Annotated in this window: 53 protein-coding genes (2 of these 53 running past the window's edge); 24 read left to right on the top strand and 29 right to left on the bottom strand. The window is 70.6% G+C overall.

What is annotated here, in order from left to right:
• From argH to F9C11_RS24695, 10 genes are all read right to left on the bottom strand, one after another.
• A protein-coding gene (argH, locus tag F9C11_RS24740; protein ID WP_409179740.1) for an argininosuccinate lyase crosses the window boundary here: on the bottom strand, positions 1-206 show its beginning. Its footprint begins 1,210 nt before the window's first position; only the first 206 of its 1,416 coding nucleotides appear in the window; its start codon is at positions 204-206; its stop codon lies off the left edge, out of view.
• Between the two features lie 24 nt (positions 207-230).
• Positions 231-1,229, bottom strand: coding sequence for an argininosuccinate synthase domain-containing protein (locus F9C11_RS24735; protein WP_409179739.1), 999 nt, complete (start codon positions 1,227-1,229; stop codon positions 231-233).
• Positions 1,226-1,726: an arginine repressor gene (locus tag F9C11_RS24730; RefSeq protein ID WP_009079593.1), complete on the bottom strand. Its 501-nt coding sequence runs from the start codon at positions 1,724-1,726 to the stop codon at positions 1,226-1,228. The genes F9C11_RS24735 and F9C11_RS24730 overlap by 4 nt, the downstream gene beginning before the upstream one ends.
• Positions 1,723-2,649, bottom strand: a complete 927-nt coding sequence (argF, locus tag F9C11_RS24725) for an ornithine carbamoyltransferase (protein ID WP_409179738.1) — start codon at positions 2,647-2,649, stop codon at positions 1,723-1,725. The genes F9C11_RS24730 and argF overlap by 4 nt, the downstream gene beginning before the upstream one ends.
• Entirely contained in the window at positions 2,649-3,854 is a 1,206-nt protein-coding gene (locus tag F9C11_RS24720; RefSeq protein WP_409179737.1) for an acetylornithine transaminase, read from the bottom strand. Before F9C11_RS24720 ends, argF begins: the two co-directional genes overlap by 1 nt.
• Positions 3,851-4,786, bottom strand: a complete 936-nt coding sequence (argB, locus tag F9C11_RS24715) for an acetylglutamate kinase (RefSeq protein ID WP_409179736.1) — start codon at positions 4,784-4,786, stop codon at positions 3,851-3,853. Before argB ends, F9C11_RS24720 begins: the two co-directional genes overlap by 4 nt.
• The gene (gene argJ / locus F9C11_RS24710) at positions 4,783-5,943 is read right to left on the bottom strand and encodes a bifunctional glutamate N-acetyltransferase/amino-acid acetyltransferase ArgJ (RefSeq protein ID WP_409179735.1); all 1,161 of its coding nucleotides are present in this window, start codon (positions 5,941-5,943) and stop codon (positions 4,783-4,785) included. Before argJ ends, argB begins: the two co-directional genes overlap by 4 nt.
• Positions 5,940-6,968 (bottom strand): N-acetyl-gamma-glutamyl-phosphate reductase, encoded by a 1,029-nt coding sequence (gene argC, locus F9C11_RS24705; RefSeq protein WP_409179734.1) that lies wholly within the window; start codon positions 6,966-6,968, stop codon positions 5,940-5,942. Before argC ends, argJ begins: the two co-directional genes overlap by 4 nt.
• Before the next feature lie 1,111 nt (positions 6,969-8,079).
• Positions 8,080-8,556: a helix-turn-helix domain containing protein gene (locus F9C11_RS24700; protein WP_409179733.1), complete on the bottom strand. Its 477-nt coding sequence runs from the start codon at positions 8,554-8,556 to the stop codon at positions 8,080-8,082.
• A gap of 194 nt (positions 8,557-8,750) precedes the next feature.
• Entirely contained in the window at positions 8,751-10,352 is a 1,602-nt protein-coding gene (locus F9C11_RS24695) for an alpha/beta hydrolase (protein ID WP_409179732.1), read from the bottom strand.
• A gap of 130 nt (positions 10,353-10,482) precedes the next feature.
• Here F9C11_RS24695 and F9C11_RS24690 point away from each other — a divergent pair, with 130 nt between their 5' ends.
• The gene (locus F9C11_RS24690; protein WP_409179731.1) at positions 10,483-11,172 is read left to right on the top strand and encodes a DNA alkylation repair protein; all 690 of its coding nucleotides are present in this window, start codon (positions 10,483-10,485) and stop codon (positions 11,170-11,172) included.
• A gap of 243 nt (positions 11,173-11,415) precedes the next feature.
• Here F9C11_RS24690 and pheT read toward each other — a convergent pair whose 3' ends face one another.
• The 7 genes from pheT to infC form a co-directional block, all read right to left on the bottom strand.
• Positions 11,416-13,986: a phenylalanine--tRNA ligase subunit beta gene (gene pheT / locus F9C11_RS24685; protein WP_409179730.1), complete on the bottom strand. Its 2,571-nt coding sequence runs from the start codon at positions 13,984-13,986 to the stop codon at positions 11,416-11,418.
• Positions 13,986-15,041: a phenylalanine--tRNA ligase subunit alpha gene (pheS, locus tag F9C11_RS24680; RefSeq protein ID WP_409179729.1), complete on the bottom strand. Its 1,056-nt coding sequence runs from the start codon at positions 15,039-15,041 to the stop codon at positions 13,986-13,988. The genes pheT and pheS overlap by 1 nt, the downstream gene beginning before the upstream one ends.
• Before the next feature lie 1,152 nt (positions 15,042-16,193).
• Positions 16,194-16,319, bottom strand: coding sequence for a hypothetical protein (locus tag F9C11_RS24675; protein ID WP_409179728.1), 126 nt, complete (start codon positions 16,317-16,319; stop codon positions 16,194-16,196).
• A gap of 33 nt (positions 16,320-16,352) precedes the next feature.
• Positions 16,353-17,141 carry a TrmH family RNA methyltransferase gene (locus tag F9C11_RS24670; RefSeq protein WP_409186970.1) on the bottom strand — a complete coding sequence of 263 codons (789 nt, stop codon included), beginning with the start codon at positions 17,139-17,141 and terminating at the stop codon, positions 16,353-16,355.
• An 8-nt stretch (positions 17,142-17,149) separates the two neighbouring features.
• Positions 17,150-17,527, bottom strand: coding sequence for a 50S ribosomal protein L20 (rplT, locus tag F9C11_RS24665; RefSeq protein WP_009079612.1), 378 nt, complete (start codon positions 17,525-17,527; stop codon positions 17,150-17,152).
• 64 nt (positions 17,528-17,591) lie between these two features.
• Entirely contained in the window at positions 17,592-17,786 is a 195-nt protein-coding gene (gene rpmI, locus F9C11_RS24660; RefSeq protein WP_009079615.1) for a 50S ribosomal protein L35, read from the bottom strand.
• Positions 17,787-17,866: 80 nt separating this feature from the next.
• Positions 17,867-18,472, bottom strand: coding sequence for a translation initiation factor IF-3 (infC, locus tag F9C11_RS24655; protein WP_101439378.1), 606 nt, complete (start codon positions 18,470-18,472; stop codon positions 17,867-17,869).
• 231 nt (positions 18,473-18,703) lie between these two features.
• Between infC and F9C11_RS24650 the strand changes: the two genes are divergently transcribed.
• The 3 genes from F9C11_RS24650 to F9C11_RS24640 all read left to right on the top strand — a co-directional run bounded on the left by F9C11_RS24650 (position 18,704) and on the right by F9C11_RS24640 (position 20,994).
• Complete coding sequence (locus F9C11_RS24650; RefSeq protein WP_037370356.1) at positions 18,704-19,063, top strand: DUF1844 domain-containing protein; 360 nt, start codon at positions 18,704-18,706, stop codon at positions 19,061-19,063.
• Between the two features lie 288 nt (positions 19,064-19,351).
• The gene (locus F9C11_RS24645; protein ID WP_409179727.1) at positions 19,352-19,999 is read left to right on the top strand and encodes a GntR family transcriptional regulator; all 648 of its coding nucleotides are present in this window, start codon (positions 19,352-19,354) and stop codon (positions 19,997-19,999) included.
• A complete protein-coding gene (locus tag F9C11_RS24640) occupies positions 19,996-20,994 on the top strand; it encodes a 1-aminocyclopropane-1-carboxylate deaminase (protein WP_409179726.1) in 999 nt (332 codons plus the stop codon). The genes F9C11_RS24645 and F9C11_RS24640 overlap by 4 nt, the downstream gene beginning before the upstream one ends.
• A gap of 51 nt (positions 20,995-21,045) precedes the next feature.
• On the opposite strand, the gene F9C11_RS24635 is transcribed toward F9C11_RS24640, so the two are convergent.
• Genes F9C11_RS24635 through F9C11_RS24625 form a run of 3 tightly spaced genes read right to left on the bottom strand, consistent with a single transcriptional unit; the run spans position 21,046 to position 23,125 of the window.
• A complete protein-coding gene (locus F9C11_RS24635) occupies positions 21,046-21,429 on the bottom strand; it encodes a RidA family protein (protein WP_409186969.1) in 384 nt (127 codons plus the stop codon).
• A complete protein-coding gene (locus tag F9C11_RS24630) occupies positions 21,429-22,187 on the bottom strand; it encodes an IclR family transcriptional regulator (RefSeq protein ID WP_409179725.1) in 759 nt (252 codons plus the stop codon). The genes F9C11_RS24635 and F9C11_RS24630 overlap by 1 nt, the downstream gene beginning before the upstream one ends.
• Positions 22,184-23,125, bottom strand: a complete 942-nt coding sequence (locus F9C11_RS24625) for a sugar kinase (RefSeq protein ID WP_409186968.1) — start codon at positions 23,123-23,125, stop codon at positions 22,184-22,186. The genes F9C11_RS24630 and F9C11_RS24625 overlap by 4 nt, the downstream gene beginning before the upstream one ends.
• A 162-nt stretch (positions 23,126-23,287) precedes the next feature.
• Between F9C11_RS24625 and F9C11_RS24620 the strand changes: the two genes are divergently transcribed.
• From F9C11_RS24620 to F9C11_RS24585, 8 genes are all read left to right on the top strand, one after another.
• Positions 23,288-24,586 carry an amino acid deaminase gene (locus F9C11_RS24620; protein ID WP_409179724.1) on the top strand — a complete coding sequence of 433 codons (1,299 nt, stop codon included), beginning with the start codon at positions 23,288-23,290 and terminating at the stop codon, positions 24,584-24,586.
• Entirely contained in the window at positions 24,586-26,181 is a 1,596-nt protein-coding gene (locus F9C11_RS24615; RefSeq protein WP_409179723.1) for an N-acyl-D-amino-acid deacylase family protein, read from the top strand. The genes F9C11_RS24620 and F9C11_RS24615 overlap by 1 nt, the downstream gene beginning before the upstream one ends.
• The gene (locus F9C11_RS24610) at positions 26,178-27,569 is read left to right on the top strand and encodes a GntP family permease (RefSeq protein WP_409179722.1); all 1,392 of its coding nucleotides are present in this window, start codon (positions 26,178-26,180) and stop codon (positions 27,567-27,569) included. Before F9C11_RS24615 ends, F9C11_RS24610 begins: the two co-directional genes overlap by 4 nt.
• A 31-nt stretch (positions 27,570-27,600) precedes the next feature.
• The gene (locus F9C11_RS24605; RefSeq protein WP_409179721.1) at positions 27,601-28,734 is read left to right on the top strand and encodes a lactonase family protein; all 1,134 of its coding nucleotides are present in this window, start codon (positions 27,601-27,603) and stop codon (positions 28,732-28,734) included.
• 75 nt (positions 28,735-28,809) lie between these two features.
• Positions 28,810-30,093, top strand: a complete 1,284-nt coding sequence (locus F9C11_RS24600; protein WP_409179720.1) for an extracellular solute-binding protein — start codon at positions 28,810-28,812, stop codon at positions 30,091-30,093.
• Positions 30,094-30,096: 3 nt separating this feature from the next.
• A complete protein-coding gene (locus tag F9C11_RS24595; protein ID WP_409179719.1) occupies positions 30,097-31,017 on the top strand; it encodes a carbohydrate ABC transporter permease in 921 nt (306 codons plus the stop codon).
• A complete protein-coding gene (locus F9C11_RS24590; RefSeq protein ID WP_409179718.1) occupies positions 31,008-31,862 on the top strand; it encodes a carbohydrate ABC transporter permease in 855 nt (284 codons plus the stop codon). The genes F9C11_RS24595 and F9C11_RS24590 overlap by 10 nt, the downstream gene beginning before the upstream one ends.
• Positions 31,863-31,864: 2 nt before the next feature.
• Entirely contained in the window at positions 31,865-33,253 is a 1,389-nt protein-coding gene (locus tag F9C11_RS24585; protein ID WP_409179717.1) for a beta-N-acetylhexosaminidase, read from the top strand.
• Positions 33,254-33,321: 68 nt separating this feature from the next.
• Here F9C11_RS24585 and F9C11_RS24580 read toward each other — a convergent pair whose 3' ends face one another.
• From F9C11_RS24580 to F9C11_RS24570, 3 genes are all read right to left on the bottom strand, one after another.
• On the bottom strand, positions 33,322-34,089 hold the full coding sequence (locus F9C11_RS24580; protein WP_409179716.1) for an SDR family oxidoreductase: 768 nt from the start codon (positions 34,087-34,089) through the stop codon (positions 33,322-33,324).
• 94 nt (positions 34,090-34,183) lie between these two features.
• A complete protein-coding gene (locus F9C11_RS24575) occupies positions 34,184-34,852 on the bottom strand; it encodes a response regulator (RefSeq protein ID WP_409179715.1) in 669 nt (222 codons plus the stop codon).
• Positions 34,849-36,453 carry an ATP-binding protein gene (locus tag F9C11_RS24570; protein WP_409179714.1) on the bottom strand — a complete coding sequence of 535 codons (1,605 nt, stop codon included), beginning with the start codon at positions 36,451-36,453 and terminating at the stop codon, positions 34,849-34,851. The genes F9C11_RS24575 and F9C11_RS24570 overlap by 4 nt, the downstream gene beginning before the upstream one ends.
• Before the next feature lie 165 nt (positions 36,454-36,618).
• Here F9C11_RS24570 and F9C11_RS24565 point away from each other — a divergent pair, with 165 nt between their 5' ends.
• The gene (locus F9C11_RS24565) at positions 36,619-37,962 is read left to right on the top strand and encodes a cation:dicarboxylate symporter family transporter (RefSeq protein ID WP_409179713.1); all 1,344 of its coding nucleotides are present in this window, start codon (positions 36,619-36,621) and stop codon (positions 37,960-37,962) included.
• A 100-nt stretch (positions 37,963-38,062) separates the two neighbouring features.
• On the opposite strand, the gene F9C11_RS24560 is transcribed toward F9C11_RS24565, so the two are convergent.
• Entirely contained in the window at positions 38,063-38,464 is a 402-nt protein-coding gene (locus tag F9C11_RS24560) for a winged helix-turn-helix transcriptional regulator (protein ID WP_409179712.1), read from the bottom strand.
• 116 nt (positions 38,465-38,580) lie between these two features.
• Between F9C11_RS24560 and F9C11_RS24555 the strand changes: the two genes are divergently transcribed.
• Positions 38,581-40,020, top strand: coding sequence for a DHA2 family efflux MFS transporter permease subunit (locus F9C11_RS24555; protein ID WP_409179711.1), 1,440 nt, complete (start codon positions 38,581-38,583; stop codon positions 40,018-40,020).
• 63 nt (positions 40,021-40,083) lie between these two features.
• Here the strand turns inward: F9C11_RS24555 and F9C11_RS24550 are convergent, their stop codons facing one another.
• The gene (locus F9C11_RS24550; RefSeq protein WP_409179710.1) at positions 40,084-40,557 is read right to left on the bottom strand and encodes an SRPBCC family protein; all 474 of its coding nucleotides are present in this window, start codon (positions 40,555-40,557) and stop codon (positions 40,084-40,086) included.
• Positions 40,558-40,671: 114 nt separating this feature from the next.
• On the opposite strand from F9C11_RS24550, the gene F9C11_RS24545 reads away from it, so the two are divergent.
• Positions 40,672-41,292 carry a fibronectin type III domain-containing protein gene (locus tag F9C11_RS24545; RefSeq protein ID WP_409179709.1) on the top strand — a complete coding sequence of 207 codons (621 nt, stop codon included), beginning with the start codon at positions 40,672-40,674 and terminating at the stop codon, positions 41,290-41,292.
• 72 nt (positions 41,293-41,364) lie between these two features.
• Here F9C11_RS24545 and uvrA read toward each other — a convergent pair whose 3' ends face one another.
• Positions 41,365-44,226 (bottom strand): excinuclease ABC subunit UvrA, encoded by a 2,862-nt coding sequence (gene uvrA, locus F9C11_RS24540; RefSeq protein ID WP_409179708.1) that lies wholly within the window; start codon positions 44,224-44,226, stop codon positions 41,365-41,367.
• 340 nt (positions 44,227-44,566) lie between these two features.
• On the opposite strand from uvrA, the gene F9C11_RS24535 reads away from it, so the two are divergent.
• On the top strand, positions 44,567-45,256 hold the full coding sequence (locus tag F9C11_RS24535) for an RNase H family protein (protein WP_409179707.1): 690 nt from the start codon (positions 44,567-44,569) through the stop codon (positions 45,254-45,256).
• A 560-nt stretch (positions 45,257-45,816) separates the two neighbouring features.
• Here F9C11_RS24535 and F9C11_RS24530 read toward each other — a convergent pair.
• Entirely contained in the window at positions 45,817-46,647 is an 831-nt protein-coding gene (locus F9C11_RS24530) for a YwqG family protein (protein WP_409179706.1), read from the bottom strand.
• 78 nt (positions 46,648-46,725) lie between these two features.
• Between F9C11_RS24530 and F9C11_RS24525 the strand changes: the two genes are divergently transcribed.
• Both F9C11_RS24525 and F9C11_RS24520 read left to right on the top strand, forming a co-directional pair.
• Positions 46,726-47,403: an MBL fold metallo-hydrolase gene (locus tag F9C11_RS24525; RefSeq protein WP_409179705.1), complete on the top strand. Its 678-nt coding sequence runs from the start codon at positions 46,726-46,728 to the stop codon at positions 47,401-47,403.
• Between the two features lie 499 nt (positions 47,404-47,902).
• Positions 47,903-48,457 carry a hypothetical protein gene (locus F9C11_RS24520; RefSeq protein ID WP_409179704.1) on the top strand — a complete coding sequence of 185 codons (555 nt, stop codon included), beginning with the start codon at positions 47,903-47,905 and terminating at the stop codon, positions 48,455-48,457.
• A gap of 270 nt (positions 48,458-48,727) precedes the next feature.
• Here F9C11_RS24520 and F9C11_RS24515 read toward each other — a convergent pair whose 3' ends face one another.
• Positions 48,728-49,513: a DUF1684 domain-containing protein gene (locus tag F9C11_RS24515; protein WP_409179703.1), complete on the bottom strand. Its 786-nt coding sequence runs from the start codon at positions 49,511-49,513 to the stop codon at positions 48,728-48,730.
• 92 nt (positions 49,514-49,605) lie between these two features.
• Here F9C11_RS24515 and rnhA point away from each other — a divergent pair, with 92 nt between their 5' ends.
• From rnhA to F9C11_RS24495, 4 genes are all read left to right on the top strand, one after another.
• Complete coding sequence (gene rnhA, locus F9C11_RS24510; protein ID WP_409179702.1) at positions 49,606-50,085, top strand: ribonuclease HI; 480 nt, start codon at positions 49,606-49,608, stop codon at positions 50,083-50,085.
• A 119-nt stretch (positions 50,086-50,204) separates the two neighbouring features.
• Positions 50,205-50,555: a DUF1801 domain-containing protein gene (locus F9C11_RS24505; RefSeq protein WP_409179701.1), complete on the top strand. Its 351-nt coding sequence runs from the start codon at positions 50,205-50,207 to the stop codon at positions 50,553-50,555.
• Positions 50,552-50,929, top strand: a complete 378-nt coding sequence (locus tag F9C11_RS24500) for a YchJ family protein (protein ID WP_409179700.1) — start codon at positions 50,552-50,554, stop codon at positions 50,927-50,929. The genes F9C11_RS24505 and F9C11_RS24500 overlap by 4 nt, the downstream gene beginning before the upstream one ends.
• Positions 50,930-51,086: 157 nt before the next feature.
• Positions 51,087-53,726 carry a glycosyl hydrolase 2 galactose-binding domain-containing protein gene (locus F9C11_RS24495; RefSeq protein WP_409186967.1) on the top strand — a complete coding sequence of 880 codons (2,640 nt, stop codon included), beginning with the start codon at positions 51,087-51,089 and terminating at the stop codon, positions 53,724-53,726.
• Between the two features lie 42 nt (positions 53,727-53,768).
• Here the strand turns inward: F9C11_RS24495 and F9C11_RS24490 are convergent, their stop codons facing one another.
• Positions 53,769-55,181, bottom strand: coding sequence for a carboxylesterase/lipase family protein (locus F9C11_RS24490; protein ID WP_409179699.1), 1,413 nt, complete (start codon positions 55,179-55,181; stop codon positions 53,769-53,771).
• A 59-nt stretch (positions 55,182-55,240) separates the two neighbouring features.
• Between F9C11_RS24490 and F9C11_RS24485 the strand changes: the two genes are divergently transcribed.
• Positions 55,241-57,118 carry a Na+/H+ antiporter gene (locus F9C11_RS24485; RefSeq protein WP_409179698.1) on the top strand — a complete coding sequence of 626 codons (1,878 nt, stop codon included), beginning with the start codon at positions 55,241-55,243 and terminating at the stop codon, positions 57,116-57,118.
• Positions 57,119-57,140: 22 nt separating this feature from the next.
• Positions 57,141-57,156, top strand: the start of a protein-coding gene (locus tag F9C11_RS24480; RefSeq protein ID WP_409179697.1) for a histidine phosphatase family protein. The gene runs 671 nt beyond the window's last position; 16 of the gene's 687 nt are visible here — the first part of the coding sequence; the start codon lies at positions 57,141-57,143; its stop codon lies off the right edge, out of view.

Genomic DNA, 57,156 nt, shown 5'->3' with positions numbered 1-57,156 from the left:
AGCGCGTCGAGCATCCCGGCCAGTTCCGCTTCGGTGAGCAGGCCCGCCTTGTTCAGCACGCGGGCGTGCGCGCGCGATCCGGCGATGTCGTAGGGCGCCAGGCGCCAGTCGAAGTGGGTCGAGGCGCTCAGCGCCGCCATCGCCTCGGCCGGCCCGCTGGCGAACCGGCCGCCCCACAGCTGCACCGGCTGGTCTTTCCCGCTCACGTTCTGCCTCTCTCGTCCGGCGTCTCAGGACGCCTGGGTGCTCGGATGCTGGGTGCTCCCCAGCGGAGTCTGCCCGGTCGCCGGGCGGTACCGCCGTCCGACCGGGCGAAGCCGCCTCCCGGGGAGGCCGGCGACGGCCGCGCTGCCCGCGTGCAGCACCAGCCGCACCTCGCCGGACACGCGCTCCTGCGCCCGCCGGACGAACGCGTCCAGCGGCTCGCGCAGCGGCGAGAACCACAATCCGTCGTGGACCAGCTCGGCCCACCGGCGGTCGACGCCGTGTTTGAACCTCGCCAGATCGCGGTCGAGGGTGACCGATTCCAGTTCCTGGTGCGCGGTGACCAGCACCGCCGCGCCCGGTGCGTCGTAGCCGCCCGCCAGCTCGAACCGGCCGATGCCGTGCACTCCGGCCCGATGGCCGAGCCGCTGCACCGCCTCGGCCACGCTGACCGTCTCGCCGTCCACGGCGACCGGCACGCCCTGTTCGAAGGTGACGACGACCTCGTCCGGCATGCCGAGGTTCGCCACGGCGTCCTCGGTGCAGCGGTAGCCCTCGTTCGCGGCCCGCCCCCACAAAGTCCGGCTCGTCGACAGCTCCTGCCCGCCGGGGGCGCCGAGTTCGACGATCTCCAGGTCCGGCGCGAGGGCCGCGATCATGCTGGACAGCACGCCCCCGCCGCCGTGCGCGACGGCCGACGCGTTGCGGTCCTTCGCGGTCGCGACCAGCTGGCTCGCCAGCAACGGCCGGGCCAGCGCGTCGACCAGCGGGTGCCGGTCGAGGAGCAGCGCATTCGCTTGCAGGGCAAGCAAACAGTAGCCGTTGACGAATTCCTCGCGGACGTCCGCGACCACGATCTCGGCCGCGCCGTCCGCCGCCGCCTGCCGCCGCAGCGCGCACAAATCGACGTCGCCCGCACCGAAGTCCGCCGCCAACGCGACCACTTCACGTTGTCCGGCAAGGAGATTCAGCGCGGCTGAGGAGCCGTGCCCGCCCGGATAGGCGAGCACGACCCGCCGGGTCACGGCTCGTCCCCTTCCGCCGAACCTTGCGCGAGCGCGGTGAACCGCTCGGCGAGGTCGCGTCCGGTCAACGGTTCGCGCGCGATGACCGCGACCGTGTCGTCGCCCGCGATGGACCCGACGACCTCTTCCAGCGCGGCCCGGTCGATCGCGCTCGCGAGGAACTGCGCGGCGCCCGGCGGCGTGCGCAGCACGGTGAGGTTGCCCGACGAATCCGCCGACACCAGCAGTTCGGCAAGCAACCGGGACAACCGCGAAGTGCCGCCCTGCACGCCGCGGACCGGGCTGCCGTCCTCGGGGATGACGTAGACCGGCGCGCCCGAGTCGGCTCCGCGCAGCTTGACCGCGCCGAGTTCGTCGAGGTCGCGCGAGAGCGTCGCCTGCGTGACCTCGATCCCCTCGGCGGCCAGCAGCCGCGCCAGCTCCGTCTGGCTGCGGATGGCCATCGTGGACACCAGTTCGGTGATCCGCGCCTGGCGCCCGACCCGGCTGCTGGTCATCGGCCGTTCTGCCCGAACAGCCAGACCAGCAGGGCCTTCTGCGCGTGCAGCCGGTTCTCCGCTTCGTCCCAGACCGCGCTGGCCGGGCCGTCGAGCACCTCGTCGGTGATCTCCCAGCCGCGGTGCGCGGGCAGGCAGTGCAGCACGATCGCCTCGTCGGCGGCGCGCTTCAGCAGCTCGGCGTTGATCTGCAGGGCGCGGAACGGGCCGACCCGGTCGAGGCCGTCGTTCTCCTGGCCCATCGACGTCCAGGTGTCGGTGACCAGCACGTCCGACCCCTCGACGGCTTCGTGCGCGTCGGTGTAGACCGTCGCGCTGCCGCCGGTCTCCTCGCCGCGCTTCTTGGCGTCGAGCATCACCTGCTGGTCGGGCTGGAAGCCTTCCGGCGACACGACGCGCACGTTCATCCCGGCGGTGGTGCCGCCGAGCAGCAGCGAATGCGCCATGTTGTTGGCGCCGTCGCCGAGGTAGGTCAGCGTGAGCCCGGCGAGCTTGCCCTTGCGCTCGCGGATGGTCATCAGGTCGGTGAGCACCTGGCACGGGTGGAACTCGTCGGTGAGCGCGTTGACGATCGGGATCGACGCGACCGACGCCATCGAGTCGATGCGCTTCTGCGCGAACGTGCGCCACACGACGGCGTCGACGTAACGGGACAGCACGCGCGAGGTGTCCTCGATGGTCTCCTCGCGGCCGAGCTGCATCGAGCGGCCGTCGACGATCACCGGATGCCCGCCGAGCTGGCTGATGCCGACCTCGAACGAGAACCGGGTCCGGGTGGAGTTCTTCTCGAAGATCGCGGCCACCGTGCGCCCGGCCAGCGCCTTGGTGCCGAGCGGATCGGCTTTCAGCTGGTCGGCCAGGTCGAGCAGGGCGGCCTGCTCGGCGGGGGTGACGTCGTCGTCGCGGAGGAAGTGGCGGGGCATCAGTCGGATTCCTTCGTGGTGGTGGAGTCGAGCGCGCCCGGGAGGGCGGAGAGGAAGCCGCGCGCCTGCTGCTCGTCGAGCACGAGCGGCGGGGCGAGCCGGACGGTGTCCGGGGCGACCGGGTTGACGAGGTAGCCCGCGTCCTGCGCGGCCTTCGCGACGGCCGCGGAGACCGGTTCCCGCAGGCCGATGCCGAGCAGCAGCCCCGCGCCGCGGACGCCGGAGACGAGCGGGTGGCCGAGCGCCTCGACGCCGGCCGCGATGTCCTTGCCGAGCGCCGAAACGTGGTCGAGCAGGTCGTCCCGGACGATCGTGCGCAGCACGGCCAGCCCGGCCGCGCAGCACACCGGGTTGCCGCCGAAGGTGGTGCCGTGCTGGCCCGGCTTCAGCAGATCGCCCGCCGCGCCGACGCCGATCACCGCGCCGAGCGGAAGCCCGCCGCCGAGGCCCTTCGCGAGCGTGATCACGTCCGGCACGATCCCGGCCTGCTGGAAGCCGAACCAGGTGCCGAGCCTGCCGATCCCGGTCTGCACCTCGTCGAGCACGAGCAGCGCGCCGGCGGCCTTGGTGATCTCGCGCGCGGCCTGCAGATAGCCGTCCGGAGCCGGAATCACGCCCGCTTCGCCGAGCACCGGCTCCAAGAAGACCGCCGCGGTTTCGCCGTCCACGGCCGCCCGCAACGCTTCCACGTCGCCGTACGGAACGTGCGTGACGCCCGGGACCAGCGGCTCGAACGCCTCGCGCTTCGACGGCTGCCCGGTGAGCGACAGCGCGCCCATGGTGCGCCCGTGGAACGCGCCCTCGGCCGCGACGATTTTGCTGCGTCCGGTGAGCCGGGTGATCTTCAGCGCGGCCTCGTTGGCCTCCGCGCCGGAGTTCACGAACAGGACTTTGCCCTGCCCGGTCAGGCCCGCGACGTCGAGAAGGGTTTCGGCGAGTTCGACCGCAACCGGGTTCACGTACAGGTTCGACGTGTGCCCCAGCTTCGAGATCTGCTCGGTGACCGCGCGCACCACCTCGGGATGCGCGTGGCCGAGCGCGTTCACCGCGATGCCGCCGACCAGGTCGACGTACTCGGCGCCGTCCGCGTCCCACACCCGCGCGCCTTCGCCGCGCACGAGAGTCAGGCCGGGAGTGCCGTAGTTGTCCATGACGGCCGACTGCCAGTGCTGCTGACCGTCCGCATTGGACTTGAGGGTAGTCACGGGTGCTCCGTTCCGGAGGGCGCTGCCTCGGGCAGCACCATGGTCCCGATGCCGCGCGAGGTGAAGACCTCGAGCAGCACCGAATGGGCGAGCCTGCCGTCGATGACGTGGGCGCCGCGCACGCCGCCGCGCACCGCGCGCACGCACGCCTCCATCTTCGGGATCATGCCGCTGGCGAGGCCGGGCAGCATGCGTTCGAGACGGTCGACGGGGATCCGGTCGATCAGCGACGACCGGTCCGGCCAGTTGGCGTAAAGACCTTCGACATCGGTGAGCACCACGAGCTTTTCCGCGCCGAGCGCCGCGGCGAGCGCGCCCGCGGCGGTGTCGGCGTTGACGTTGTGCACCACGCCGTCGACGTCGGGGGCCACCGTGGACACGACGGGGATGCGGCCGGCGTTCACGATGTCGAGCACCGCGTCCGGGTTCACCTCGGCGACCTCGCCCACGAGGCCGATGTCCACCTGCTCACCGTCCACAGTGGCCTGTTTGCGCTCGGCGGTGAACAGCCGCGCGTCCTCGCCGGAGATGCCGACCGCGTACGGCCCGTGCGCGTTGATCAGGCCGACCAGCTCGCGGCTGACCTGCCCGACCAGCACCATCCGCACGATGTCCATGGTCTCCGGCGTGGTGACGCGCAGGCCGCCCTTGAACTCCCCCGGCACGCCGAGCCGCGAGAGCATCGCGCTGATCTGCGGTCCGCCGCCGTGCACGACCACCGGGTGCAGCCCGGCCAGCCGCAGGAACACCATGTCCTCGGCGAACGCGGCCTTCAGCTGCTCGTCGATCATCGCGTTGCCGCCGTACTTGACCACGACGGTCGCGCCGTGGAACCGCTGCAGCCACGGCAGCGCTTCGATCAGCACCCCGGCCTTCTCGGCCGCGCTGGCGAGACGTTCGTCCGCGGAGACAAGCCTTCCGGTATCCGTCATGACGAGTACGCGCTGTTCTCTTCGACGTACGCGTGCGACAGGTCCGTGGTGTAGATCGTGGCCTCGCCGGAACCGACCCCGAGATCCACGACGACCTCGATGGCCCGCCCGGACAGGTCGGCCGCCGACCGGTCCTCGGCCGTCGTGCCGCCCGCGAACAAGGTGACGCCGTTGATGGCGATCGACACCGTTTCCGGGTCGATGTGCGCCGGTGCGCGGCCGAGTGCCATCGCGATCCGGCCCCAGTTCGGGTCGGACCCGAACAGCGCGGTCTTGACCAGGTTGTCCTCGGCGATCGTCCGGGCCACCACGATCGCGTCGGCCTCGGACGCGGCGCCCTTCACCGTGACGTCGACATCCTTGGTGGCGCCTTCGGAATCGGCCCGCAGCTGCAGCACCAGGTCGTGGCTGACCTTGGTGAGCAGCTCGGTCAGCTCGGCTTCGGTCGGCTCCACCCCGCTCGCGCCCGAGGCGAGCACGAGCACCGTGTCGTTCGTCGAGGTCCCGCCGTCCACGTCGAGCCGATCGAACGTGACGTGCGTGGCGGCGCGCAGCGCACGGTCGAGAGTTTCCTTGTCCGCCACGGCATCCGTGGTCAGCACGGACAGCATCGTCGCCAGGTTCGGCGCGAGCATCCCCGCTCCCTTGGCGAATCCGCCGACGCTCCAGCCGGATTCGTGCTGGGCGAACGCCTGCTTCGGCTTGGTGTCGGTGGTCATGACGCCGGTGGCCGCGTTGAGCGCCGCTTCCGGGCTGGAGTCCAGCGCCTTGACCGCACTGTCCACACCGGACAGAACGGCGGCCATCGGCAGCCGCTCGCCGATCAGCCCGGTGGAGCAGACCGCGACCTCGATCGCCCCGGTGCCCAGTACTTCGGCGACCTTCTCCGCCGTGGCGTGGGTGTCCTGGAACCCGCCCGGCCCGGTCGCCGCGTTCGCTCCGCCGGAGTTGAGCACGACGGCCTTCAGCTTCTGCTGCTTCAGCACTTCCTGCGACCACAGCACGGGCGCGGCCTTGATCACGTTCCGGGTGAACACGCCGGCCGCGACGTCGAGCGGGCCGTCGTTGACGACCAGCGTGAGGTCGAGCGCGCCGGAGGCTTTGATCCCGGCGGCTACGCCCGCGGCGCGGAAACCCTTCGGTCCGGTGACGGTCACGGTGCCACTCCCACGGTGGAAAGTCCGGTGGCCTCGGGGAAACCGAGCGCCAGGTTCATCGATTGGACGGCACCGCCCGCGGTGCCCTTGGTGAGGTTGTCGATCGACGTGACGACGACGAGCCGCCCCGCGCCGGCGTCGATCCCGAGCTGGAGCTGGACGTTGTTCGAACCGACCGTCGCGGCGGTGGTCGGCCAGGTCCCTTCGGGCAGGACCTGGACGAACGGTTCGGCGCCGTAAGCCTTCTCGTACACCGCGCGCACGGCGGCCTCGTCGACGTCGCCGACGACTTGGGCGCTAGCGGTGGTGAGAATGCCGCGCGGCATCGGCGCGAGCACCGGCGTGAACGACACGGTCACCGGTTTGCCCGCCGCAGCGGAGAGGTTCTGCACGAACTCCGGCGTGTGCCGATGCGCCCCAGCGACGCCGTACGCGCTCGCGTTGCCCATGACCTCGGACCCGAGCAGATTCGGCCGGAGGCCCTTGCCCGCACCCGACGTCCCCGTCACCGACACCACGGTGACCGCGGGCTCGATCAGCCCGGCTGCCAACGCCGGCGCCAACGCCAGCGACCCGCCAGTCGGGAAGCAGCCGGGAACCGCGATCCTCTTGGTCCCCACGAGCTTCTCGCGCGCCCCGGGCAGTTCGGGCATCCCGTAGGGCCACTGGCCCGCGTGCTCGCCGGAGTACCACCGTCGCCAGTCCGCCGCGTCGGCGAGCCGGTGGTCGGCCCCGAGGTCGACCACGAGCACGTCCGGCCCGAGCTGAGCCGCGATCTCGGCCGAGTGGCCGTGCGGCAGAGCCAGGAACACGACGTCATGGCCCGCGAGCGTCTCCGCGTTCGTCTCGAGCAGCACGCGCCCGGCAAGCGGAACGAGGTGCGGCTGGTGCGTGCCCAGCGTCGTCCCCGCGCTGCTCGCCGCCGTGAGAGCGCCGATCTCGACCTCGGGATGGGTCAGGAGCAGGCGCAGCAGTTCGCCGCCCGCGTACCCGCTGGCCCCGGCTACCGCGATCTTCACCGTCATACGAATGATTATGCACGAGCGTGCAAGCTCAAACAAAGAGGGTTTGCTCACCCTGGCCGTCCCCTCCCCAGGACTTCCGTGGATTCTCTCCGTATTTCTCCGTATTCAGGCGGTTTTCCGTCGCCTTGGCAGGCCGAAGCCCGTCTCGGCAAGCCGAACCAGCCGGTGCCGCGGTGCAGCCAGCGGTGGCGGCGTGTCCGCTCGCCGCCGTCGGCACCGCATCCGGCCGCCGATGCCTACCGCCCCGGGCTCCGACCCTGTCCGCGCACCGACGACGTCCCTCATGCCGTGTCGTTGCGCCGCGCAGACTCTTCCGCCACCCGTCCAGGCGGCACGGGCCCGTCGGGCGCATGACATGTTCGGCCGCGGCCCCTCAGCCGCGCTCGCCGTGCAGCTGTAGAGGTCCTCCGGACCGCAACCGCACTGACCCGACCGCACGGGCCCGCTCGGCCACCCGAGCCATCCCGGCCGCCGAGGCACGCATCGCCCAATCGCTCCAGCCGCTCACCCAACCTCTCCAGTCACCAGACACTCAGCCACACGTCACTGGGCCCGAATCCGCCCAGCCACAGACCCCGGCCGCCCAGACCACCTAGCCGCGACCGCCCAGGCCGCCTCATCGCACACGCCGCCTAGCCACACAGCCACCGCCGCCCAAACCGCTCGGACGCACCAGCCACCACCCCGGCCGCACCAGCCGTCACGCTCCGGGCCACCCGGCCGCACCAGCCGCCACGCTCATAGCCGCCCAGCCGCACCAGCACCACACTCCGGCCGCCCAGCACCAGCCCCACACTCCGAGCCGCCCGGACGCACCAGCCGTCACTCTCCGGCCGCCCAGCCGCACAAGCACCACCACCCGGGCCACCCAGCTACACAAAGCCACCGCCACCCCGGCCACCGCCACCCCGGCCACCGCCACCCCGGCCACAGCCGCCCAGGCCAGCTGGCCATCCGAGCGCCCAGCGTCCCGAACCATCAGGCAACACAGCTCGTTCACCGCCCGAACCGGCCTCCGCCACCCCGTCCGGCCAGCGCATGAACCGCCGCTGCAGCGCACAGGCAACGCCACGCCGGGCCCGCCGCGGCACGCGAACCCGGCGGGCACTCCTCAGTCCGCCCCCTCCTCCGCTTCGCGCAGACTCGGCGGCGTCGGCAGATGATTTCCCGGATGCTCCGGATCGCAGCCGACCCGGGGCAGACGCGCCCGGATCCCTCCGGGAGTCCGCTTGAAATGCCGCGCCAGCTCGGCCACCGAATCCCCGGCGAGCCAGCGGGCCTCCAGCTCCGCGTCCATCTCGTCGGTCCACGGCCGCCCCTGCTGCGCCGGGCGTCCGCGCGATCTTCGCCGCGAACCGCCGCCCGCGAAGGTGCGCAGGCTCGTGTCGAGCAGCTCCGCGACGGTCGCCACGGACGTCACGTCGAGTTCGAGTCTGCCCTCGACGACGGGTTCGCCGTCCGGCCGTTCGCCGCCGACCGTGACCGTGACCCGCTCCGGCTCGCCGTCCTCGCTGCGCGTGATGACAGCGACCTGGTACTGGACATCTCCTGACCGGACCTCGGTCCGGTGCTCCTGAATGATCGTCATGGCCGCGAAGGTATCCGCGACCCCCGACAATTTTCGATCACTTAACGCGATCGGGTGACTGCGGTCCGAAATTGTCAGACCCTCGCCGTAGCGTCCCCGGCGACCCGAAAAACAACCGAGGGGGATCGGTGGACCAGCGGAAAAGAACAGTGCCCCGGCCTGGCGGACCAGACCGGGGCACCGGGAACGACAGGTCAGAAACGCAGCAGCCCGGCGAGCAGGCTTTGCTTCGCCTCCGCCGCGGCCTTCGCCTGGGCATCGGCCTTCTGCTGCGCGCTAGACGCGACCGGAGACGGAACCGGCTGCGGCACCGCGGCGCACTGGACGTCGGAACGGTCGGCTCGCACCCGCTTCGGCAAGGCGCCGGTGGCGAGGTAGTCGGCGACCCGGTCGTCCACGCACGAAACCCCGGACAGCGAGCCGGCGTGCGTCGTCCCGCCGGGCGCGCTGATCAGGCTCGAGCGCGGGTAGCGCTTGCGCACTTCGAGGCTGCCCGAGTACGGCGTGGCCGCGTCGAGTTCCTCGCTGATCAGCAGCGCGCCGCTCGCCTTCGAGCCGTCGATCTCCACCGGTTTGCCCGGCTTCGCGGGCCAGTTCAGGCAGGTCGCGTTGTACCAGGTGTTGCTCCAGGTTTCGAAAGGCGCGCGAAGGTGGGTGACCCACGCGTCGCGGCGCCAGCGCTCCCAGTCCCGGGGCCACTGCGCATCGGTGCACTGCACCGCGCTGTAAACCGCGTAGCCGTTGTCGTCGCCGGGCGCGTTCGACTTGTCGTACAACGCTTTCAGCGCCTGCCAGTCGCCGCGGTGCACCCAGCCGTCGAAGGCCTTGGCCATATCCTCCCAGCCGAACACGTAGTAGCCGGCCTGCAGGAAGATGTCGGTCCACTCGTCGCCGCCGACCACGCCGCCCGCCGGGGCGCGGTCGAGCTTCCGCTGCTGCGCGTACCAGAGCTGCTCGACCGCCGGGCCGGTCTTGCCGAGGTGGTAGACGCTGTCGTACTTCGCGAGCCAGTCGAAGTAGATCTTGATGTTGCGGTCGAAGGCGACGTCCTGGTCCAGGTTGGCGTCGTACCAGACCTTGCGCGGGTCGACGTTCCCGTCGAGCACCATCCGGCGCATCCGGTCCGGGTACAGCGTGCTGTACACCTGCCCGAGGTAAGTGCCGTAGGAGAAGCCGTAGTAGTTTATCTGCTGCTGCCCCAGCGCCTTGCGGAGGCTTTCCATGTCCTGCGCGACGTCAGTGGTCTTGATGTGGTCGAGCAGCGGGCCGTTCTTCGCGCAGGCCTCGGCGTAGTCCTCCGTGCGGGTCCGCCAGGCGCTCTCCAGCTGCGGCGTCTTCGGCACGTAAGCCGGGCGGACGGGCGCGAAGTAGTTACCGTCGCAGGTGAGAGCCGGTTTGCTGGAGCCGACTCCGCGGGGGTCGAAGCCGATCCAGTCGTAGCTGTCGCCGGCGTGCTTGGGCACGTTCCGGCCCAGCACGGAAAGCCCGAGCCCCGAGCCTCCCGGCCCGCCCGGGTTCACCAGCAGCACGCCCTGGAACTCCGCGGTTTTGTGCTTCACCCGGGAGACGGCGATCTGCACCGTCTCGCCCGACGGCCGCGCGTAGTCCATCGGGACCACCAGGAAGCCGCATTCGGCTCCCGCCTTGACGAGGCCCGGCGAGGAACACGGTCCCCACTTGATCGGCGGCGGCGCGTAGCCCGGCCCTTCGGGCTGCACCGCGGTGGCGGCGGGTGCGACAGCCAGCGTTCCGGCCGCGAGAGCGGCGGCGGCCAGCGCGGTGACGATTTTCCTCACAGTGGTCCTTTGCGTCCGACGGCAACCCGGGCTCGTCGAAGCTACCGGCTGCGCGGCAGAATCTCGTTTCCCGACACGAGCCGCGCTGTCCCCCGATCGTCGGGATCCGAGACGACGGAGGTGGTCCTCAGTGGACGCGGGCGAAGCGTTGCGCACGGCGGTGCGAACCGGGCTGGCGGAACTGGCCGACCCGGTCAAAGCAGCGGAAATGCAGGCATACATGAAGTCCGCGATGCCGTTTCGCGGCGTGCCGAAACCGCCGCGCGCCAAACTCATGAAGACGGTTCTGGCCGAGCAAGTTCTGCCCGATCGAGTGACATACGCGGAAACCGTGCTCGCGTTGTGGCGGGAAGCGGAGTACCGCGAGGAGCGGTACGCGGCAATAGATCTGTCCGGGCATCGCGCCTATCGGCGGTGGCAGGACCCGGAACTGCTGGAGATGTACGACGAGCTGATCGTCACCGGGGCGTGGTGGGACTACGTCGACGTGGTCGCGATCCGCCGCGTCGGGCCGATCCTGCGCGAGCACCGGGCGGCGGTCACGCCGGTTCTGCGCCGCTGGATGACCGACGCTGACCGCTGGCGCCGGCGGACGGCGGTGATCTGCCAGGTCAGCGCGAAGGGCGACGTGGACCAGCAACTGCTCGCCGACGCGATCGAGGCGAACATGGAGGATCGGGATTTCTTTCTGCGCAAGGGAATCGGCTGGGCGTTGCGGGATCACGCGCGCGCCGAGCCGGAGTGGGTACGCGCGTTTGTCAAAGCGCACCCGGGATTGTCCGCACTGTCCACACGGGAGGCGATGAAGCACCTCAGCTGAAGCGAAAGCCCGGTTCGTCGCGACGCACCTGCAGCCGTTGTGCGACACCATCCACCCGCATTCGCCACTCCTGCGCGACGCACGCGATCGAGCGCGAGGAGCCGCTGCGGCAGGTACAGCACGAACTCGGACACTGCGCGCTGCCTAGTGCCAGACATCGAAAGGAGGGTGCCATGACACCAGCGCTCCCCCGCCCCGGCTGACCGGCCGGTGGCCGGAGCGCGGGACGGGGACAGCGCCGGATCAGGCGCGGAGCGTCGCTCCGAAGCGCTCGCTGGCAGCAGCGACCGCAGCGTCGCGGGCCTTGGTGGCCTCGTCGACGGTGAGGGTGCGGTCCGCGGCGCGGAAGCGGAGCTTGTACGCCAGGGAACGCTTGCCTTCGCCGAGCTGCTCGCCGGTGTAGACGTCGAAGAGAGTGATCTCCTCGAGCAGCTCGCCGGCTCCCTCGCGGAGCACGTCGGCGAGGTCGGCGGACGGGACGTCCGTGCCGGCGACCAGCGCGACGTCCAGCAGCACCGGCGGGTAGGCCGAGATGCTGGGCGCCGGACGGGAGTCGGGCAGCGGGATCGCGTCCAGGTCGAGTTCCATGGCGACCGTGCGCGGCGGCAGGCCGAGGGCCTCGACGACCTTCGGGTGCAGCTCGCCCGCGTGGCCGACCGGCCAGTCGCCCACGCGCAGCTGGGCGCAGCGGCCCGGGTGCCACGGCAGCAGGTCGGCGGCCTGCACCGTCAGCTGCACGCCGGAGGCCTCGGCCACCAGGCGCGCGGCCTGCACGGCGTCGGCCCAGCCGGCCTGGCCGCCCTTGCCCCACCAGCCGGCGCGCGGGCGCTGGCCGCTGAGGACGACGGCGACGTGCACCGGCTGTGCGGGCACGGCGGCCTCCAGCACGGCGAGGTCCTCGTCGCTCGGGCGGTGCTCGACGCCGAGGTCCGGGACCTCGAGCTGGTTCGGCTTCGGCAGCACGACCTGGCCGACGTGGAAGAGCGACACGTCCTTCAGGCCGCGGGAAACGTTGCGCTGCAACGTCTCCAGCAGGCCCGGCAGGAGGGTCGTCGCCATCCGGTCGCGGTCGGCTTCGAGCGGGTTGCGCACGCGCACGGTGGTGCGGCGGATGTCGTCCTCGGGCAGGCCGAAGGCGTCCCACACCGCGTCGCCGATGAACGGGAACGGGCGCACCTCGACGTAGCCCGCTTCGGCGAGCGCGCCGGACACCGCGCGGCGGCGGCGCTGCGCGTCGGTGAGGCCGCGGCCCGCGGGCGCGGCGGGCAAGACCGACGGGATGCTGTCGTAGCCCTCGAGCCGCAGGACCTCCTCGACGAGGTCGGCGGGCTGCACGAGGTCGCCGCGCCAGCTCGGCGGGGTCGCGGTGACGAGACCGACGCCCTGGTCGCTCGTGCTGAGCTGGACCTTGCAGCCGATCTGGCCGAGCCGCCGCACCGTGACGCCGCGTTCGTAGCGCACGCCGGCGACCTGGTCGGGCAGGTTGATCGGCATGGTCACCGGGGCGTGCGGGGCGACGCCGCCGACGTCGGTGCGGCCCGGGCGGATCGCGCCGTCGCCGTACTGGCGCAGCAGCCGCGCGGCGAGTTCCACTGCGGCCGCGCACAGCGCCGGGTCGGTGTAGCGCTCGAAGCGCTTCGCCGCCTCGGAGAACAGCTTGTGCCGGCGCGCGGTGCGGCTGATCGACGCCGGGTTCCAGTGCGCCGCCTCGAGAAGCACGTCCGTGCTCTCCGGCGTGATCTCCGTGCTGGCCCCGCCCATCGTGCCGGCCAGGGAGATGACGCCGCTGTCGTCGGCGATCACGATGTCGTCCGCGTCGAGGGTGCGCTCCACGTCGTCGAGCGTGGTGAGCTTCTCCCCCGCCTTCGCGCGGCGGACCACCAGGTCGCCCTGGATGGAGCCGGTGTCGAACGCGTGCAGCGGGTGGCCCAGCTCGAGCATCACGTAGTTGGTGACGTCGACCGCGAGCGAGATGGAACGGATGCCGGCCAGCATCAGCCTGCGGCGGATCCGCCACGGCGTCGGCGCGGTCGCGTCCAGACCGGTGACTCGGCGGAGCACGAACCGCGGGCAGCCTTCGGGGTCCTCGACCCGGACCGGCCACGCCTCGCCCTCGGCCTCCGGGAAGTTGTCGAGCATCGCCGGGTCGCCGAACGGCACGTCGAGCGCGTTCGACAGTTCGCGCGCCAGGCCACGGATCGACAGCGCGTAGCCGCGGTCCGGGGTCGGCGTGACCTCGATGACGGTGTCGTCGAGGCCGAGCAGGTCCTTCGCGTCGTCGCCCGGGCTCGCCGTGCCCGGCGGGAGCACGAGGATGCCGCTGTGGTCGTCGCCGAGACCGAGTTCGGCCGCCGAGCAGATCATGCCGTCGCTGATCTTGCCGTACGTCTTGCGCGCGGAGATCTCGAAGCCGCCCGGCAGGACCACGCCCGGAAGCGCGACCACGACGAGGTCGCCCTCGGCGAAGTTGCTCGCGCCGCAGATGATGCCGCGGGTCTTGATGCCGTGCGGGCCCTCGTTCTCGAGCGGGCCGTCGTCCTCGTCGTCGTCCTCTTCGGACAGTTCCGCTTCGTCGGGCTCCGGGTCGGGTTCCTCGCCGACCTCGACGCGGCAGAACCGCACCGGCTTCTTGAAGCCGGTCAGCTCCTCGATCTCCGCGACGCGGCCGACCACGAGCGGGCCGGTCACCGGGCCGAGCTCGCTCAGCTCGTCGACCTCGATCCCGATCCGCACGAAGGCGTCGGCCAGGTCCTGCGGCGTGACGTCGGCATCCACTTCGAGATGCTCGGTCAGCCAGCTCACCGGGACTCGCACTACGCCTCCGTTCCGAAGGGAAGGGTGAACCGGACGTCGCCTTCGACCATGTCGCGCATGTCCGGGATGCCGTTGCGGAACTGCAGGGTCCGCTCGATGCCCATGCCGAACGCGAAGCCGGAGTAGACCTCCGGGTCGACGCCGCACGCGCGCAGCACGTTCGGGTTGACCATGCCGCAGCCGCCCCATTCGACCCAGCCGGGGCCGCCCTTCTTCTCCTCGAACCAGACGTCGACCTCCGCCGACGGTTCGGTGAACGGGAAGAAGTGCGGGCGCAGCCGCGTCTTGGAGCTCTCGCCGAACATCGCGCGGGCGAACGCGTCGAGCGTGCCCTTGAGGTGCGCCATGGTGAGGCCCTTGTCGACGGCGAGGCCCTCGACCTGGGTGAACACCGGCGTGTGCGTGGAGTCGAGCTCGTCGGTGCGGTAGGTGCGGCCCGGGCACACGACGTACACCGGCAGCTCGCGGTGCAGCAGGCTGCGGGCCTGCACCGGCGAGGTGTGCGTGCGCAGCACGAGGCCGGAGCCTTCCTCGCCGACGTAGAACGTGTCCTGCAGCTGGCGCGCCGGGTGGTCCTTGCCGAAGTTGAGCGCGTCGAAGTTGAACCACTCCGCCTCGAGCTCGGGGCCTTCGGCGACCTCGTAGCCCATGGCGACGAAGACGTCGGCGATGCGCTCGGACAGCGTGCTGATCGGGTGCCGGGCGCCGCGCGGGACCTGGTCCCACGGCAGCGTGACGTCGACGGCCTCCTCGCGGAGCACGCGCTCGTCGCGCTCGGCCTGCAGCGCCGCGCGGCGCGCGTCGAACGCGGACTGGACCGCTTGGCGGGCCTCGTTGACGCGCTTGCCCGCGTCGGCCTTCTCCTGCTTCGGCAGCGCGGCGATCTCCCGGCGCGCGAGCAGCACCGGCGACTGGTCCCCGAGATGGGCCGGTTTGACGGCGGCGAGCGCGTCCAGGTCGGCCGCGCCGGCGAAGGCGTCCTCGGCCGCCTTGATCGCCGCGCGCAGGGTCTCCGGTGCGAGCACGTCGACCGGCTGTTCTGTGGCTCCGGACATGACTCCTCGGCGTCCGCTGGGACTGGTGTTGTCGGCGGCACGCGGGCATGCCGCCGCACGTGCACATCGGGCAGCTCAGTCTAGGGGATCGGGCTCCGGGCCCGGCCGCTCACCCTCCGCTTCCGGAGCGCCCGCGCCGGATCCGCCCCGTGATCACGACCGACCGTCGCCGAGGACCCGAACGGAGGTCAGCGAATCAGGTGAGGACCACCCCTCGACCGGCTTGCCGCGGACCCTCGCCGGGGCGCCCTCCGGAGGGCCTCGGCTGGGGCGTCGGCGGCTGATCGCGGAGCGGCAGCGGGCTCGGGGCGCGGGACCGGCGGCCGGGCAGCTCGGCGAGGATCGAGCCGACGACCCGGGCGGCTGGTGCGGCGGCCCGCACTTGACCGAGCCATAGCCGACCCCAGCAGGGATCGAGCCGACAACTCGGACGGCTGGTGCGGCGGCTCACACTTGGCCGAGCCATAGCCGACCCCAGCAGGGATCGAGCCGACGACCCGGGCGGCTGGTGCGGCGGCCCGCACTTGACCGAGCCATAGCCGACCCCAGCAGGGATCGAGCCGACAACTCGGACGGCTGGTGCGGCGGCCCGCACTTGACCGAGCCATAGCCGACCCCAGCAGGGATCGAGCCGACAACTCGGACGGCTGGTGCGGCGACTCACACTTGGCCGAGCGATAGCCGACCCCCAAGCGCGGAAGTCGCTGGCGTTAGCTGCCACTTAGCCACGCGACAGCCTTCCGCACCACGGAAGTCAGCAGCCTCGCAACTCACGCATCATCGGACGCAACGGCCGTCGGGGCCGGAGGCGGAAGGCAGTTGTCGCCTCAGGGAAAGATCGTCTTCCGTAGTCGTGTCGACCTCGATCGCTGGCAACCCGAGCCGCTCGGTTCCGCTCGGAGGAGGGGCGCGAACATTCGGTCCGCTAAGCCAGGTTGCGGGCAGCCGCGCCGGGTCGCTCGTTCGCCGCACGAAGCTCTCCCCCGGTGCACTCCTGCCTTCGCTCGCCGCGTGGCGGAATTTCGGCGTCGGCAGGAGCCAGGCGGCCTGGTCCACGCCATTCAGCAGCGGCCTGACCAGGTGCGGCAGCAGGCGGAAACCATCGGCGACGCACGGTTTCGCGGGCAGAGCAAGGAGATTGTCGACGATCAGCTAGCAGGCCTCGCCGCGGAACCAGGGGAACGTTTCCGGCATGACGGCCGGGGATCGGCGGGCCCAGCGTTCGTCCATGTCCATCGCCAGGAAGGCGTGCGGAGCCGGGGAAGGGCGTGTGTGCATGGCGTCGTCGGTGGTGGGCGGCCAGGCACCGGGTCAGCGGTGTGCGGCCATCGCCGCGGTGTACACGCAGACTGCGGCGGCCGTGGCCAGGTTGAGGCTTTCCGCCTTGCCGTACAACGGGATCCGGACTGCTTCGTCCACTGCGGACAGTACGTCCTCGGGCAGGCCGTGCGCCTCGTTGCCGAAGATCCATGCCACTGGGTCTCCGAAGCGGACAGTCTCGAGCGAGGTCGAGGCGTAGCCGTGGGCGGCCAGGGTCCGCAGGCCGGCCGCGCGCAGGGCGGTCAGGACCGACGGGATGTCCCGGGCGCGGGCCAGCGGGACGTGGAACGTCGAACCCGCGGCGGCGCGGACGCTTTTGCCGTTGTGCGGGTCTACGGTGTCGCCGGCCAGGATCACCGCGTCGGCGCCGGCGGCGTCGGCTACCCGGATCACGGTGCCCGCGTTGCCGGGTTCGGCGACGTCCACCAGGACTGCCACCAGGCGAGCCGAGGCCAGAACCGTCTCCAGTGGACGGTCGACCAGCGAGCAGACCGCGATGATTCCTTGCGGCGTCACGGTTTCCGACAGGCTCGCGGCCGCGCGTTCGGTGATCGGCGACACGCGCGGGGCGGCTTCCACCAATGCCGGGTGCGCGGCCGCGGCGCGTTCGGTCACGAAGAGTTCGTGGACCGTGCCATGGGACAGAGCCGAGGTGACCGCGTTGACTCCTTCGGCCAGGAAGCGGCCGGTTTTCTCTCGTTCCGCGCGCCGGGTCAGCTTGCGCGCGGCAACGACCCGGGGGGTCCGTTCGGTGAACGGATCCGCCCCGGGCCGGACAATGCCGCCGGTCAGGCCGACTTCGCTTCGCCGGTCGTGACGTTCGCCTTGGCGAGCTCGGCGAGCGCGGTGAAGGCGGCGGCGTCGTTGACCGCGAGGTCCGCGAGGATCTTGCGGTCCACCTCGACACCGGCGGCCTTCAGGCCCTGGATGAACCGGTTGTAGGTGACGCCGTTGGCGCGAGCGGCCGCGTTGATGCGGGTGATCCACAGCTGGCGGAAGTCACCCTTGCGCGCGCGGCGGTCGCGGTAGGCGTAGTTGAGCGAGTGGAGCGTCTGCTCCTTGGCCTTGCGGTACAGCCGCGAACGCTGGCCGCGGTAACCGCTGGCCAGTTCGAGAGTCGCGCGACGCTTCTTCTGGGCGTTGACCGCCCGCTTGACGCGTGCCACTGGTCCATCCTGTCGAATTCGGGGGGTGCGGGGACCCCGGGGTGGTCGGGAAAGGGTGCGGGCCTCAGCGGCCGAGCAGGCGCTTCACTCGGCTGACGTCGTTCTGGGCGACCTCGGTGGTGCCCTCGAGACGACGGGTGAGGCGGTTGGACTTCTTCTCCATCAGGTGGCGGCGGCCGGCCTTCTGGCGGCGCAGCTTGCCCGAACCGGTGATGCGGACCCGCTTCGACGTGCCCTTGTGCGTCTTCATCTTCGGCATGGTTGTTCGTCCTCTTCCGTGCGGCGGCACACCGGAGAACCCGGTGTGCCGCTGACTGTGCTGGTCGGCGCCGGGGCGCGCTACGCCTCGGGAGCCGGTTCGGCCTTGACGGCCTTCGGCTTCACGTTCTTGTGCGGGGCCAGCACCATGATCATGTTGCGTCCGTCCTGCTTCGGCGACGATTCCACGAAGCCGAGCTCGGTGACGTCGTCGGCGAGCTTCTGCAGGAGCCGGAAACCGAGCTCCGGCCGGGACTGCTCGCGGCCGCGGAACATGATCGTGACCTTGACCTTGTTGCCCGCCGCCAGGAACCGCGACACGTGACCCTTCTTGGTCTCGTAGTCGTGCTGGTCGATCTTCGGACGCAGCTTCTGTTCCTTGATGACGGTGAGCTGCTGGTTGCGGCGGGACTCGCGGGCCTTCTGGGCGCTCTCGTACTTGAACTTGCCGAAGTCCATGAGCTTGGCCACGGGCGGGCGGGCCTGCGGGGCCACCTCGACGAGGTCGAGATCCGCCTCCTGCGCAAGCCGCAGCGCATCCTCGATCCGGACGATGCCGACCTGCTCGCCGTTGGGACCGACGAGCCGGACTTCCGGCACCCGGATGCGTTCGTTGATGCGTGTCTCGGAGCTGATGGGGCCTCCTTGGTCCGAGTGATGTTTTCTCGTTCGACCTGGTGCCCACACGATTCAGGCCCCGCCGCCGGCTGCTGCCGGTGCACGGGGCCCGCTCTGTCTCCGATCGCGTCCGGCGCGAGGGCCGAACGCTTCGCCTCCGCGATACGCTGCCTGAACGGCACCGCACCACTTCGGCGAGACCGGACCCGGACACCTGAGTCGGTGACACGGGTGGGAGCGGGGCTCCACTTGCCGCCCCCGATCGCTCGGGAGCTGGTCGCACGTGGAAGGGTACCAGACGTGTCTGAACAACCTTCGCCACCGCCCCCGTATTCCCCCGACGACCGCGGGCTCGAGGAGATCCCGAGCGTCGAGGTGATCAGCCGCGCCGCGGTGATGCTGCTGTCCGCGGGAGCCGAACGGCTCGGCCTCGCCGACGCCGACCCGGAGAACTCGCCGCACCGCGACCTCGACGAGGCCCGCCGCCTCATCACCGCGCTCGCCGGGCTCGTGACCGCCTCCGCGGAGTACCTCGGCCTGCACGCCGGCCCGCTCCGCGACGGACTGCAGTCGCTGCAGAAGGCGTTCCGCGAGGCGTCCGTCGTGCCGGACCCGCCGGGCCAGGGGCCGGGCGAGAAGTACACCGGGCCGGTGTACTGAACCGGAACCCGCCGGAGAACTCCGAAGACCCGCCTCGCGGCAGCGCCGGGCGGGTCTTCGCCGTTTCCGGAGTGCGGACGCCATGAGGACCGGCCTCGGCTCGGGCTTGCTCTCTCGCGAAGGTCCGCGAGGGCTGCCTTGAGGGAATCAGCGCCTGATCGCGAGGGGAACCAAAGGCAGCCGCGCGCACCGGCTGCCGGGAAAACCGCGCAAAGAGCACAGCCGACGGAGCGGATCCGCAGTTCCGACCATTGCCTTCAGCCGGAGCCGACATCTAACATGTTAGATGTGAGTGCACTCCCCAAGGTTTCCCGGCCGCTGCTGCGCGACGAGGCGTACGAGCGCATCCGGCACGCCATCATCGACGGCAGCCTCCCGCCGGGCACTCCCCTGCGCGACGCCGACCTCGCCGAGCAGCTCGGGCTGTCCCGCGCCCCGGTCCGGCAGGCGCTGCTGCGGCTGGCCGAGGACCGGCTGGTCGTGTCGAAGCCGCAGAGCTACACGCGGGTCGCCGAGTTCGACGCCGGCGACGTGCGCGACGCGGTCCGGCTCGTCCGGGCGCTGCACGAGCTGGCCGTGCGCGAAGCACTCCCCCGGCTCGGCAAGCCGCAGCTCGCGGAAATGCGGGAAGCCAACGACCGGTTTCGCGCGGCCGTCGCCGCGGGGGACGTCGGCAAGGCGATCGAAGCGGACGACGAACTGCACGACATCCCGGTGCGCGCGTGCGGCAACCGGGCGGTCGCGGCGACGCTCGACCGGTACACGCCGTTGCTGCGCCGTCTCGAATACGCGCGGTTCAGCTCGCTGCCCGCGCATCGCTCGGTCACCCGGCACGAAGAGCTCATCGCCGCGCTCGAAGCGGGCGACGAAGCGACCGCCGCGCAGCTCACCTCGAAGATCTGGACCGACCTCGAAGCCCTCCTGGAGGACGCGTGAGCCTGGCTGATTTCCCCCGTTGCCCGTTGCTCGTCGGGCCTTCGCCGGTGCACCGGCTGGACCGGCTGACCGGACACCTCGGCGGCGCGCCCGTCTGGGCCAAGCGCGAGGACCTCAACTCCGGCCTCGCCTACGGCGGCAACAAGACGCGCAAGCTGGAGTACCTCGTCGCCGACGCGCTCGCCAAGGGCGCGGACACGCTCGTCTCGATCGGCGGGGTGCAGTCGAACCACACCCGCCAGGTCGCGGCCGCGGCGGCGCGGGCCGGGATGAAGGCCGTGCTGGTGCAGGAAAGCTGGGTCGACTGGAACGATCCGCTGCACGACAAGGTCGGCAACATCCAGCTGTCGCGGATCCTCGGCGCGGACGTCCGGCTCGTCGACGCCGGGTTCGGCATCGGCTTCAAGGAGAGCTGGGAGCGGGCGCTGGCGGAGGTCGAGGAGAACGGCGGCACGCCGTACGCGATCCCGGCCGGGGCGTCGGACCACCGGCTCGGCGGGCTCGGGTTCGCGAACTGGGTGCTGGAGCTGGAAGAGCAGGAACGCGAACTCGGCGTTTTCTTCGACACCGTCGTGGTGTGCTCGGTCACCGGCAGCACGCAGGCGGGGATGCTCGCCGGAGCGGCCGTGAGCGGGAAGCGGCGGCGGATCCTGGGGATCGACGCGTCGGCGAAACCGGAGGAAACGCGCGAGCAGATCGGGCGGATCGCGAAGAGCACGGCGGAGCTGATCGGGGCCGGGCCGGTCGAAGAACCAGAACTCGACGAGCGTTACCACGCGGGCGTCTACGGGATTCCGGACGAGCAGACGCTCGACGCGATCCGGACCGCCGCGCGGCTCGAAGGCATGATCACCGACCCGGTGTACGAGGGGAAGTCGATGGCCGGGCTGATCGATCTCGTGCGCACCGGCGAGATCGCGAAGGATTCGAACGTGCTGTACGCGCATCTTGGCGGGCAGCCTGCGATCAACGCGTACACGAGCGTGCTCGGCTGAAGCTCTCGTGAGTGGCGATCACGGTTCTAACCGTGATCGCCACTCACGACGTCAGTCCAGCACGGCGAGCACGTCGATCTCCACCAGGAGACCGGCGGGCAGCCCGACGTACACCGTCGTACGGGCCGCGTACGGGGCTTCGCCGATCAGCTCGTTGTAGACCTCGTTGAACGCGGCGAAGTGGCTGGTGTCGGTGAGGTACACGCGCACCATCACCGCGTCCGCGAAGCTCGAGCCCGCTTCTTCGAGCAGTGCGGTCAGGTTCTTGAACACCTGCCGGGTCTGGCTCGCGATGTCGTCGCCGACGATCTCGCCGGTGGCCGGGTCGAACGCGACCGAGCCGGCGATCTGCAGGATGTTCCCCTTGCGGACGGCCTGCGAGAAGTTCGCCGGCGGCTTCGGCGCGTTCTCGCTGGTGATCGCCGTCTTGCCCATCATTGCCCCTTTCCGTTCCCCGTCCATCCACTGTGGACGGAAGCTTCCTCGGCGGCGGCCAGCAGCTCGGGCACGAGCGCCAGCAGCCCCTCGTAGTCCAGCAGCACCTTCGGCACCGACATCGACGCCGCGGCGAGCACTTCGCCGCCCGCGCCGCGCACCGGCGCGGAAATGCAGTGGATGAAGTCCTCGTGCTCGGCATTGTCCACCGCGTACCCGCGCTCAGCGACCTGGTCCAGTTCGGCCAGGTACGCCTCGGGCGTGGTGATCGTGTTGGCGGTGAGCACGACGTAGTCGATCTTGCGGGCGATCTCCTCGCGTTTCGCCCGCGGCATCGCCGCGACGAGCACCTTGCCGACCGCGGTGCAGTGCAGCGGCGCGCGTTTGCCGACCCGCGAATACATCCGGACCGCGTGGTGCCCCTCGAACTTGTCGATGTACACCACCTCACCGTCCTCATAGGACGCCAGGTGCACGGTGTGCCCGGTGCGCAGGTTCAGCGCGGCGAGCGCTTCGTGCGCGCTGCGCCGGACGTCGCGGTCTTCCAGCGCCTGGTTGGCGAGGTCGAAAAGCGCGCTGCCGAGCCGGTAGTGCCGGGGTCCTTCGCGCCGCACGAAATGGTGTGCTTCGAGAGTGCGCAGCAGCCGGAGCACGGTCGTTTTGTGCACGCCGATCTCTTCGGCCAGCTCGTCGAGCGTCTTGCCGCCGCGGGCGAGGCCGCCTAGCAGCGTCAGCGCGCGGTCGAGACTTTGGCTCACGTGGCCACCACTCCCTCCCCGGTGAGCCGGACGGAACCCCAGCTGTCGGCGTCCGCCTGGACCAGTTTCGCCACGACGGCCTCGGCCAGCGGCACGCCGACGTCGTCTTGTGTCAGCAGTGTCGCGGCAGCTTGCAGGTGGCCGCGCCGGAGCCTCGTCAGCGGGTCGGCTCCGCGCAGGGTCGCGGCCAGGAAGCCGGCCGCGAAGGCATCCCCGGCGCCGACCGGCTCCACGACCTCGACCCGCAGCGCGGGCGAGAACAGCGGTTCGGCCGAGCCCTCGACGAGCGTCGCGCCGCGTTCCCCGTGCTTGACCACCAGCGTGCGCGGACCGGGCAGCAGAGCGCGCAGCTCCGCCGGATCGCCGGTGCCCCACACGCGTTCCGCCTCGTCGTCGCCGGTCAGCACCAGATCGGCTTTCCCGGCGAGTTCGGCGAGCACGGACTGGTCGCGTCCGGTCCACAGCGCGGGGCGGTGGTTGACGTCGAACGACACGAGCAGGTCGCCGCGCGGCCGGTCGAGCAATGCGCGGACGAGCGCGAGGCAGCTGTCCGAAAGCGCGGGCGTGATCCCGGAAAGGTGCAGCACGCGAACGCCGGTGAAGTCCACTGTGGACACCAGTTCCGGACCCATGCCGGACGCCGCGGAACCCGTGCGGTAGTAGCGGACCGGACTGCCGCCCGCGCCGCTTTCCTTCACGTACAGCCCGGTCGGGCGGGTCGGATCGACCACGACGCCGCGGACGTCCACGCCCGCCGCCGCGATCTCGCGGACGAGCGCGCGGCCGAACGGGTCGTCGCCGACCGCGCTGACCCAAGCGCTGCGCACGCCGAGGGCGGGCAGATGGCACGCGACGTTCGACTCCGCGCCGCCGACGGTGCGCAGCCAGGTGCGCACCTCGTCCGGCGGGCCGGGTTCGGCGGGCACGAACAACGCCATCGACTCGCCGATGCAGAGCACTTCGGGCGGTACTCCGGGCGACGCTGTCGGACTGCTGGTCACTGACGTTCCTTCCCCGTTGACCTGTGGCCACCCGGATGCTACACCTAGGCAACGCATTTTGCGCAACGTCCGTTGCAATATACGCAACCGAGGTCCCCGATGAACAGCAACGCCGCTCTCACCGCCGCCGTCCGAGCCGGGCGCGGCGAACGGATCGACTGGCGCTTCCGCGCCCTCCCCCCGGCCCTGGCCGGGCTCACGCTCGACGAAGCCGCGGCCCGCCGCGCGAAGCTCTTCGACGACGGCTTCTTCGGTCCGTTCGTGGTCATCGACGCGGCCGCGCTGGAGCACAACCTCGCCACCATGGCCCGCTGGTGCGCCGGACGCGGGATCGCGCTCGCGCCGCACGGCAAGACGACGATGGCTCCGGAGCTGTTCGCCCGGCAGCTGGAGCACGGCTCGTGGGGCATCACCGCGGCGAACGCCGGGCACGTGCGGATCTACCGCGCGTTCGGCGTGTCGCGGATCCTGCTGGCGAACCAGCTCGTGGACCCGTCCGCGCTGCGCTGGCTCGCCGGCGAGCTGGCGGCGGACCCGGGCTTCGAGTTCGTCTGCTGGGTCGACTCGGTGCGCAGCGTCGAGCTGATGACCGAAGCGCTCGCCGGTGCCGAGCGGCCCGTCGACGTGCTGGTGGAACTTGGCGGTGAAGGCGGCCGCACCGGTGTGCGCGACGCAGCGACCGCGCTCGCTGTTGCCGAGGCCGCGGCGAAGAGCCCGGTGTTGCGCCTGCGCGGCACCGGCGGCTACGAGGGCGCGCTTTCACACCACACCGACGAAGCGGCGCTGGCGAAGATCAGTTCCTATGTGGACACTCTGCGCGCCGCGGTGATCACCTTCGCGGAGAAGGGTTTGCTCGCCGACGGCCCGGTGTACGTCACCGCGGGCGGCAGCGCGTACTTCGACCGCGTCGTGGACGAGCTGACCAAGCCGTGGCCGGACGGTCTCGAAGTGGTCCCGATCCTGCGCAGCGGCGCATACCTCACGCACGACGACGGCTTCTACCGCGAGATCTCGCCGCTCGGCGAACACCCGCGCATCGCTGGTGTGGACAGCTTCCGGCCAGCGCTGCACGCGTGGGCGCAGGTCACGTCGAAGCCGACGCCGGAGCTGGCGCTGCTCACCGCGGGCAAGCGCGACCTGCCGTACGACGAAGGCATGCCGGAGCCGCAACTGCTGCGCAAGGACGGCGTGATCACCGAACTGACCGGGCACCGCGTGCCGAAGCTCAACGACCAGCACGCGTTCCTGGAACTGCCTGAAGGGTCGCCGGTCGAGGTCGGCGACTGGGTGCGGCTCGGGTTGTCGCATCCCTGCACGACGTTCGACAAGTGGTCGCTGCTGCCCGTGGTCGATACCGACGGCGAAACAGTGGTCGATTTCGTGCGGACGTGGTTCTGATGGACCTCGTGATCCGCGGCGCCCGAGTCGCCGACGGAACCGGGGCCCCGCTGGAGATCCGCGACGTCGGGATCAGCGGCGACCGCATCGCCGACGTCGCCGCGCCGGGAGAGCTGACCGCGCCGCGCGTGCTCGACGCGACCGGGCTGGTCCTCTCCCCCGGATTCATCGACATGCATTCGCATTCCGACCTGCAGCTGCTCGCCAACCCGGACCATCTGGCGAAAATCAGCCAGGGCGTGACCACCGAGGTGCTGGGCCAGGACGGGCTGTCCTACGCGCCGGTCGACGACGACGTGCTCGCGAGCCTGCGCCAGCAGCTGGCCGGATGGAACGACGACCCGGCCGGCTTCGACTGGAACTGGCGCTCCGTCGGCGAGTACCTCGACCGGCTCGACCAGGGCATCGCGACGAACGCCGCGTACCTCGTCCCGCAAGGCACGGTGCGGATGCTGGTGGTGGGCTGGGAAGACCGGCCCGCCACCGCCACCGAGCTGGCCCGGATGCAGGACCTGATCGCGACCGGGCTGGAGGAAGGCGCGTTCGGCCTGTCCTCGGGACTGACTTACACGCCCGGGATGTACGCGACCACCGAGGAACTGGTCGAGCTGTGCCGCGTCGTCGGCGAGCGCGGCGGCTACTACAGCCCCCACCACCGCAGCTACGGCGCGGGCGCGCTGGAGGCGTTCGCGGAGATGGTCGACGTCTCGCGCCGCTCCGGCTGTCCGCTGCACCTCGCGCACGCGACGATGAACTTCTCCGTCAACAAAGGCAAAGCGCCGGATTTGCTGCGGCTGCTGGACAACGCACTCGACGACGGCTGCGACATCACCCTCGACACCTACCCGTACCTGCCCGGCGCGACCTACCTGTCCGCGCTGCTGCCCAGCTGGTCCACCGAAGGCGGTTTGGAACCAACCCTCGCTCGACTGTCCGATCCAGACACTCGCGAACGGATCCGGGCGGAGATCGAAGAGTCCGGTTCGGACGGTGCGCACGGCGTGCCGATCGACTGGGACGCCATCGAAATCAACGGGGTGCGCCGCGAGGAAAACGCCGATCTGGTGGGACACAGCGTCCTCGCGTCCGCACGCAAGATCGGGAAAGCTCCGGCAGAGCTGTATTTCGACACGCTGATCGACGAAAAGCTCGGCACCTCCTGCCTCATGCACGTGGGGCACGAGGAGAACGTGCAGGCCATCATGCGGCACCGCACGCACACCGGCGGCTCGGACGGCCTGCTGGTCGGCGCGCGGCCGCATCCCCGGGCGTGGGGCACTTTCCCGCGGTACCTCGCCCGCTACGTCCGCGAGCTGGGCGTTCTCGAACTGGCCGACTGCGTCGCGCACCTCACCGGGCGCGCGGCACGGCGGCTGGGACTGTCCGACCGGGGCCTCGTCCGTCCCGGTTGCGCGGCCGACCTGGTGCTCTTCGATCCGGAAACGGTCGCCGACACCGCGACGTTCGACAATCCGCGGCAGCCCGCCGCGGGTCTCCCCTACGTCTTCGTCAACGGCGTCGCAGCCCTCGAAGACGGGTCCCCCACCGGCGCGCTCGCCGGGCATTCCCTTCGCCATCCCCGGAGTCGACGATGATTCACTGGCTGCAGACCAGCACGGCCGGTCTGCTCACCCTGGCCGCGGTGTCCATCGCGGTGCTGCTTTTCCTCATCATCAAGGTGAAGGTCGAACCGTTCATCGCCTTGATCGTGGTGGGGCTGCTCACCGCGCTGGCCGCGGGCGTGCCGGTCGGCACGCTCGTCGGCACCGCGCAGAAAACTTCGGATTCGCTGCTGGAGAAGGGTTTCGGCAGCATTCTCGGGCATATCGCGGCGATCATCGGGCTGGGCACGCTGCTCGGTTCGATCCTGGAGAAATCCGGCGGCGCGCGGGTGCTCACCTCGGCGCTGCTGCGGACGTTCGGCGAGAAACGCGCCCCGCTCGCGATGGGGCTTTCCGGGCTGATCTTCGGCATTCCGGTGTTCTTCGACATCGGCATTTTCGTGCTCGCGCCGCTGGTTTACGCCGCGGCGAAACAGGGCGGCCGGTCGATCGTGCTGTACGCGATGCCGTTGCTGGCCGGGCTTTCCATCACGCACGCCTTCATCCCGCCGCACCCGGGGCCGGTCGCCGCGGCCGGGCTGCTGCACGTCGACCTCGGCTGGCTGATCCTGATGGGCGCGGTGTGCGGGATCCCGGCCTGGTTCATCGGCGGCATCCTGTACTCGACGTGGATCGGCAAGCGGGTGAACGTGCCGCTGGCCGAGGACTTCGCGCAGCTCGCCGGGGAAGAAGGCGAACAGGAGGGCCCCGCGCCGTCGCTCAAGCTGGTCAGCGGGATCATCGCGGTGCCGCTGGTGCTGATCCTGGTCGGCACGTTCGGCAGCATCCTGCTGCCCAAGGGTTCCACCGGCGCCGGCGTCGCGGCGTTCCTCGGCACGCCCGCCATCGCGCTGACCATCGCGACGCTGCTCGCGTCGTGGCTGCTCGGCCGCCGCCGCGGGATGAGCGGCGCGGATCTCGCGCAGCTGTCGGCCAGCGCGCTGCGCCCGGTCGCGATGATTCTTCTCGTGGTCGGCGCGGGTTCGTTCTTCGGCGCGGTGCTGTCGGCCACCGGGATCGGCAAGGCGGTGGCCGGTTCCCTCGGCGACGCCGGGCTCCCCGTGCTCTTGGCGGCGTACATCATCAGTTGCGGCATGCGCATCGCCCAGGGTTCCGCGACGGTCGCGATCGTGACCACCAGCGGCATCGTCGCGCCGACGGTCATGGAACTGCATTATTCCCAGGCGCAATTGGCGCTGCTGGTGGTCGCGATCTCGGCCGGGTCGATCATCGCCTCGCACGTGAACGACGGCGGATTCTGGATCGTGTCCCGGTATTTCGGCCTCACCGTGACCCAGACGCTGAAAACCTGGACCGCTTTGGAAACAGTCCTTTCCCTGAGCGGTTTCGGTGTGGCAGCATTGGCGATGGCATTGGTCTGAACCACATCGGCACATGTTCCGGGGGTATTCGATGACCGAGATTTCCCGTCGCACGTTCGTCGGAGCGGTCGGCGCGGCCGGGGCCGCCGCCGTGGTGGGCGCCCAGCTCGCCGCGGCAGCGCCCCGCCCTCGCGCGGCCACGACGGTGTACGTCGGCAGCTACACCACCAGTTCGCCGGCGGGCCACGGACTGGACGTCACCGAACGAGCGGCGGGCAGCCCCGCGCTCAAGCCGGTGCGCACCGTCGGAAAGCTGACCGACGTCTCCTGGTTCGACCGGACTCGCGACGGCCGGATCCTGTACGTCACCAACGAGAACGAGGGCGCGGAGACCGGCACGGTGTCCGCGCTGGACATCTCCGACCCGGCCCGGCCGAAGCTGCTCGGTTCGGTGTCCTCGAAGGGCGGTTCGCCCACGCACCTTTCGGTGCACCCGAGCCAGAAGTACGTGCTGGCCGCCAACTACGACTCCGGCAGCGTCGTGGTGCTGCCGATCAAGTCCGGCGGCAAGCTCGGCGCGGCCACCGACCTGCAGCAGCACCAGGGCAAAGAGCCGCACGCGCACCAGGTGGTGACCGATCCGTCCGGCAAGTGGGTGCTGGCGGTCGACCTCGGCACCGACTCGGTGTACGTCTACTCGTTCGACACCGGCAAGGGAAAGCTGAAGCTGCACAAGCAGATCACCCTCCCGGCCGGGGCCGGCCCGCGGCATCTCGCGTTCCACCCGAACGGCAAATTCGCCTACGTCGCCCAGGAACTGCGGCCGGAGGTCACGGTCGCCAGCTGGGACGCCGCCACCGGCACGTTCAAGCCGATCGCCGTGGTGCCCGCGGTTCCGCCGGGCAGCACCGGCGAGCTGTTCCCCGGCGAGATCACCGTGTCGCGCGACGGGAAGTTCGTCTACGCCACCGTGCGCGGCCCCAACACCATCGCCGCCTTCACCGTCGCCGACGGCGGAGCCAAGCTCGCCCTGGTCTCCTCGGCGCCGTCGGGCGGCAACTGGCCGCGGCATCTCGCGCTGGACCCGGACGAGAAGTGGTTCTACGTGTCCAACCAGCGCTCCGGCACCGTCGCCTGGCTGCCGCGCGACCCGGCGACCGGCCTTCCCGGAAAGTCCGCGGGCTCGCTCGCGGTCCCGAACGTCAACTCCGTCTTCTTCGTCTGAGAAAAACCGGGGCTGGCACGCCGCACAGCCCCGTCTTTTCCGGTCTCCGACCGGTCCCCGCGACAGGAGTCACCGATGAAGCTGCGTTCTGTCCTGCCCGCTGTCGCCGCGCTGGCGTTGCTCGCCGCGTGCGCGCCCACCCAATCCGGCCCCGCCGCCTCCGGCGGCAACCAGACCGACGGCACGCTCCGGGTCTGGCTGTTCGACGAAGCCAACCGCGCGCCGAAGGAAGCCGCGGTCAAGGAAGCGATCGCCGAGTTCGAGGCCAGCCACGCCGGCGTCAAGGTCGACGTGCAGTGGGTCCCGGTCGAAGGCCGCGCGGACAAGTTCTCCGGCGCGTTCAACGACCCGTCCAACGCCCCCGACGTCGCCGAGTTCGGCAACACCGACGTCGCCAGCTACGCGCAGACCGGCGCGTTGTCCGACCTCACCAAGGACATCTCGAACTGGTCGGACGGCAAAGACCTGCTTCCTTCCGTTGTGGACACCGCCAAGGCGAACGGCAAGATCTACGGCATTCCCTGGTACACCGGCATCCGCGCGTTGTACTACCGCACCGACGTCTTCGCCGAACTCGGCCTCAAGCCGCCCGCGACGCTGGCCGAGCTGACCGAGGACGCGCGCAAGATCCGCGAGAAGAAGCCGGATCTGTACGGCATCGCCACCGGCGGCAAGTACACCTACGCGATGCTTCCGTTCCTCTGGGCCAACGGCGGCGAGCTGGCCAAACAGGACAATGGCAAGTGGACGTCCACTCTGGACTCGCCGCAGGCCAAGGCCGGGGTCACCGCGTACGCGAACCTGATCAAGGACGACATCTGCCCGCCCGCCGCCTGCGCCAATCTCACCGGCACGCAGAGCGTCACCGCGTTCGCCGGCGGCAAGGCGGGCATGGTGATCGGCGGCGACTTCAACCGCAAGGCCGTCGAAAAGGGCGCGGTCAAGGGCAAGTACGCGATCATGCCGCTGCCCGGCGCCACTCCGGGCTCGATCGCGCCCGCGTTCGCCGGCGGCAACCTGCTCGGCGTGTTCGGCGCGAGCCAGCGCCACGGCCTCGCGGTGCAGTTCGCCGAACTGCTGGCCGGCATCAAGTACCAGGAGAAGATGTACGCGGCGATGGGCAACCTGCCCACCCTCGCGTCGGTGCAGAAGAAGCTCGCAGCCAGCGATCCGACGCTGAAGGCCTTCGTGGACACGCTCGGCGCGGGCACGAAGTTCGTGCCGAGCACCCCGGCGTGGTCCAAGATCGACAGCCAGAACGTGCTCCCCACTGCCGTGCAGCAGATCGCGACCGGCGGCAAGGACGCGAACGCCGCGCTGGCCGACGCGGCCGCGGCGATGAACAAGAACTTCGGCTGACCCGTGGCCGCAGTTCGATCCGCGACCGCCCGCCGCGACGGCCGCGCCGCTCTGAGATATCTGCTGCCCGCCGGGATCCTGCTCGGCGCGCTGCTGGTGTACCCGATCTACCAGCTGGTCGTGATCTCGCTCTACGACTACGGCCAGCCGCAGGCGGCGGGCGCGGCCCCGCTGGTGTTCCTCGGGCTCGACAACTACGCGAACCTGCTCGCCGACGTCCAGTTCTGGACGGTGCTCGGCAAGACGGTCGGGTTCGCCGCCGCCTGCGTGGTCGGCAGCCTGGTCGTCGGCACGGCGCTGGCCGTGCTGGCGAGCCGGGTCCGCGCGTTCCCGCGCACGCTGCTGTTCCTGGCGGCGCTCGGCGCGTGGGCGACCCCGGCGATCGCCGGCTCGTATGTCTGGCTGTTCCTCTTCGACACCGATTTCGGCCTGGTCAACGAGGTGCTCGCGGGCATCGGGTTCACCGGGATGGAGCACCATTCCTGGACGTTCGGCACTTTCGGCACGTTCGGGCTGGTCGCCGCCGAGGTGATCTGGTGCTCGTTCCCGTTCGTGATGGTGACCATGTACGCCGGGATCAGCGGGGTGCCGAAGGAGACGCTGGAGGCCGCCGCGCTCGACGGCGCGTCGGTCTGGCGCACCTCGTGGTCGGTGGTCCTGCCCGCGGTGCGGCCGCTGCTGACCATCGCGACCGTGCAGTCGATCATCTGGGACTTCAAGGTGTTCACCCAGATCTACGTGATGACCAACGGCGGCGGCATCGCCGGGCGGAACCTGATCCTCAACGTCTACGCCTACCAGCAGGCGTTCGCCGGGCAGGAGTACGGGCTCGGCTCGGCGATCGGGGTCGTGATGACCTTGCTGCTGCTGTCGATCACCGGGCTGTACGTCCGGTCCCAGCGCCGGAGTGCCGCATGGCTGTGAAAGTCCGCCGCCCCGCGCGGCTCGTCGCCGAGATCGCGACCGTGGTGATCGCCGGGATCGTCGCGTTCCCGCTGTACTGGATGGTGCTCTCGGCGTTCAAACCGGCCGGGGAAATCCAGTCGGCGCATCCGAAACCGTGGACGTTCGCGCCTTCGCTGGACAGTTTCCAGCGGGTGCTCACGGTGTCCGGATTCGGCCGGTACTTCCTCAACAGCCTCGTCGTGGCTGTGGTCGTGGTGCTGCTGTCGCTGGTGTTTTCGTTCCTTTCCGCGGTGGCGCTCACCCGCTTCCGGTTCCGCGGCCGCGGCGTGCTGCTGGTGATGCTGCTGGTGGCGCAGATGGTGCCGGTGGAAGCGCTGACCATCCCGCTGTTCTTCCTGATGCGCTCGGTCGGCGGCACGGTGCCGGCGTTCGGGCTCAACGAACTGGGCTCGCTCGTGCTGGTGCACCTGGCGTTCAGCCTGCCGTTCGCGATCTGGATGCTGCGCGGGTTCGTCGCCGCGGTGCCCGCCGAACTGGAGGAAGCGGCCACTTTGGACGGTGCGTCGCGGATGCGGTTCACCTGGCAGATCCTCTTCCCGCTCGTCGCGCCCGGGCTCGTGGCGGTGAGCGTACTCGCGTTCATCCACGCGTGGAACGATTTCCTGTTCGCCAAGACGTTCATCATCTCCAAGACCGAAAACCAGACTCTGCCGCAGGCGATCCTGGTGTTCTTCAAGCCGGAGGACACCGACTGGGGCGCCGTGATGGCCTCGTCCACCCTGATGACGATTCCGGTGCTGGTGTTTTTCGTGCTGGTGCAACGGAGACTCGTCGGCGGGACGGCCGGAGCCGTGAAGGGATGACCATGTCCGGTTTCGAGACTCTCCTCCCCCGCCCGGTGTCCGCGGAAGCGGCGCCCGGCGCCTGTCCGTGGCCCGCTCCGGTGGAGGTCCGCACCGCCGCGGAGCTTCCCGCCGAGGGCTACCGGCTCACTATCGCGCCCGACGGCGTCACGCTCGAAGCAGCCGACTCCGCGGGCGAGTTCTACGGCCGCCAGACCCTGCGCCAGCTGGCCGGCCCGGACGCGTTCCGGGCCGCCTCGATCCACAATGGACCGGTCGAGCTGCCGTGCGGGACGGTCACCGATCACCCGCGGTTCGCCTGGCGCGGCTGCCTTTACGACGTGGCCCGGCATTTCCGGACGAAAGCCGAGGTGCTGCGGTTCGTCGATCTGCTGGCCGCGCACAAGCTCAACGTGCTGAACCTGCACCTCACCGACGACCAGGGCTGGCGGATCGAAACGCCGGAGTTCCCCCGGCTGACGTCCGTGGGCGGCTGGCGGAAATCGTCGATGGTCGGCAGGCACGACGGGCCGGAACGCGACGGCCGCCCGCACGGCGGTTACTACACAGTGGACGATCTGCGCGAGATCGTCGCGTACGCCGCGACCCGGTCGGTCACCGTAGTGCCCGAAGTGGACATTCCCGGCCACGCCCGGGCCGCCATCACGGCATACCCGGAACTCGGCCCGGCCAGCGAAACCCCTTGGGAAGTCTGGACTTCCTGGGGCATCAGCACTTCGCTGCTGGACCCGTCGGAGTCCACTCTGGACTTCTTCCGGGCCGTCTTCGACCACGTGCTGGACATCTTCCCCTCGCCGGTGATCGCGCTCGGCGGCGACGAGGTGCCCGGCGCCACCGAGGCGCACCACCGGTTCGTCCGGGCGATCGCCGACCACCTCGTCGCGCGCGGCCGTACGCCGATGGGCTGGGACGAGGTCCTCGACGGCGGCGACCTGCCGGCCATGGTGATCGGCGTGTGGCAGGACCGCGAACGCGCCGCGCTGGCGCTGAAGGGCGGGCACGAAGTCGTGCTCTGCCCCGAGGACGGCGTGTACCTCGACCACCGGCAGAGCGACCACCCGGACGAACCGATCCCGGTCGGATACCTGCAGGACCTCGAACACTTCTACGGTTTCGAACCCGAGTCCGGGCCGCGCGTGCGCGGAATCCAGGCGCAACTGTGGTCCGAGCACCTGGACACCGTGCGGCGCACGGATTACGCGGCGTTCCCGCGGCTGTCGGCGTTCGCCGAGGTCGCGTGGAGCAGCGGACCGCGCGACTACGCGGAATTCCTGCCCCGGCTGCGCGACCACCACCTGCCGCGGCTGGACGCGCTCGGCGTCGAGTACCGGCCGCTGGAGGGTCCGCGGCCGTGGCAGACCCGGCCGGACGCGCCGGGCCGCCCTCGCTGATCCCCGCGGTTTTCGTCTCCGCGAAGCGGCTCGGCTTCGGTGCGCCCGAAGCCGAGCTGTATAGGTCGTTATACGCCAGCCGGGCCGAGGAAGGTCCCGCCGGTGGCGTCGACGACCTGCCCGGTGACCCACCGCGAGTCCGCCGAAGCGAGAAACGCGACCACGTCGGCGATGTCGGCCGTTTCCGCGACCCGTCCGAGCGCCGATGCGCCCGCCATCCCCGCGCGCATCCGCTCGTCAGCGAACATGTGCGCGGTCCGGTCGGTCGGCGTCGGGCCGGGGGCGACGCCGTTCACCGTGATCCCCCGCTGCCCGAGTTCCTGCGCCAGGCTGCGGGTGAACACGTCGAGCGCGCCCTTCGTCATGCTGTAGGCGAGCTCGAACGGCAACGCGATGCGCGTGTCCGCGGACGAGATGTTGACGATCCGGCCGCCGTCCCGCAGCACCGGCAGCAGGCGCTGCACCAAGAAAAACGGTGCCCGCACGTTCACCGCGAACACCCGGTCGAACTCCTCGGCCGTGGTCGCGGCGATCGAACCGGCGCCGGTCGCCGCGTTGTTGACCAGGATGTCCAGCGCGACCTCGCCGGCGCGGGCGCGCAACTCCGCCGACAGACGATCGACCAGCGTCTCCGCGTCCCCGTCGACCCCCAGTGTCGCCTGCACCGCGAACGCGCGCCCGCCTTCGGACTCAATAGCCGCGACGGTGTCCTTGGCCGCGGTCTCGTCGCTGCCGTAGTGCACAGCGACCAGCGCGCCGTCGTGCGCCAGCCGCTTCGCGATGGCCCGGCCGATGCCCTTGCCGCCGCCGGTGACCAGTGCGATCTTCTGCGTCATTTCTTGCTCCCCTTGAGTGTGAACTGCGATGTCCACACCTTCGGGGAGCGCGCTTACCGTCCGCGCACGAAGCGCTGACGGGTCCGGTCAGCGCTCAGCCAGGCTTCAGCCGGTACCAGACCTCCGGCCGCCCGACCTGCCCGTATCGCGGTTCGCGCTGGGCCAATCCGTTGTCCGCCAAGTACTCCAGATACCGCCGCGCGGTGACCCGGGACGCCCCGATCGCACTGGCCGCGCCCCCGGCGGACAGGCCTTCGCCGGCCCCGGCGAGGGCGTCGGTGATCGCGTCCAACGTCTCCGCGCTCATGCCCTTCGGCAGCGGCGCGGCCTCGGTGGTGCGCAGCGCGCCGAGCGCACGGTCGATCTCCGCCTGCCCGCTGACCTCGCCGGACGCCTCGCGGAACGACGCGTAACGCTCCAGCTTGTCCCGCAGCGACGCGAACGTGAACGGCTTCAGCAGGTACTGCACCACCCCGGCCGAGACCGCCGCCTTGACCAGGGCGAGGTCGCGCGCGGACGTCACCGCGATGACGTCGATCGGCAGCCCGGCCGCGCGCAGCGAACGGCAGACGGCGAGACCGTGCGTGTCCGGCAGGTAGAAGTCCAGCAGGACCAGGTCGACGGGTTCGCGCTCGCAGAACCGCAGCGCCTCGCCGCCGGAATGCACCACCCCGGCGACCGCGAAACCGGGCAGCCGCTCGACGTACAGCCGGTGCGCCTCGGCCGCCACCGGCTCGTCTTCCACCACCAGAACCCGGATCACGCCGGCTCCTCCTGCCTCGGCAGCCGCACGGTGAACACCGCGCCGCCGTCGCGTCCGACGTCGATGGCGCCGCCGTACCGCCGGACCGCCTGCGCGACCAGCGCCAGCCCGAGACCGTGCTCGTCCCCGGCCTTCGTCGACCAGCCCCGGCGGAACATCTCCCCCGCCGCCTCCTCCGGCACGCCCGGGCCGTTGTCCGCGACGCGCAGCAGCAGACCGTCCTCTCCGGACCGCGCGGTGACCACCACCGACGGCCGCGCGACGGATTCCCGCACCACCGCGTCGATTCCGTTGTCGATGAGGTTGCCGAGGATCGTCACCAGGTCCCGTCCGGCGACGCCGGGGCCGAGGTCGTCGATCATCGTGTCCGGCGTGATGGTGAGCTCCACGCCGCGTTCGCTCGCCTCCGCGGCCTTGCCGAGCAGCAACGCGGCCAGCACCGGTTCGGCGACCGCGCTCATCACGCGGTCGGTGAGTTCCTGTGCCAGCGCGAGTTCGGCGGTCGCGAACTCCACGGCGTCCTCGGGACGGCCGAGTTCCACCAGCGACACGACGGTGTGCAGCCGGTTCGCGGCCTCGTGGGCCTGCGAACGCAGTGCTTCGGCGAGGCTGCGCGCGGTGGTCAGCTCGCCGGTGAGCGTCTGAAGTTCGGTGTGGTCGCGCAGAATCACGACGGTCCCCTGCGCGCGTCCGCCGGAACTGACGAGCGTCGTGCTCACGACCAGCACCCGCGAATCCGTCAGGTGCAGTTCCTCGGTGCGGTTTTCCGGCGCGGTGAACGCCGCCGCCAGCTCGGGCGGCAGCCCCAGCTCGGCGAGCGGCCGCCCGACCGGGTCGCCGCTGAGCCCGAGCAACGTGCGGGCGCCGTCGTTGCACAGCCCGACCCGGCCGTCGCGGTCGACCAGCAGCACGCCTTCGCGGACCGAATGCAGCACCGCTTCGTGGTACTCGAAGAGGTTGCTCAGCTCAGCGGGAGCGACGCCGCGCGTCTGCCGTTTCAGCCGCGCGCTCACCAGCCAGCCCCCGCAGGCGCCCACGAGCAGTACTGCCGCCGCGACGCCGAGCAGCGGCCAGACGCGCTCCCGCAGCTCGGCCGAGATCGCCGCGATCGTGATGCCCACCGCGACGAGCGCGACCACCCGATGCCGCGAGTCGAACACCGGCACCACCACGCGCACCGACGGGCCGAGCGAACCGGTGTAGGTCTCCGACACCACGCCGCCCTGCTGCGCCGCTTCGATGTGCCCGAGGAACGGCTGGCCGATCAACGCCGGATTCGGGTGGGTGTAACGAATTCCTCGCGGCGACATGATCGTCACGAAGTCCACGCGCGTGTCCGCGAGCACCCGCTGCGCGTACGGCTGCAGCGTCGCGGCCGGGTCGGGCCCGGCCGCCGCGCGCGCGACGTCCGGCGCGTCGGCGACCGAACGGGCCACCGCGAGCGTCTGCTCCCCGGCCCGGTCGGTCGTCGTGCGCCGGGCGTCGAGATAGGCGATAGTGATCCCGCCGGAGACGAGCACGAGCAGGACCGCCAGCTGCAGCGCCAGCAGCTGACGGGCCAGGCTCCAGCGGCTCGTCCGGATCCGGGGGGTCGGGGGCACCCGCTCATACCAGCACACGCCCTCCTCCGGCGGCACTCCGGCGCCGCGGCCGGAAAGTCCACACCGGACTCCTCCCGCCGCGAACTCAATGAACACAACGGTGACGCCAGTCATATCCGCCCCGCATAGTGACCCGCGTTCCACCCCACCGAGCTGGAGGCAACGGTGCCGACACCGACCCCCGAGGCGGCCGCGCCCAAGCGCGACCGCACGCGTTACCTGTACCTGGCCGTGATCGCCGCCGTCGTGCTGGGCGTCGCGGTCGGCCTGCTCTGGCCGTCCGTCGGCAAGAGCCTCGCCCCGCTGGGCACCGGCTTCGTCAACCTGATCAAGATGATGATCTCGCCGATCATCTTCTGCACCATCGTGCTGGGCATCGGCTCGGTCGCGAAGGCGGCGAAGGTCGGCAAGGTCGGCGTCACCGCGCTGGTCTACTTCATCGTGATGTCGACGTTCGCGCTCGCGATCGGGCTCGTCGTCGGCAACCTGCTGCACCCGGGCAGCGGCCTGCACCTCAACCCGGCCGACGTGTCGAAGGTGCACCAGCAGGCCAAGGGCGAGGGCGGCGTCGACTTCCTGCTCGGCATCATCCCGAAGACGTTCGTGTCCGCGTTCACCGAGGGCCAGGTGCTGCAGACGCTGCTGGTGGCGCTGCTGGCCGGGTTCGCGCTGCAGAAGCTCGGCAAGCGCGGCGAGCCGATCCTGCGCGGCATCGAGCACATCCAGCGGCTGGTGTTCCGCATCCTGTCGATGATCATGTGGGCCGCCCCGGTGGGCGCGTTCGGCGCGATCGCCGCGGTGGTCGGCGCGACCGGCTGGGGCGCGCTGCGCAGCCTGCTGGTGATCATGCTCGGCTTCTACCTGACGTGCCTGGTGTTCGTGTTCGGCGTGCTCGGCGCGGTGCTGTGGCTCGGCGCGCGGGTCAACATCTTCAGCCTGCTGCGGTATCTCGGCCGCGAATTCCTGCTGATCCTCTCGACGTCCTCTTCGGAATCCGCGCTGCCGCGGCTGATCGCGAAGATGGAGCACCTCGGCGTCAGCAAGCCGGTCGTCGGCATCACGGTGCCCACCGGGTACTCGTTCAACCTCGACGGCACCGCGATCTACCTGACGATGGCGACGCTGTTCATCGCCACCGCGCAGGACCAGCCGCTCGCGCTCGGCGAGCAGATCACGTTGCTGCTGTTCATGATCATCGCGTCGAAGGGCGCGGCGGGCGTGAGCGGCGCCGGCATCGCGACGCTGGCCAGCGGCCTGCAGTCGCACCGGCCGGAACTCGTCGACGGCGTCGGCTTCATCCTCGGCATCGACCGGTTCATGTCCGAGGCCCGCGCGCTGACGAACTTCGCCGGCAACGCGGTCGCGACCGTCCTCATCGGATCGTGGATGAAGGAGTTCGACCGCGACCGCTCGCGGCAGGTGTTCGCCGGCCAGGCGCCGTTCGACGAAGCGACCCTGCTCGACGACAAACCGGCCGAACCCGCTCAGCCGGCCCCGGCGAGCGCCTGAAACGCGGTCCGGGCCCGGGTCCCTTCCCCTCGGGCGCGGACTGTTCCGGCGCCGCGGCCGTGCGCGTCCCCCGTGCGCACGGCCGCGGCGCCTTTCCAGTTCAGCAAGCGGTGCGGCCGTCGTAGCTCTGCCGCGAAACCGCGATCGCCTCGCGGTGCCGCTCCGCCCAGTCCACCAGCCCGGACAGCGAGTCGTACAGCTCGCGCGCCATTTCGGTGGCCTCGTACTCGACCCGCGGCGGCACAGTCGGGTAGACCGTGCGCGTGAGCAGGCCGTCGCGCTCCAGGTTCCGCAGGGTGAGCGTGAGCATGCGGCGGCTGATCCCCTGCACCGAGCGTTCGAGTTCGGTGAACCGCACCGGACCGCGCGTCGCCTCCAGCAGGATGCCGATCACCCACTTCCCGCTGATCCGGTTCACGACCTCCATCACCGTGCACACCGCGAATTTCGCCGGGTCGAAGTCCGTGGCCTCGCCGGTCACAGCGATGTTCCCCTGGGACATGAAAGTGCCTCCTTCCGCGCCGGTCCATGGTCACACATGATGGGCGCTGTAACAAGAGATGCCCTGGCTACGACCAGCGGAAACTCTCCCCAGTGCCGGTTATGGAGGACTTTGTCATGCCCGAAACCGCTCGGCATCGCGGCGCGGCGCTCGCCGTGCTGTCCGCCGCCTCGCTGATGGTGGTGCTGGACAGCTCGATCGTCGCGGTCGCCCTGCCGGTGATCCAGACCGACCTCGGGTTCAGCGCGCCCGGGCTGGCCTGGGTCGTCAACGCCTACCTCGTCGCGTTCGGCGGCCTGCTCCTGCTGTCCGGCCGCCTCGGCGACCTGGTCGGCCGGCGGCGGGTGTTCCTCGCCGGCCTCGTCGTCTTCACCGCGGCTTCGCTGGCCGCCGGGCTTTCGCCGAACGCCACCGCGCTGGTGGTCGCGCGGTTCGTCCAAGGCGTCGGCGGGGCCCTGGCGTCCGCGGTCGTGCTGGGCATGATCGTGACGCTCTATCCCGAGCCGCGCGCCCGCGTCCGCGCGATCGGCGTGTACAGCTTCACCCAGGCCGCGGGCGCTTCGATCGGCATGGTCGCGGGCGGCGCGCTCACCCAGGGCCTCGACTGGCACTGGACCTTCTACATCAACCTGCCGATCGGCGTCGCCGCGCTCGTCCTGACCCCGCTGGTGGTCGCGTCCGACCGCGGGCTCGGCCTGCGCACCGGCATCGACGTCCTGGGCGCGCTGCTGGTCACCGCCGGGGTGATGCTGCTGGTGCTGGGCATCGTGCAAGCCGGCGATGCCGGGTGGACCTTCCTCACCATCGCGACTCTGGTCGCCGCGGTCGGCCTGCTCGTGCTGTTCCTGCTGCGCCAGGCCCGGACGCGAACCCCGTTGCTGCCGCTGCGGTTGCTCCGGGTGCGCGCGATCAGCGGCGCCAACCTGACCATGGTCGTGATGGTCGCCGGGTTCCTGGGCTTCCAGTTCGTCACCGCGCTGTACCTGCAGCAGGTCCTCGGGTTCGACGCGCTCACCACCGGTTTCGCCTTCGTCCCGACGCCGGTCATGATCGCCGCGTTCTCGCTCGGCCTGGCCGACTGGCTGAACACCCGCTTCTCCCCGCGCGCGGTGCTGGTCGCCGGTCTGCTGACGGCGTCGGTCGCTTTCCTGTACCTGACCCAGGTCCAGACCTCGGGCGGCTACGCCCTGCACGTGCTGCCGTCGCTGATCCTGATGGGCGCCGGGGCCGGGACGGCCATCCCGGCGCTGATGGGCTTGGCGATGTCCGCCGCGACCCCCTCCGACTCCGGCGTCACGTCCGGCTTGATCACCACGACCCAGCAGGTCGGCGGCGCGCTCGGAACCGCCGTGCTGGCCACCGCCGCGGCGACCCGGACTGCCGAACTGCTGGGCGGAGGCGCTTCGGAAAAGGAGGCGCTGGCGTCGGGATTCCGGGTAGCTTACGGCTTCAGCGCCGGGCTGACCGCGCTCGCCGCGATCCTCGCCGCGGTGCTCCTGGGCCGCCGAGCCGCCGCTGCTCCGGCCGGCGCCGCCGCCGAACCGGTCGCATCCTGACCTGGTGCGTCGTGAGCGGCGATGCCGGTGAGAAGCGGCATCGCCGCTCACGAGTCCTCGGCGCTAAGCCGCTCGCCCGGTCGCCGCGAGGTAGCCGGTCAGCCCGTGGTGGCCCCGCCGCATCATCCACGCGTGATTGGCGCGGAAGAACGGCCGGGCCACCACGTCCAGCCTGCGCAGCAACGGTTTCCGCACCTGGACGTGCTGCGTGATCTCCAGCCGGGAGCCCCCGTCCTCGGCGTGGATCGCCCCGGCGAGCGTCCCGTCCAGATCGCCGCTCAGCCGGACCCGCACCCGCAGTCCCGCCGCGTCCTGCTGCTCCCGGTGCATCGCGACGACGATCCGGTACGGCAGCCGGGACCGGCAGACGATCCGGGCGGTGTCGTCGTCGACCTGGTGCACCGACTGGACGTCCGGCCACCACCGCGTATACGACTCCAGGTCGACGATCGCGTCGAACACCCGTCCCGGCACCGTCGGCAGCCACCAGTCGCTGCGGAACGAATACTCGGCTTCCCTCTTCTTCTCGAGGACCACTGCCGCCCCTCTCTCCCGATCAGCGGAACGCGCGCTTGTCGATCTTGACCGCCGTTTCCTAGGCTGGCCGCTCCTGGGGTACGCCGCCGCCTGAACTCCTCGAGGAGGCCTGCCGTGCCGATCATCGCCCGCACCGCCGTAGCCGCGCTGGCGGCCGCGACGCTCGTCGGCTGCGGGTCGTCCCCGCCCGCGCCCGCCTTCACCGCGACTCTCACCTCGCCCACGAACGTCGTCCTGCACTGGCCGCCGGATCCGGCCGCGGCGGGCTACCTCCTCGAATACGCGAACGCCGCCGACGGCCCGTGGACCGCGCTGCAGTACCTCCCGCCCGGCCAGACTTCTTACACCCACCCGAACCTGATCCCGGAAACGCCGTTCTACTACCGGATCCGGTCTTTCGCAGGCCCAGTGTCGGCGACCGTCACGCCGGGCACTGCTTCTCCGCCCGGCACCGCTGCCCCGCCGTCCGCCCCGGCCGATCTCACCGCGACGGCCGCTCCGGACCAGAGCCTGCACTTCGCCTGGACCGACCGTTCCGCCGACGAAGCCGGTTTCCTGCTGGAGATCCGCCGCCCGGGCGCCCCGGAGTTCGCCCCGGTCGAGGTGACCGATCCCAACGCGACGCAGTGTGCGCTGTCGCTTCTGCCCGGCGAACAAGGCTCGGCTTTCCGGGTCCGCGCCCTGTCCTACGGTCCGCTCTCCCCGGTCGTCGAACGCACCACCGGAAAGGACTGACCCTCCCGCCGCACAGCGAAAAGCCGCCCGGCACAGGGACGGACGGCTCTTCACGGCTCGGCTTCGAGCGGGTCAGGCGGGGTTCAGCACCTGCGCGAGGAACTCGCCGGTGTAGCTGCCCTCCGTGGCCGCCACCTGTTCCGGGGTGCCCTCGGCGATCACCATTCCGCCGCCGGAGCCGCCTTCCGGGCCCATGTCGATGATCCAGTCGGAGGTCTTGATCACGTCGAGGTTGTGCTCGATCACGATCACCGTGTTGCCCTTGTCCACCAGGCCGTTGATCACGCCGATCAGCTTGCTGATGTCCTCGAAGTGCAGGCCGGTGGTCGGCTCGTCGAGGATGTAGACGGTCTTGCCGGTGGAGCGCTTCTGCAGTTCGCTCGCCAGCTTGACGCGCTGCGCCTCGCCGCCGGACAGGGTCGGCGCGGGCTGGCCCAGCCGGACGTAGCCGAGGCCGACGTCGACGAGGGTCTGCAGGTGCCGGTGGATCGCCTTGATCGGCTCGAAGAACTCGGCCGCCTCCTCGATCGGCATGTCCAGCACGTCCGACACCGTCTTGCCCTTGTAGTGCACCTCGAGCGTTTCCCGGTTGTACCGGGCGCCCTTGCACACCTCGCACGGGACGTAGACGTCCGGCAGGAAGTTCATCTCGATCTTGATCGTGCCGTCGCCCGCGCACGCCTCGCAGCGGCCGCCCTTGACGTTGAACGAGAAGCGGCCCTGCTGGTAGCCGCGGACCTTCGCCTCGGTGGTGGCCGCGAACAGCTTGCGCACGTGGTCCCACACGCCGGTGTAGGTGGCCGGGTTGGACCGCGGCGTGCGGCCGATCGGCGACTGGTCGACGCGCACCAGCTTGTCGACGTTGCCGAGGCCGTTGACCCGGGTGTGCCTGCCCGGGACCTGGCGCGCGCCGTTGAGCTTGTTCGCCAGCACCTGCGCGAGGATGTCGTTGACCAGCGTCGACTTGCCGGACCCGGACACGCCGGTGATCGACACGAGGCAGCCGAGCGGGAACGACACGTCGATGCCGCGCAGGTTGTGCTCGCGCGCGCCCACCACGGTGAGCTGCCGCTTCTTGTCGACCGGCCGCCGGATCGCCGGCACCTCGATCCGCCGCCGCCCGGACAGGTACGCGCCGGTGATCGAGTCCTTGTTCTTCAGGATCTTCTTGTACGGGCCGCTGTGCACGATGTGCCCGCCGTGCTCGCCCGCGCCCGGGCCGATGTCGACCACCCAGTCGCTGGCCCGGATGGTGTCCTCGTCGTGCTCGACCACGATCAGCGTGTTGCCGAGGTTGCGCAGCCGGGTGAGCGTCTCGATCAGCCGGTGGTTGTCGCGCTGGTGCAGGCCGATCGACGGCTCGTCCAGCACGTACAGCACGCCCACGAGACCGGAGCCGATCTGCGTCGCCAGCCGGATGCGCTGCGCCTCGCCGCCGGACAGGGTGCCGGACGCGCGGTCGAGCGACAGGTAGTTGAGGCCGACGTCGAGCAGGAAGCGCAGCCGCGCCTGGATTTCCTTCAGCACCGCGCCGGCGATCATCGCCTCGCGCGGGCCGAGGACCAGCTCGTCGAGGAACTCCGAGGCCTCCGCGATGGACAGCGCGCAGACCTCGGCGATCGACCGGTCGCCCTGCGTCGCGTGCTCCAGGGTGACCGCGAGGATCTCCGGCTTGAGCCGCGTGCCCTGGCAGGCCGGGCACGGCACCTCGCGCATGTAGCCCTCGTACCGCTCGCGCATGTACTCCGAGTCGGTCTGCTCGAGGCGCCGCTCCAGGAACGGGATGACGCCCTCGAAGGCCGCGTAGTACGAGCGCTGCCTGCCGTACCGGTTGCGGTAGCGGACGTGCACCTGCTCGTCGACGCCGTGCAGCACCGCCTTCTGCACCCGGGCGGGCAGCCGCCGCCACGGCGTGTCCATCCGGAACCCGACCGCCTCCGACAGCGATTCCAGCAGCCGCAGGAAGTAGTCGGCGCTCTGCCCGCCCGCCCACGGGGCGATGGCCCCCTCGGCGAGCGACAGCTCGTCGTCGGGCACCACCAGTTCCGGGTCGACCTCCTTGCGGATGCCGATGCCGGTGCACTCGGGGCACGCGCCGTAGGGCGAGTTGAACGAGAACGACCGGGGCTCGAGGTCCTCGATCGCCAGCGGGTGGCCGTTGGGGCAGGCCAGGTTCTCGGAGAAGCCGCGCACGCGGTGCGGGTCGTTCTCGTCGAGGTCGACGAAGTCGAGTTCGACCAGGCCGTCGGCCAGCCGCAGCGCGGTCTCCACCGAGTCGGTGAGCCGCTGCCGGGCGCTGGTCTTGACCGTGAGCCGGTCGATCACCACGCCGATCTGGTGCTTTTCCTGTTTCTTCAGCTTCGGCGGGTCGGTGAGCGGGTGCACCGTGCCGTCGACGACCACGCGCGCGTAGCCCTGCTGCTGCAGGTTCTGGAACAGGTCGAGGTACTCGCCCTTGCGCCCGCGCACGACCGGCGCGAGCACCTGGAACTTCGTGCCCTCGGGCATCTCCAGCACCTGGTCGACGATCTGCTGCGGGGTCTGCTTGCTGATCGCCTCGCCGCACTTGGGGCAGTGCGCCTTGCCCGCGCGGGCGTAGAGCAGCCGCAGGTAGTCGTAGACCTCGGTGATGGTGCCGACGGTCGAGCGCGGGTTGCGCGACGTCGACTTCTGGTCGATCGACACCGCGGGCGAGAGGCCCTCGATGAAGTCGACGTCCGGCTTGTCCATCTGCCCGAGGAACTGCCGCGCGTACGCCGACAGCGACTCCACGTACCGCCGCTGCCCCTCGGCGAAGATCGTGTCGAAGGCCAGGCTCGACTTGCCCGACCCGGACAGGCCGGTGAACACGATCATGCTGTCGCGGGGCAGATCGAGATCCACGCCGCGGAGGTTGTGCTCGCGCGCTCCGCGAACAACGAGGCGATCAGCCACGCCTTCGTTCCTTCCGTCGTTCTGCTCGGTGGCCCGCCGGGAGATCCGGTGCCGGCGGACGTGCCCAGGGTAGGGACGACCACCGACAAAAACCGGACCGCACGCGTTCTGCCTGGGCTTTTCCGCTCTCCGGGGGCCGGGGGAAGCGGCCCGCGGCGGGGTCGCCGGACGCTGTCGGAGGCCCCGCGCGGCAGAGCGGACGCGCGGGCTTGGCCCGGTTCCACGATACAGGTCGGCGAAGACCGCCCGGCCCGGGTGCACGCCCCCGGGAACCGGCGCGGGGCAGGGCCTTCCGGCGGTTTCGCGGAAAGTGTCACCCCCTGCCGATACGTTCGGGGCCGTGGCGAGCGACGAAGCCGGAGCAGTGCGGATCTACGCGGCGAGGAAGGGCGGCGACACCCCGGGGCCGGGCGGCTGGTCCGCGCTGCTGGCCTACGGAGGGCATCGGAAAACCCTCACCGGCGGGTCCCCGGACACGACCGCGGGCAGCATGGCCCTGACGGCGGCGATCGAAGCGCTCGAAAGCCTGAAACGGCCGGTCCGCGTGCACCTTTACAGCGACAGTGACCATCTCCGCGCCGCGCTGGAGGGCCGGTCGTCCGACGCCCTCCTCCCCCGGCTTCGAGCCTGTGCCGCGCGCCACGAAATCTCCTGGCGCGAGGATCCGGCCGCCCGCGCCCAGCTCGCCGAACTGGCCGGCCTCGCGGCGGCGGCGCGCCCCACCGGACGCCCGCCCGCGCCGCCGGAGGACGACGAATGCCGCCACGGCATGACGAAGGCCTACTGCGCCGACTGCAGGCAACTCGACGCGGGCGTGCTGCGGACCGGCTACCGCACGGCAGGCGGCAGCGCGTACCACAACGACGCCGACTGCTACTGGCTGCGCAGGGGCCAGCAGAGGCAGGAGCGGATGGGGCGGAACACCCACGAGATCGTCCGGATCGCCTGGGCGTCGGTGCTCCCGGGGGAACTCGCACCGTGCGAGCACTGCTGCACGCCGGAGTGGCTGCAGCGGAACCGGCGCGGGTGAGGGGTGAGCGATCCGCATGAGGCACCGGAACCCGCACCAGGCGAGCACTGCTGCACGACAGAACGGCTACAACCGGAACCAGCACTGCCGGGAACTCGATCGCGCTGCATGACCCACCGCACCCGGTCCCACGCGAACACCGCCGCACGACAGAACGACCGCAACCGGAACCTGCACGCCCGACCCGCCACCCGCCCGCACAACCCACCACACCCAGCCGAACCCGCACCATACGAGCACCGCTGCACAAAAAGCGGCGGCAACCGAACCAGCACGGCCGACTCGTCACCGCCCGGCATCACCCACCGGACCCGGCCGAACTCGCACCGCGCGAACACCGCCACCCGATACACAATCGCACCCGAACCAGCACGCCTGACGCCTCAACCTCCCCACGCCCAGTCGAACCCGCACCACGCGAACACCGCCACCCGACACAACGACCGCAACCCGAACCAGCGCGCCCGACGCCTCAACCTCCCCGCGCCCAGTCGACCCCGCACCACGCGAACACCGCTGCCCGACCGAGTGGCCGCAACCGAATCGCAGCGGCCGAGAACTCAACCGCTCTGCATCACACACCGCACCCGATCGAACCTGCCCGCCGCGAGGTCGTCCCCGCGGATCAGCCAGTACAGGACGCCGACGTCGCCCCACGTGAGGCCGGCGTCGCCGTCGCTGTCGATCTGGGCGAGCAGGGTCCAGCGCAGCGCTTCGTCGGCGAGGTCGGACTCGCTCGCGTCGTCCGGCAGGACCGCCGCGGCGACCTCGTCCTCCGGCGGTCCCTGGACCGGCCACGAACAGCCGCCGATCTGGTGGTACGGCGCGGCCGACGACTCCCGGAGCCGGTCGAAGAACTCCTCGGACCAGTTGTCCGGGTCGGAGAGCGGGAGCCCGTCGCGCGCGAGCGTGCGGCGCAGCACCTCCTGCTGCGAGTTCGGGAACGTGCCGGTGATCTCCCCGGACACCTCCACCCGCGGATAGGCCTCGACCCCTTCCGGCGCGGCCCGTTCCGCGGTCTCGGCTCCGGCCGGGATGAAAACGACCCCGCCGAGAGAGGTCAGGTCGACCGGGCCCTGCGCCTTGAACCAGTCGTCGCAGTAGAAGAACAGCAGCGAACCCGACGCAGGCAGCTCGATCCCGCCGGGCACCCGGGGCAGCGCCGCGCAGTCGACGGACGCGACGAAGTTCATCGGCAGCTCGTCCCGCCAGACTGGCCACTCCGCGTCCGCGGGCAGCGCGGGATCGCCGCCGAGACAGCCGACGCGCGCGCCGTTCCCGCCGGTGGTCAGCCGCACGGCGGGCCGGAACAGGGTTTCCCACGCCTCGGCCACGTCCGGCGGAAGGTTCTCGCGCGCCAGCTCGGCGAGCGGGTCGATCCAAGAGGTCATGGGGAGATCTTGACAGCAAGCACCGACAGAAACGGCCGCATGGGCGACGCGCGGGTGATCCGGCTACGGTGGGGACTCGTGAACATCGCCGACACGTACACCGGACACGTCGAACCGGGCGGCGACGCCGCCCGCCGGACGCTGGACGGCCTCACCATCACCAAGCTCTCCGTTGGCCCGATGGACAACAACGCGTACCTGCTCGTGTGCCGCGAGGAGAACGAAGCTCTGCTGATCGACGCGGCCAACGACCCGGAACGCATCTCGGACCTGATCGGCCACGGCCCCGACCGGCCCGCGCTGCGCACCGTCGTGACGACCCACCAGCACCCCGACCACTGGCAGGCGCTCGGCGCGGTGGCCGGAGCGAACGGCGCGAACACCGCGGCGCACCCGCTGGACGCGGAACCGCTGCCGATCCCCCCGGATTTCCTGGTCGAGCACGGAGACACCCTGAAGGTCGGCGCGGTGACCCTGGAAGTGATCCACCTGCGCGGCCACACGCCGGGGTCGATCGCGCTGCTGTACCGGGACCCGAACGGCCACGGGCATTTGTTCACCGGGGATTCGCTGTTCCCCGGCGGGGTCGGGAAGACTTCTTCGCCGGAGGACTTCACGTCGCTGCTGAACGACGTCGAGAAGCGGATTTTCGACGAACTGCCGGACGACACGTGGTTCTACCCGGGCCACGGGGACGATTCGACGCTGGGAGAGCAGCGGCCGCACCTGGCCGAGTGGCGCGAACGCGGCTGGTGAGCTGACGGGGCCGCCGCCGGGCGGCCCCGTTTTTCCGCGGCGGAGGACCCATTCCCCGGCTCGTCGGGCGATGCCGGACACGTCTTGGACACGGCGGATCTCCGAGCCTGAAACAGCGGCATGATCAAGCACCCGCTGCTCGCCCCCGGATCGTCGCGGTCGAAGAGCGTGTCGCTGCCGAGGATTTCCTCGACACCGCACACCGTCTCGAAGTCTTCGAGGGCGACCGGACCGAGGTCGGGCTCATGCGTGCGCGCCATTCGGCTCATCTTGAGCGGCGTCTTCGACCGCCGCTCTCGCCTCAAAATCGTGCTCGGCCACCTCAACGCAGAACGCGTCTTCAGCCTTCAGTGACAGCGGGCGCGGCGCTGCCGATGTGCTCGCCCGTATTCGAGTGACCATGGAACATTCGCGTCGATGAAAAGCCGCCTTTCCGGACCGGCTGGCGCGGTAAGCTGCGTTCCCAGTCGAGGCGGGAAGATGGGGGCAGTTCGCGCCGATGAGCCCTATTGTCCAGCAACTGCTGACGCTGACCGCTGTGCTCTTGGGTGCCGCAGCCTCGTTCACTGCGACAACGCTGGTCGAACGCAGCAAATGGCGACGCCAGTACTCGACGCGATGGGACGACAAACGGCTCAGCGCTTACGCCGAGTACGCAACCGCGTTGAAGTCATGCGCTCAGTTGTCCTACCGCATCGCCGCCGCCCGCGGCTACCCGGCGGGTGCCTTGCCGGTCGATCTCGAAGAGGGGTTGGCCGCCCTCGCCGACGCCGAGAACGAGCGCGCGATCAAGTGGGAGACCGTGCTGCTCCTCGGTTCGCCGGCCGCGGTCGACGCCGGACGCCGCTGGCACGAGGCCGTCTGGAAGCTCAGCTGGGTCGCCCGCGGCAAAGCGATGAGCCACGAGGACTTCATCGGGCTCTACGAGATCATCGGCGCCAAACGGGACGAGTTCTATGTGCACGCCCGCGCTGACCTGGACGTGCGCAGCGGCCGCCTCCCGCGGCCCGATCGCGACTGGCTGCCGCCCGCGGACCGAGACCTCCGAGGATGACTGCTCTGGTACCGCCTGCCGACCGGAAGACGGCGAAATCCCAAGCCGCCGACGGAATTCGGCCACAACTGCGCGCGGAGCGTGGCCCGGCCGGTCTCCGGCGAGAAGCATGCTCGGCGATGACCATCCGGCGCGCCGGGAAACCGTCCGGTGCGCTGGCCAGCAAGGGATCGACGTGGGCCCCCGGCCGGGTCCGGCCGGGCGCTCGCCAAGTGCCGCAGCCGCTCCTGGCCGGGGACAGCGCAGACCCGGTCAGGCGACCGCAGAACCTCACTGCCTCTCGTAAGGAATCTTCTCCCCCGCCTCTACCGCGAACGGCAGGCGATTCCCCTCCGGCGGCAGCGGGCACGTAGCGAAATCCGTGAACGCGCACGGCAGATTCACCGCCCGGTTGAAGTCCAGCGTCACGGTCCCGTCCGCATCCGCTTCGGCGACCGGCAGGGAACGGTTCGCCGCATAAGTAGTCACGCCGCTCGTCGCGTCGGTGAAGAGAATGCTGTACCCGCCGGCCTTCCCGTTGAACGCTGTGAGCGCGTACTCGACCCCATCGCGCTCGAACACGATCCGGCCCGGCGCGGTGTAGACATGCGACAGCCCTTCCACCACCGCACCCACGGTCGTCGGGCGCGGTTCGTCGAAGGGCTCGAAGCGGCCCGTCAGCACCCATGCCGGGTCTGGTTCGTACGCGGGGACACCGTGGAAGTCGTTCAGCACCGGGGCTTTCGGGTCGTGCACGCGGATCAAGTACCCCGACCGGCGCGCCACCTCGATCTCCACCGAGCCGGCCGTCACCCGGGTGCCCGCGCCGCTGTTCACCAGCTCGAACCGGTGGACATCCGTCAGCAAAGCGCCTTCGTGCCGCAACTCCCCGCCGGCGGGGTCGACGTACGCGGCTTCGGCGTCCTGCCACCATCGGCCGGGCAGGCCGGGGTAGGTCCGCGGCGCGTCCTCGAGCCAGTCGAGCGACACCAGCGCCAGCCAGCCGTACGGATCGGCCAGCGTCTTCTCCCGCTCCGCCTTCCAGTCCTGCCACGCCTGCGCGAACTCCACTGCCATGTCCGGGCCCCTTCCGTTCGTGTGCAGGGCACAACACCGTCCCCGGCCCGGCATTCCGGCTCCCAGCACGTGAGAACGGTAAGGTCGCCCGGGTGGCGGAGCAGACGGAACAAGCGGTGGAGATCTACACCGACGGCGCGTGCAGCGGCAATCCCGGACCGGGCGGCTGGGGCGCGCTCCTGCGCTACGGCAAGCACGAGCGCGAGCTGTACGGAGCCGAGGACACCGTCACCACCAACAACCGCATGGAGCTGATGGCTCCGATCCGCGCGCTGGAAAGCCTCACCCGCGCGTCGGTCGTGCGGATCTACACCGACAGCACGTACGTCCGCAACGGCATCCTCCAGTGGATGCCGCGCTGGAAGAAGAACGGCTGGCAGACGCAGGCGAAGCAGCCGGTCAAGAACGCCGACCTCTGGCAGCGCCTCGACACCGCCTGCCGGCAGCACGAGGTCGAATGGCTGTGGGTCAAGGGCCACGCCGGGCTTCCGGAGAACGAGCGCGCGGACAAGCTCGCGGTGAAGGGAGCGCAGGAAGCCGCCGCGGCCGGGGTGCGCCGGGCTCGCGGCTGAACCTCGTCGACGCAGCGCCGCCTCGACAGCGCCGCCACCGACAAAAAAATTAGTCTTGACAAGAAGAACCTTCGGCAGGCAAGCTCGGCAGCACCAAGAGAGACCCGAGAGGACAAGCCATGCCGAAGTTCACCACCGTCGCCGAGTACGTCGCCGCGCAGCCCGAAGCGCTCCGCGAGGTCTACTCCGCTCTCCTGCCCGCGCTCGACGCCGCGATGCCGGCGCCGGCCGCGCTCTACCACGGCGCGCCCACCTGGAAAGCGGGCAAAAACCCGATCTGCCTCGCGAAGGCGTACAGCTCGTACGTGACCCTTGCGTTCTGGCGCGGCCAGCTGATCGGCGACGGCCTCGAACCCAGCGCCCGCGAGATGGCGCACGTGAAGCTGCGGAGCGCCGAAGACGTCGACACCGAGCAGATCGCCGCCTGGGTGGGGCAGGCTCTCGCGCTGGAGACAGAATCAGCGGCGTGACCAACCCCTGCCCGTGCGGGCTGCCCGAGCCCTACGCCGACTGCTGCGGCCGGTTCCACCGCGGCGACCAGCACGCCCCGACGGCCGAGCGGCTGATGCGGTCGCGTTACTGCGCGTTCGCGGTCGGCGAGCCCGAATACCTGCTCGAAACCTGGCATCCGGACACCCGCCCGAAGCGGCTGAAACTCGATCCCGCCCAGGAGTGGACCCGGCTGGAGATCCTCGGCCGGACCGGCGGCTCGCTGCTGCAGAACGAGGGCACCGTCGAGTTCCGCGCGCACTACCGCTGCCAGGGCCGCACCGATTCGCAGCACGAGAACAGCCGGTTCGTCCGCGAGGGCGGGCGCTGGTACTACGTCGACGCCCTCGGCTAGGAACCCCAGGGGAAAATCGGGCGAAAAGACCCCGCCGAGGTCTGTTCCCGGACGCTCCGGGCGGCTACCATCACCGGCAATCGTTAAGGAACTTTACTAACAATCGCCGCCGCCAGGAGCCCGAGGAGGACCGCTCGTGACCCCACGCCGGCCAAGAATGCCCGGACGGCTGTTAGCAGTCGCCGCCCTGACCGCCGCGCTGATCCCCGGTGTCGCCGGGGCCGCTTCGGCCGGGCCGGAACCCGGGCAGGCCGCGATCCCCGGCTATCTGATCCAGTCCTCGGCCAAGGTGTCCGACGACGCCTCGGTGTCGAAGCCCGGCTTCGACGCCAAGGGCTGGTACCCGGTCGGCTCGCAGTCCACGGTGTACGCCGGGCTGCTCGCCAACGGCCGCTACTCCGACCCGTTCTACTCCACGAACATGAAGAACGTGCCGACCGCGGACTTCAAGGTCCCGTGGTGGTACCGCGCCGACATCAAGGTCGCCGACCCCTCGCAGCGCACCTACCTGGACATCAGCGGCGTGCTGTCCAAGGCCGACATCTGGGTCAACGGCACCCGCGTCGCGACCAAGGACGAGGTCAACGGCCCCTACACCCGGCACGACCTCGACGTGACCAAGCAGGTGCACGGGGGCGTCAACAGCGTCGCGTTCAAGGTCTACCCGAACGACCCGAACAACGACCTGTCGATGGGCTGGATCGACTGGGCGCAGACCCCGCCGGACCAGAACATGGGGCTCGCCCGCGAGGTCGTCGTCCGGCACAGCGGGCCGGTCGCGCTCCGCGGCGCGCACGTGGTCACGAAGCTGAACGTGCCCGCGCTCGACCACGCCGACCTCACCGCCAAGGCCGACGTCCGCAACGACTCCGACGCGCCGGTCCGCGCCAAGGTGTCCGGCACCGTCGCGGGACGGCCGGTGAGCCAGGACGTTTCCCTTGCCGCGCACGAGAAGAAGACCGTCGCCTTCCCGGTCGTCGGCGTCGACAAGCCGCAGGTCTGGTGGCCCGCCGGCATGGGCGGCCAGCCGATGCAGCAGCTGGACCTGACCGCGACCGTCGGCGGGACCGCCTCCGACGCGAGCCACTCCAGCTTCGGCATCCGCGACGTCAAGGCTCCGCTCAACCCCAGCGGCGGACGGCAGTACATCGTCAACGGCAAGCCGCTGATGATCAAGGGCGGCGGCTGGTCCCCCGACCTGCTGCTGCGCTGGGACGCGGGCCGGGCGGCGGACAAGCTCGCCTACGTCAAGAACCTCGGCCTCAACACGGTGCGCCTCGAAGGCCACATCGAGCCCGACGCGTTCTTCGACCTCGCCGACCGGATGGGCGTGCTGACCATGCCCGGCTGGGAATGCTGCGACAAGTGGGAAGGCCAGGTCAACGGCGACGAGAAGGGCGAGCCGTGGACCGAGGCGGACTACCCGGTCGCCAAGGCGTCGATGACCGCCGAGGCCGAGCGGCTGCGCGACCACCCGAGCGTGCTGTCGTTCCACATCGGCAGCGACTTCGCGCCCAACGCGCGGATCGAAAAGGGCTACCTCGACGCGCTGTCCGCGGCGGACTGGCCGGCGGCGGTGATCTCCGCGGCCTCGGCCAAGGCGTCGCCGAAGCTCGGCCCGTCCGGGATGAAGATGAACGGCCCGTACGACTACGTCCCGCCGAACTACTGGTACGACAAGGCGCACAAGGACGCGGGCGGCGCGTGGAACTTCAACTCCGAGACCAGCGCCGGGCCGGACATCCCGACGATGGACACGCTCAAGCGGATGATGACGCCCGCCGAGCTGGAAACGCTCTGGAAGAACCCGTCCGCGCCGCAGTACCACCGCTCGGAATCGGAGACCTTCGCGAACCTGAAGCTCTTCGGCGACGCGCTGGCCGGCCGCTACGGCAAGCCGACGAGCCTGGAGGATTTCGTCCGCAAGGCGCAGCTGGCGCAGTACGAGAACGTCCGCGCGGAGTTCGAATCGCACTCGCGCAACTTCACCGATTCGAAGGACCCGTCGACCGGGCTCATCTACTGGATGCTCAACAGCGGCTGGACCTCGCTGCACTGGCAGCTGTTCGACGCCTACCTCGACCAGAACGGCTCCTACTTCGGGGCCAAGAAGGCGAACGAGCCGCTGCACATCCAGTACTCGTACGACACCAAGTCGGCTGAGGTGGTCAACTCCACCACGAAGAAGGCGTCCGGGCTGACCGCCACCGTCGAGCTGTTCAACACCGACGGCACGAAGAAGTTCTCGAAGACCAAGAAGGACCTCTCGGTCAACGGCGGCGGCGCGCACGCGAAGGCGCTCGACATCGGTTCGGTCAGCGGGCTTTCGTCGACCTACCTGGCCAAGCTGGTGCTCGCCGATTCGGCGGGCAAGGAGGTCAGCCGGAACGTGTACTGGCTGTCCACCAAGGACGACAAGCTCGACTGGAGCAAGTCGGACTGGTACTACACGCCGACGTCGTCGTACGCGGACCTCTCCGGGCTGTCGAAGCTCGGCGCGGCGAAGGTGGCCACCACGGCGACCTCCGCACCGGGTCCGGACGGCACGACGGTGACCACGGTGAAGCTCACCAACACCTCGTCGGGCAAGACCCCGGCGTTCATGGTGGACACCCACGTGGTCGACAGCGCGGGCGCGCCGGTCCTCCCGGTGACCTGGTCGGACAACCAGGTCAGCCTGTGGCCGGGCGAATCGGTGACGCTCACCGCCGCCTACCGCACGGCCGACCTGCACGGCTCGGCTCCGTCGGTGCGGGTCGCGGGCTGGAACACCGGCACGCAGACCGTCCGCGGCTAGGGACTCGTGAGCGGCAATCCCGGTTCTAACCGGGATTGCCGCTCACGACCCCCACAACCTCCGCTGCTCCGCATCCGGATCCGACACCGTCGCGCTCACGTCGTCGAACACCCGCGTCACCCGGTCCCGCGGCGCATACGCCGCCCAGCCCGGATCGCCGGTCGCCACGAACCGGACCCACGTCGCGAACATCTCCTTCGCCATCGCCCGCAGCCGCTCCGGATCAGGCCGGGCGAGCGCGAACAGAAAACGCCAATGCGGATTGCCGACGTCGTCGAACACGAACGGCAGGTCCACCGTGTGCGCCGCGCCGAGGCCTTTCCCGCGCGGCGCGATCCGCCAGTCCAGCCGGTACATCCACGCGGTTCCGCCCGCCGCGTGCTGGGATTCCGCGAGCCGGATCGAAGGCAGCCACCAGTCCCCCGCCGTGCGGACGCGGTTCACCAGCTGGTCCTCCGGCCAGTCCGGCAGCAGTTCCCGGTACGCCTCGGTCATCCGGGCGATGTCCTCCGGTTCGAGCATGGTCGAGCCGGTGCCGAGCAGTTTCGCGCCGCCGGTTTGCAGCCAGGAGAACAGGTCCTGCTCGTCGGCCGTGGTGCCGGCAAGGATCCGCACCTCGCGCGCCGCACCGTCCGCGACCGCTTCGCCGGGCCGCCGCGGCAGGAGGTCTCCGCCGACCACCACCCGGTACGTCACGAGCGAGCCGAGCTGAGCCGTGACTCGTTGCTGCGCGGCCAAAATCTCCGTGACCGGCAACGTCCGCAGATCTCTGTCGCCCAGCTCAGCCAGCACCGCCTCGCCGACAGCTTCCGCTTCCGCGGGCGTGTGCACGACGGAGCCGACGCCGGTGCCGCTCTGCACGATCGCCTGGTTGAACAGCCCGCGCGCCGCCGGAACCGCCAGCAGCGTCCCCACCGTGCGGCCGCCGTTGGACTGCCCGGCGAGCGTCACGCGCCGGGGGTCGCCGCCGAACGCGGCCACGTTGTCGCGGACCCATTCCAGAGCCAGCACTTGGTCCTGCAGCGAGAGATTCCCGTCGGAAACCCCGGGCAGCCGGAGCAAGCCGAGCACCCCGAGCCGGTACCCGACGGTCACCACGACCACGCCGCTGCGGGCGTACGCGGACGCGTCGAACTGGTGCGGCGCGCCCATTACCCCGCCGCCGCCGTGGATCCAGACCAGCACCGGGTACGAGCCGGGCGCTTCGGGCGCGTACACGTTGACGTACAAGCAGTCCTCGTCGCCGACGAAGCGTTTCCCGGTCACGTCGGGCTGCGGAGCTTTGGCCGCGAACTCCGTCGCGTCGCGCACCCCGGTCCAGGGCGCCACCGGCACCGGCGGCCGGAACCGCAGCTCCCCCACCGGCGGCTCCGCGAACGGCACCCCCAGGAAAACGCCGGCTCCGTCCCGCACTTCGCCGCGGACGGCACCGGCCCGCGTCTCCACCGTCGTCACGAGCGCAGCCTAGCGCCGGTCCCCGCGCGTGCTCCGAGGCCGCGGGTGATGATTGTGCCGTGGAAATCGCAGCGGAATTGGTAGCGCTCGTCCTGACGGTCCTCCTGGTGACCGTCGTCGCGCGCCGGATGGACTGGTCGGCGCCGCTGTGCCTGGTCGCGGTCGGCGTCGGGGTCTCGTTCGTTCCCGGGGTGCCGCAGTACGAACTGGACCCGGAGATCGTCCTCGTCGGACTGCTGCCGCCGCTGCTGTACTCGGCGTCGATCCAGACGTCGCTGGTCGCGTTCCGCAAGCTGCGCGGGCCGATCGCGCTGCTGTCGGTCGGGCTCGTGGTGTTCACCGCGTTCGGCGTCGGGCTGGTCGCCTGGCTGGTCGTGCCCGGATTGCCGCTGGCGGCCGGGATCGCGCTGGGCGCGGTCGTCGCGCCGCCGGACGCGGTGGCGGCGAGCGTGGTCGCGCGACGGGTCGGGATGCCGCGCAAGCTCGTCCGGCTGCTGGAAGGCGAGAGCCTGTTCAACGACGCCGCCGCCCTCGTCGCACTGCGGACCGCGATCGCGGCGATCGCCGGCGCGGTCAGCCTCTGGCAGGTCGGTCTCGACTTCCTGCTCGCGGCCGCCGGCGGGATCGTCGTGGGCTTCGTCGTCGGCCTGATCGTGACGTACGTGCGCGCGAAGCTGGAAGACACGCTCACCGACACCGCGCTGTCGTTCGCGGTTCCCTTCGCGGCCTATCTGCTCGCTGAAGCGGTGCACGGATCCGGCGTGCTGGCCGTGGTCGTCACCGGGCTGATCCAGGGGCATCAGACGCCGCGGATCCAGTCCGGTCCGTCGCGGCTGGCGAGCAGGCTGAACTGGGAGACCGTCCAGTTCCTGCTGGAGAACATGGTCTTCCTGCTGATCGGCCTGCAGGTGCGGCGAATCCTGCACGAGGTCGGCAAGAGCGGGCTGTCGCTGTGGCAGCTCGTGGGGATCTGCGCGGCGGTGCTCGCCGCGACCATCCTCACGCGGATGCTCTGGATGGCCGGCATCGGCGTGGTGAAACGCGTCTTGAACGGACTGGGCCTCCAGCACGGCAAGGTGTGGCCGTGGCAGTATTCGGCGGTGATCGCGTGGGCCGGGATGCGCGGCGTGGTCACGCTCGCCGCGGCGTTCGTGCTGCCCGCGGACACGCCGCAGCGAGCGGTGCTCGTGCTGGCCGCGGTGGTCGTGGTGGCCGGGACGCTCGTGGTGCAGGGCATGACGTTGCCGCCGTTGATCCGGCGGCTCCGGCTGCCGCGTCCGGACCCGGCGGAGGACGCGCTGCAGGAAGCCGCCGTGCTGCACGACATGACCCGCGCCGCGCTCACGAAGCTGGAGGAATTGCGCCGTCCGGAGGACCCGCCCGAGGTGATCGACCGGCTGCGCGACCGGTTGCAAGGCCGGTCCGACGCCGCGTGGGAACAGCTCGGGCGGCAGAGCACGCTCGCGGAAACCCCGAGCGACGCCTACCGTCGGCTTCGCGTCCAGCTCCTGGAAGCCGAACGCGAAGTCTTCCTGAAGGCCCGCGACCGCGGCACGGCCGACGACGCCGTGCTGCGCCGGGTACTGGCCCGGCTCGACATCGAAGAATCCATGCTCGATCGCGACGAGGAGGAACCCCCGGTGGCCGAACGCGAACTCAGCACCCCCGCCGCCACGGCCGGGTCCTGCAAGCACCTCAGCCACGAATGGCCGGACAAGCAGCCCAGCTCCCCGGATTCCTGCGCCGAATGCGTCGAAGCCGGGATGACCTGGGTGCACCTGCGGAAGTGCCTCAAGTGCGGGCACGTCGCCTGCTGCGACTCGTCGCCGGGCAAGCACGCCACGCAGCACTTCCACGAAACCCTGCACCCGGTGATGCGCAGCTTCGAGCCGGGCGAGACGTGGCGATGGTGCTTCGTGGACAAGCAACTCGGTTGAGCCGACCGGTTAGGGTCGGGGCATGAGCACGCCCGAAC

Source organism: Amycolatopsis sp. VS8301801F10 (assembly GCF_046195355.1).
In the GTDB taxonomy this organism is placed as follows: Bacteria; Actinomycetota; Actinomycetes; order Mycobacteriales; family Pseudonocardiaceae; genus Amycolatopsis.
This window is presented reverse-complemented; position numbering and strand designations above follow the sequence as displayed.

Bases quoted from the DNA above. Each gene is read 5' to 3' on its own strand.
- F9C11_RS24560 (WP_409179712.1), bottom strand. From the start codon at position 38,464: ATGTCCCAGGGGAACATCGCTGTGACCGGCGAGGCCACGGACTTCGAC.
- F9C11_RS24635 (WP_409186969.1), bottom strand. From the start codon at position 21,429: ATGGGCAAGACGGCGATCACCAGCGAGAACGCGCCGAAGCCGCCGGCG.
- F9C11_RS24520 (WP_409179704.1), top strand. From the start codon at position 47,903: ATGAGCCCTATTGTCCAGCAACTGCTGACGCTGACCGCTGTGCTCTTG.
- F9C11_RS24730 (WP_009079593.1), bottom strand. From the start codon at position 1,726: ATGACCAGCAGCCGGGTCGGGCGCCAGGCGCGGATCACCGAACTGGTG.
- F9C11_RS24605 (WP_409179721.1), top strand. From the start codon at position 27,601: ATGACCGAGATTTCCCGTCGCACGTTCGTCGGAGCGGTCGGCGCGGCC.
- F9C11_RS24700 (WP_409179733.1), bottom strand. From the start codon at position 8,556: ATGACGATCATTCAGGAGCACCGGACCGAGGTCCGGTCAGGAGATGTC.
- F9C11_RS24590 (WP_409179718.1), top strand. From the start codon at position 31,008: ATGGCTGTGAAAGTCCGCCGCCCCGCGCGGCTCGTCGCCGAGATCGCG.
- rpmI (WP_009079615.1), bottom strand. From the start codon at position 17,786: ATGCCGAAGATGAAGACGCACAAGGGCACGTCGAAGCGGGTCCGCATC.
- F9C11_RS24610 (WP_409179722.1), top strand. From the start codon at position 26,178: ATGATTCACTGGCTGCAGACCAGCACGGCCGGTCTGCTCACCCTGGCC.
- pheS (WP_409179729.1), bottom strand. From the start codon at position 15,041: ATGTCCGGAGCCACAGAACAGCCGGTCGACGTGCTCGCACCGGAGACC.
- F9C11_RS24530 (WP_409179706.1), bottom strand. From the start codon at position 46,647: ATGACCTCTTGGATCGACCCGCTCGCCGAGCTGGCGCGCGAGAACCTT.
- F9C11_RS24620 (WP_409179724.1), top strand. From the start codon at position 23,288: ATGAACAGCAACGCCGCTCTCACCGCCGCCGTCCGAGCCGGGCGCGGC.
- F9C11_RS24580 (WP_409179716.1), bottom strand. From the start codon at position 34,089: ATGACGCAGAAGATCGCACTGGTCACCGGCGGCGGCAAGGGCATCGGC.
- argC (WP_409179734.1), bottom strand. From the start codon at position 6,968: ATGACGGTGAAGATCGCGGTAGCCGGGGCCAGCGGGTACGCGGGCGGC.
- argF (WP_409179738.1), bottom strand. From the start codon at position 2,649: ATGCCCCGCCACTTCCTCCGCGACGACGACGTCACCCCCGCCGAGCAG.
- F9C11_RS24600 (WP_409179720.1), top strand. From the start codon at position 28,810: ATGAAGCTGCGTTCTGTCCTGCCCGCTGTCGCCGCGCTGGCGTTGCTC.
- F9C11_RS24555 (WP_409179711.1), top strand. From the start codon at position 38,581: ATGCCCGAAACCGCTCGGCATCGCGGCGCGGCGCTCGCCGTGCTGTCC.
- F9C11_RS24495 (WP_409186967.1), top strand. From the start codon at position 51,087: ATGCCCGGACGGCTGTTAGCAGTCGCCGCCCTGACCGCCGCGCTGATC.
- F9C11_RS24515 (WP_409179703.1), bottom strand. From the start codon at position 49,513: ATGGCAGTGGAGTTCGCGCAGGCGTGGCAGGACTGGAAGGCGGAGCGG.
- argB (WP_409179736.1), bottom strand. From the start codon at position 4,786: ATGACGGATACCGGAAGGCTTGTCTCCGCGGACGAACGTCTCGCCAGC.
- F9C11_RS24615 (WP_409179723.1), top strand. From the start codon at position 24,586: ATGGACCTCGTGATCCGCGGCGCCCGAGTCGCCGACGGAACCGGGGCC.
- F9C11_RS24505 (WP_409179701.1), top strand. From the start codon at position 50,205: ATGCCGAAGTTCACCACCGTCGCCGAGTACGTCGCCGCGCAGCCCGAA.
- F9C11_RS24585 (WP_409179717.1), top strand. From the start codon at position 31,865: ATGTCCGGTTTCGAGACTCTCCTCCCCCGCCCGGTGTCCGCGGAAGCG.
- F9C11_RS24675 (WP_409179728.1), bottom strand. From the start codon at position 16,319: ATGCACACACGCCCTTCCCCGGCTCCGCACGCCTTCCTGGCGATGGAC.
- F9C11_RS24625 (WP_409186968.1), bottom strand. From the start codon at position 23,125: ATGGCGTTGTTCGTGCCCGCCGAACCCGGCCCGCCGGACGAGGTGCGC.